The 56,389-nt window shown below is 70.3% G+C and carries 55 protein-coding genes (2 of these 55 only partly in view); 13 read left to right on the top strand and 42 right to left on the bottom strand.

Going from position 1 to position 56,389, the window contains the following annotated elements; translation table 11 throughout:
* Positions 1-1,363: the 5' portion of a signal recognition particle protein gene (gene ffh / locus ABD235_RS39310; protein WP_344183707.1), read on the bottom strand. The gene continues 206 nt to the left of window position 1, outside the view; only the first 1,363 of its 1,569 coding nucleotides appear in the window; the start codon lies at positions 1,361-1,363; its stop codon lies beyond the left edge, outside the window.
* 148 nt (positions 1,364-1,511) lie between these two features.
* On the opposite strand from ffh, the gene ABD235_RS39305 reads away from it, so the two are divergent.
* The 3 genes from ABD235_RS39305 to ABD235_RS39295 all read left to right on the top strand — a co-directional run bounded on the left by ABD235_RS39305 (position 1,512) and on the right by ABD235_RS39295 (position 3,499).
* Positions 1,512-1,946, top strand: a complete 435-nt coding sequence (locus ABD235_RS39305) for a hypothetical protein (protein ID WP_344183706.1) — start codon at positions 1,512-1,514, stop codon at positions 1,944-1,946.
* 406 nt (positions 1,947-2,352) lie between these two features.
* Complete coding sequence (locus ABD235_RS39300) at positions 2,353-2,784, top strand: hypothetical protein (protein WP_344183704.1); 432 nt, start codon at positions 2,353-2,355, stop codon at positions 2,782-2,784.
* 280 nt (positions 2,785-3,064) lie between these two features.
* Positions 3,065-3,499: a hypothetical protein gene (locus ABD235_RS39295; RefSeq protein WP_344183702.1), complete on the top strand. Its 435-nt coding sequence runs from the start codon at positions 3,065-3,067 to the stop codon at positions 3,497-3,499.
* Positions 3,500-3,741: 242 nt separating this feature from the next.
* On the opposite strand, the gene ABD235_RS39290 is transcribed toward ABD235_RS39295, so the two are convergent.
* Positions 3,742-4,272 (bottom strand): hypothetical protein, encoded by a 531-nt coding sequence (locus tag ABD235_RS39290; protein ID WP_344183700.1) that lies wholly within the window; start codon positions 4,270-4,272, stop codon positions 3,742-3,744.
* A 502-nt stretch (positions 4,273-4,774) separates the two neighbouring features.
* On the opposite strand from ABD235_RS39290, the gene ABD235_RS39285 reads away from it, so the two are divergent.
* Positions 4,775-5,581, top strand: a complete 807-nt coding sequence (locus ABD235_RS39285) for an arginase family protein (RefSeq protein ID WP_344183698.1) — start codon at positions 4,775-4,777, stop codon at positions 5,579-5,581.
* Between the two features lie 574 nt (positions 5,582-6,155).
* Here the strand turns inward: ABD235_RS39285 and ABD235_RS39280 are convergent.
* The 4 genes from ABD235_RS39280 to ABD235_RS39265 are packed head-to-tail and all read right to left on the bottom strand — an operon-like array spanning position 6,156 to position 11,230.
* Entirely contained in the window at positions 6,156-7,268 is a 1,113-nt protein-coding gene (locus ABD235_RS39280; RefSeq protein ID WP_344183696.1) for a DUF2332 domain-containing protein, read from the bottom strand.
* A gap of 9 nt (positions 7,269-7,277) precedes the next feature.
* Positions 7,278-9,533, bottom strand: coding sequence for a [protein-PII] uridylyltransferase (locus ABD235_RS39275; RefSeq protein ID WP_344183694.1), 2,256 nt, complete (start codon positions 9,531-9,533; stop codon positions 7,278-7,280).
* Positions 9,534-9,872: a P-II family nitrogen regulator gene (locus ABD235_RS39270; protein WP_344183692.1), complete on the bottom strand. Its 339-nt coding sequence runs from the start codon at positions 9,870-9,872 to the stop codon at positions 9,534-9,536.
* Positions 9,869-11,230, bottom strand: coding sequence for an ammonium transporter (locus ABD235_RS39265; protein ID WP_344183868.1), 1,362 nt, complete (start codon positions 11,228-11,230; stop codon positions 9,869-9,871). Before ABD235_RS39265 ends, ABD235_RS39270 begins: the two co-directional genes overlap by 4 nt.
* A 251-nt stretch (positions 11,231-11,481) precedes the next feature.
* Here ABD235_RS39265 and ABD235_RS39260 point away from each other — a divergent pair, with 251 nt between their 5' ends.
* Positions 11,482-12,078: a TetR/AcrR family transcriptional regulator gene (locus ABD235_RS39260; RefSeq protein ID WP_344183690.1), complete on the top strand. Its 597-nt coding sequence runs from the start codon at positions 11,482-11,484 to the stop codon at positions 12,076-12,078.
* 46 nt (positions 12,079-12,124) lie between these two features.
* On the opposite strand, the gene ABD235_RS39255 is transcribed toward ABD235_RS39260, so the two are convergent.
* From ABD235_RS39255 to ABD235_RS39245, 3 genes are read right to left on the bottom strand one after another with little or no spacing between them, the layout of a single operon-like run.
* The gene (locus ABD235_RS39255) at positions 12,125-13,363 is read right to left on the bottom strand and encodes a hypothetical protein (RefSeq protein ID WP_344183688.1); all 1,239 of its coding nucleotides are present in this window, start codon (positions 13,361-13,363) and stop codon (positions 12,125-12,127) included.
* Positions 13,360-13,812 (bottom strand): sigma factor-like helix-turn-helix DNA-binding protein, encoded by a 453-nt coding sequence (locus ABD235_RS39250; RefSeq protein ID WP_344183686.1) that lies wholly within the window; start codon positions 13,810-13,812, stop codon positions 13,360-13,362. The genes ABD235_RS39255 and ABD235_RS39250 overlap by 4 nt, the downstream gene beginning before the upstream one ends.
* Before the next feature lie 26 nt (positions 13,813-13,838).
* Positions 13,839-14,783 (bottom strand): NAD(P)/FAD-dependent oxidoreductase, encoded by a 945-nt coding sequence (locus tag ABD235_RS39245; protein ID WP_344183684.1) that lies wholly within the window; start codon positions 14,781-14,783, stop codon positions 13,839-13,841.
* A gap of 79 nt (positions 14,784-14,862) precedes the next feature.
* Here ABD235_RS39245 and ABD235_RS39240 point away from each other — a divergent pair, with 79 nt between their 5' ends.
* Both ABD235_RS39240 and ABD235_RS39235 read left to right on the top strand, forming a co-directional pair.
* Positions 14,863-15,441 (top strand): helix-turn-helix domain-containing protein, encoded by a 579-nt coding sequence (locus ABD235_RS39240; RefSeq protein WP_344183682.1) that lies wholly within the window; start codon positions 14,863-14,865, stop codon positions 15,439-15,441.
* A gap of 39 nt (positions 15,442-15,480) precedes the next feature.
* Positions 15,481-16,452, top strand: coding sequence for an asparaginase (locus ABD235_RS39235; RefSeq protein ID WP_344183679.1), 972 nt, complete (start codon positions 15,481-15,483; stop codon positions 16,450-16,452).
* Here ABD235_RS39235 and ABD235_RS39230 read toward each other — a convergent pair.
* From ABD235_RS39230 to ABD235_RS39200, 7 genes are all read right to left on the bottom strand, one after another.
* Positions 16,424-17,626 (bottom strand): RNA polymerase sigma factor, encoded by a 1,203-nt coding sequence (locus ABD235_RS39230; protein ID WP_344183677.1) that lies wholly within the window; start codon positions 17,624-17,626, stop codon positions 16,424-16,426. The two genes, ABD235_RS39235 and ABD235_RS39230, sit on opposite strands and share 29 nt — an antisense overlap.
* 18 nt (positions 17,627-17,644) lie before the next feature.
* Complete coding sequence (locus ABD235_RS39225; RefSeq protein ID WP_344183676.1) at positions 17,645-18,949, bottom strand: NAD(P)/FAD-dependent oxidoreductase; 1,305 nt, start codon at positions 18,947-18,949, stop codon at positions 17,645-17,647.
* An 82-nt stretch (positions 18,950-19,031) separates the two neighbouring features.
* The gene (gene ftsY, locus ABD235_RS39220) at positions 19,032-20,180 is read right to left on the bottom strand and encodes a signal recognition particle-docking protein FtsY (RefSeq protein WP_344183866.1); all 1,149 of its coding nucleotides are present in this window, start codon (positions 20,178-20,180) and stop codon (positions 19,032-19,034) included.
* Positions 20,181-20,282: 102 nt separating this feature from the next.
* Positions 20,283-21,929: a thiol reductant ABC exporter subunit CydC gene (cydC, locus tag ABD235_RS39215; RefSeq protein WP_344183675.1), complete on the bottom strand. Its 1,647-nt coding sequence runs from the start codon at positions 21,927-21,929 to the stop codon at positions 20,283-20,285.
* Positions 21,926-23,548: a thiol reductant ABC exporter subunit CydD gene (gene cydD / locus ABD235_RS39210; protein ID WP_344183674.1), complete on the bottom strand. Its 1,623-nt coding sequence runs from the start codon at positions 23,546-23,548 to the stop codon at positions 21,926-21,928. Before cydD ends, cydC begins: the two co-directional genes overlap by 4 nt.
* Positions 23,548-24,534, bottom strand: a complete 987-nt coding sequence (gene cydB / locus ABD235_RS39205) for a cytochrome d ubiquinol oxidase subunit II (protein WP_344183672.1) — start codon at positions 24,532-24,534, stop codon at positions 23,548-23,550. Before cydB ends, cydD begins: the two co-directional genes overlap by 1 nt.
* Before the next feature lie 10 nt (positions 24,535-24,544).
* Positions 24,545-25,969 carry a cytochrome ubiquinol oxidase subunit I gene (locus ABD235_RS39200; protein ID WP_344183670.1) on the bottom strand — a complete coding sequence of 475 codons (1,425 nt, stop codon included), beginning with the start codon at positions 25,967-25,969 and terminating at the stop codon, positions 24,545-24,547.
* A gap of 114 nt (positions 25,970-26,083) precedes the next feature.
* Here ABD235_RS39200 and ABD235_RS39195 point away from each other — a divergent pair, with 114 nt between their 5' ends.
* Together ABD235_RS39195 and ABD235_RS39190 are read left to right on the top strand one after the other, a co-directional pair.
* Complete coding sequence (locus ABD235_RS39195; RefSeq protein WP_344183668.1) at positions 26,084-26,470, top strand: BlaI/MecI/CopY family transcriptional regulator; 387 nt, start codon at positions 26,084-26,086, stop codon at positions 26,468-26,470.
* On the top strand, positions 26,467-27,372 hold the full coding sequence (locus ABD235_RS39190; protein WP_344183667.1) for a M56 family metallopeptidase: 906 nt from the start codon (positions 26,467-26,469) through the stop codon (positions 27,370-27,372). Before ABD235_RS39195 ends, ABD235_RS39190 begins: the two co-directional genes overlap by 4 nt.
* A gap of 175 nt (positions 27,373-27,547) precedes the next feature.
* Here ABD235_RS39190 and ABD235_RS39185 read toward each other — a convergent pair whose 3' ends face one another.
* From ABD235_RS39185 to ABD235_RS39170, 4 genes are all read right to left on the bottom strand, one after another.
* On the bottom strand, positions 27,548-28,639 hold the full coding sequence (locus ABD235_RS39185) for a threonine aldolase family protein (protein ID WP_344183665.1): 1,092 nt from the start codon (positions 28,637-28,639) through the stop codon (positions 27,548-27,550).
* A gap of 33 nt (positions 28,640-28,672) precedes the next feature.
* Positions 28,673-29,401, bottom strand: coding sequence for an anti-sigma factor family protein (locus tag ABD235_RS39180; protein ID WP_344183663.1), 729 nt, complete (start codon positions 29,399-29,401; stop codon positions 28,673-28,675).
* Positions 29,398-29,802, bottom strand: coding sequence for a sigma-70 family RNA polymerase sigma factor (locus ABD235_RS39175; protein WP_425553224.1), 405 nt, complete (start codon positions 29,800-29,802; stop codon positions 29,398-29,400). The genes ABD235_RS39180 and ABD235_RS39175 overlap by 4 nt, the downstream gene beginning before the upstream one ends.
* A gap of 229 nt (positions 29,803-30,031) precedes the next feature.
* A complete protein-coding gene (locus ABD235_RS39170; protein WP_344183662.1) occupies positions 30,032-30,562 on the bottom strand; it encodes a hypothetical protein in 531 nt (176 codons plus the stop codon).
* A gap of 96 nt (positions 30,563-30,658) precedes the next feature.
* Between ABD235_RS39170 and ABD235_RS39165 the strand changes: the two genes are divergently transcribed.
* Positions 30,659-30,982 (top strand): nuclear transport factor 2 family protein, encoded by a 324-nt coding sequence (locus ABD235_RS39165; protein ID WP_344183660.1) that lies wholly within the window; start codon positions 30,659-30,661, stop codon positions 30,980-30,982.
* Here ABD235_RS39165 and ABD235_RS39160 read toward each other — a convergent pair.
* The 15 genes from ABD235_RS39160 to ABD235_RS39090 all read right to left on the bottom strand — a co-directional run bounded on the left by ABD235_RS39160 (position 30,972) and on the right by ABD235_RS39090 (position 46,878).
* A complete protein-coding gene (locus ABD235_RS39160) occupies positions 30,972-31,946 on the bottom strand; it encodes a zinc-dependent alcohol dehydrogenase family protein (RefSeq protein ID WP_344183658.1) in 975 nt (324 codons plus the stop codon). The two genes, ABD235_RS39165 and ABD235_RS39160, sit on opposite strands and share 11 nt — an antisense overlap.
* 12 nt (positions 31,947-31,958) lie before the next feature.
* Positions 31,959-32,987 (bottom strand): alcohol dehydrogenase catalytic domain-containing protein, encoded by a 1,029-nt coding sequence (locus ABD235_RS39155; protein WP_344183656.1) that lies wholly within the window; start codon positions 32,985-32,987, stop codon positions 31,959-31,961.
* A gap of 49 nt (positions 32,988-33,036) precedes the next feature.
* Entirely contained in the window at positions 33,037-33,612 is a 576-nt protein-coding gene (locus ABD235_RS39150) for a TetR/AcrR family transcriptional regulator (RefSeq protein ID WP_344183654.1), read from the bottom strand.
* A gap of 43 nt (positions 33,613-33,655) precedes the next feature.
* Complete coding sequence (locus ABD235_RS39145) at positions 33,656-33,907, bottom strand: hypothetical protein (RefSeq protein ID WP_344183652.1); 252 nt, start codon at positions 33,905-33,907, stop codon at positions 33,656-33,658.
* Between the two features lie 162 nt (positions 33,908-34,069).
* Positions 34,070-37,618: a chromosome segregation protein SMC gene (gene smc, locus ABD235_RS39140; RefSeq protein ID WP_344183651.1), complete on the bottom strand. Its 3,549-nt coding sequence runs from the start codon at positions 37,616-37,618 to the stop codon at positions 34,070-34,072.
* Positions 37,619-37,908: 290 nt separating this feature from the next.
* The gene (locus tag ABD235_RS39135; protein ID WP_184796022.1) at positions 37,909-38,109 is read right to left on the bottom strand and encodes a hypothetical protein; all 201 of its coding nucleotides are present in this window, start codon (positions 38,107-38,109) and stop codon (positions 37,909-37,911) included.
* Between the two features lie 140 nt (positions 38,110-38,249).
* Positions 38,250-39,104: a bifunctional DNA-formamidopyrimidine glycosylase/DNA-(apurinic or apyrimidinic site) lyase gene (gene mutM, locus ABD235_RS39130; RefSeq protein ID WP_344183649.1), complete on the bottom strand. Its 855-nt coding sequence runs from the start codon at positions 39,102-39,104 to the stop codon at positions 38,250-38,252.
* A 1-nt stretch (position 39,105) separates the two neighbouring features.
* Complete coding sequence (gene rnc / locus ABD235_RS39125) at positions 39,106-39,837, bottom strand: ribonuclease III (protein ID WP_184796024.1); 732 nt, start codon at positions 39,835-39,837, stop codon at positions 39,106-39,108.
* A gap of 14 nt (positions 39,838-39,851) precedes the next feature.
* Positions 39,852-40,043: a 50S ribosomal protein L32 gene (gene rpmF / locus ABD235_RS39120; protein ID WP_077012766.1), complete on the bottom strand. Its 192-nt coding sequence runs from the start codon at positions 40,041-40,043 to the stop codon at positions 39,852-39,854.
* Between the two features lie 106 nt (positions 40,044-40,149).
* Positions 40,150-40,671: a YceD family protein gene (locus tag ABD235_RS39115; RefSeq protein WP_344183646.1), complete on the bottom strand. Its 522-nt coding sequence runs from the start codon at positions 40,669-40,671 to the stop codon at positions 40,150-40,152.
* 126 nt (positions 40,672-40,797) lie between these two features.
* Positions 40,798-41,268, bottom strand: coding sequence for a pantetheine-phosphate adenylyltransferase (coaD, locus tag ABD235_RS39110; protein WP_344183644.1), 471 nt, complete (start codon positions 41,266-41,268; stop codon positions 40,798-40,800).
* The gene (gene rsmD / locus ABD235_RS39105; protein ID WP_344183642.1) at positions 41,261-41,824 is read right to left on the bottom strand and encodes a 16S rRNA (guanine(966)-N(2))-methyltransferase RsmD; all 564 of its coding nucleotides are present in this window, start codon (positions 41,822-41,824) and stop codon (positions 41,261-41,263) included. Before rsmD ends, coaD begins: the two co-directional genes overlap by 8 nt.
* Positions 41,821-44,067 (bottom strand): ATP-dependent DNA helicase RecG, encoded by a 2,247-nt coding sequence (gene recG, locus ABD235_RS39100; RefSeq protein WP_344183640.1) that lies wholly within the window; start codon positions 44,065-44,067, stop codon positions 41,821-41,823. The genes rsmD and recG overlap by 4 nt, the downstream gene beginning before the upstream one ends.
* Positions 44,064-45,689, bottom strand: a complete 1,626-nt coding sequence (locus tag ABD235_RS39095) for a DAK2 domain-containing protein (RefSeq protein WP_344183639.1) — start codon at positions 45,687-45,689, stop codon at positions 44,064-44,066. The genes recG and ABD235_RS39095 overlap by 4 nt, the downstream gene beginning before the upstream one ends.
* A 10-nt stretch (positions 45,690-45,699) precedes the next feature.
* A complete protein-coding gene (locus tag ABD235_RS39090; protein ID WP_344183636.1) occupies positions 45,700-46,878 on the bottom strand; it encodes an MFS transporter in 1,179 nt (392 codons plus the stop codon).
* A gap of 44 nt (positions 46,879-46,922) precedes the next feature.
* Between ABD235_RS39090 and ABD235_RS39085 the strand changes: the two genes are divergently transcribed.
* Together ABD235_RS39085 and ABD235_RS39080 are read left to right on the top strand one after the other, a co-directional pair.
* Positions 46,923-47,927 (top strand): SAM-dependent methyltransferase, encoded by a 1,005-nt coding sequence (locus ABD235_RS39085; protein ID WP_344183634.1) that lies wholly within the window; start codon positions 46,923-46,925, stop codon positions 47,925-47,927.
* A 125-nt stretch (positions 47,928-48,052) separates the two neighbouring features.
* Complete coding sequence (locus ABD235_RS39080) at positions 48,053-48,538, top strand: P-loop nucleotide/nucleoside kinase family protein (protein WP_344183632.1); 486 nt, start codon at positions 48,053-48,055, stop codon at positions 48,536-48,538.
* A gap of 70 nt (positions 48,539-48,608) precedes the next feature.
* On the opposite strand, the gene rpmB is transcribed toward ABD235_RS39080, so the two are convergent.
* The 5 genes from rpmB to ABD235_RS39055 all read right to left on the bottom strand — a co-directional run bounded on the left by rpmB (position 48,609) and on the right by ABD235_RS39055 (position 54,214).
* The gene (gene rpmB / locus ABD235_RS39075; RefSeq protein WP_077012774.1) at positions 48,609-48,830 is read right to left on the bottom strand and encodes a 50S ribosomal protein L28; all 222 of its coding nucleotides are present in this window, start codon (positions 48,828-48,830) and stop codon (positions 48,609-48,611) included.
* 237 nt (positions 48,831-49,067) lie between these two features.
* Entirely contained in the window at positions 49,068-51,053 is a 1,986-nt protein-coding gene (locus tag ABD235_RS39070) for an aldo/keto reductase (protein ID WP_344183629.1), read from the bottom strand.
* Positions 51,054-51,077: 24 nt separating this feature from the next.
* On the bottom strand, positions 51,078-51,905 hold the full coding sequence (locus tag ABD235_RS39065) for a carbohydrate ABC transporter permease (protein WP_344183628.1): 828 nt from the start codon (positions 51,903-51,905) through the stop codon (positions 51,078-51,080).
* Positions 51,895-52,929, bottom strand: a complete 1,035-nt coding sequence (locus tag ABD235_RS39060; protein ID WP_344183626.1) for a carbohydrate ABC transporter permease — start codon at positions 52,927-52,929, stop codon at positions 51,895-51,897. Before ABD235_RS39060 ends, ABD235_RS39065 begins: the two co-directional genes overlap by 11 nt.
* 1 nt (position 52,930) lies before the next feature.
* Complete coding sequence (locus ABD235_RS39055; protein WP_344183624.1) at positions 52,931-54,214, bottom strand: ABC transporter substrate-binding protein; 1,284 nt, start codon at positions 54,212-54,214, stop codon at positions 52,931-52,933.
* Positions 54,215-54,387: 173 nt separating this feature from the next.
* Between ABD235_RS39055 and ABD235_RS39050 the strand changes: the two genes are divergently transcribed.
* Entirely contained in the window at positions 54,388-55,026 is a 639-nt protein-coding gene (locus tag ABD235_RS39050; RefSeq protein ID WP_344183622.1) for an HAD family hydrolase, read from the top strand.
* Here ABD235_RS39050 and ABD235_RS39045 read toward each other — a convergent pair.
* Both ABD235_RS39045 and ABD235_RS39040 read right to left on the bottom strand, forming a co-directional pair.
* A complete protein-coding gene (locus ABD235_RS39045; RefSeq protein ID WP_344183619.1) occupies positions 54,961-56,067 on the bottom strand; it encodes an MFS transporter in 1,107 nt (368 codons plus the stop codon). The two genes, ABD235_RS39050 and ABD235_RS39045, sit on opposite strands and share 66 nt — an antisense overlap.
* Positions 56,067-56,389 carry the 3' portion of an HAD-IA family hydrolase gene (locus ABD235_RS39040; protein ID WP_344183616.1) on the bottom strand. Its footprint extends 295 nt past the window's final position, so 323 of the gene's 618 nt are visible here — the last part of the coding sequence; the start codon falls outside the window, past its right edge; the stop codon is at positions 56,067-56,069. Before ABD235_RS39040 ends, ABD235_RS39045 begins: the two co-directional genes overlap by 1 nt.

Genomic DNA, 56,389 nt, shown 5'->3' with positions numbered 1-56,389 from the left:
CGCCGCCCATGCCTGGCATGCCCGGCATCCCGGGCATTCCCGGCATGCCCTTGCCGCTGGCCATCGCCGACATCATCTTGCGGGCCTCGAAGAACCGCTCGACCAGGCCGCTGACGGTGGCCACCTCGGTGCCCGAACCCTTCGCGATCCGGGCCCGGCGGGAGCCGTTGATGATGTGCGGGTCGTTGCGCTCGGCCGGCGTCATCGAGTGGATGACCGCCTCGATCCGGTCGATCTCGCGCTCGTCGAAGTTCTCCAGCTGGTCCTTGAACTGGGCCGCGCCCGGCAGCATCCCGAAGATCTTGGTCAGCGGGCCCATCTTTCGCACCGACTGCATCTGGGCGAGGAAGTCGTCCAGGGTGAACTCCTTGCCACCCTTCTTCTGCAGCTTGGCCGCGGTCTTGGCGGCCTGGTCGGCGTCGAAGGTCCGCTCGGCCTGCTCGATCAGGCTCATCACGTCGCCCATGCCGAGGATGCGCGACGCCATCCGGTCGGGGTGGAAGACGTCGAAGTCCTCGAGCTTCTCACCGTTCGAGGCGAACATCACCTGACGGCCGGTGACCTGCGCGATCGACAGCGCGGCACCACCGCGGGCGTCGCCGTCCAGCTTGGACAGCACGACGCCGTCGAAGCCGACGCCGTCCAGGAAGGCCTGCGCCGTGACGACCGCGTCCTGACCGATCATCGCGTCGACGACGAACAGGATCTCGTCCGGCGTGACCGCGTCACGGATGTCGGCGGCCTGCTGCATCAGCTCGGCGTCGACACCCAGCCGGCCGGCCGTGTCGACGATCACGACGCTGTACTGCTTGGTCCGCGCCTCGTCCATCGCCTGCTTGGCGACCTGCACCGGGTCCCCGACGCCGTTACCCGGCTCCGGCGCGAACACCGGTACGCCGGCGCGGTCGCCGACCACCTGCAGCTGGGTGACCGCGTTCGGGCGCTGGAGGTCGGCCGCGACCAGCATCGGGGTCTGGTGCTTGACCTCCTTGAGCCACTTGGCGAGCTTGCCCGCCAGCGTGGTCTTACCGGCACCCTGCAGACCCGCCAGCATGATCACCGTCGGCGGCCGCTTGGCCATCCGCAGCTCGCGCGTCTCGCCACCGAGGATCTTGACCAGTTCCTCGTTGACGATCTTGATCACCTGCTGCGCCGGGTTCAGCCCACCGCGCACCTCGGCCCCGCCGGCCCGCTCCTTGACCGCGGCGATGAACTCCTTCACCACCGGCAGGGCGACATCGGCCTCCAGCAACGCGATCCGGATCTCCCGGGCGGTCGCGTCGATGTCGGCGTCGGTCAGCTTGCCCTTGCCCCGCAAGTTCTTGAACGCACCAGAAAGCCGATCGGAAAGCGTGTCGAACACAGCAAAGTCCGTTTCTTCAGTCCAACCCAGACAACTCGACGAGTCTACCGGCCACCCCCACCCACCCGAACCTGTGGATAACCGCCGGGCCGTTTCGGCCCGTCCCGCTAACTTCTCGTACGACGACACCCACCCGAAGGAGACCCCCGTGCCCCTCGACCCCGCGCAGTTCAACTCGGCGTACTCCGGCGCCCGCCACCGCGTCGAGGAGCAGCACGCCGACATCCCCACCGAACAGGCCCGCCTCCGAGAACTCATCCCCGCCGACGCCGAAACGGAAGACGCCGAATGGGCCAACACCCTGATCGGTCTACTCGCCGAGCCCCGCCCACCCGAACGGGAGTGGAGCAGGCTGTACCACCAGGCCGGAGCCGCTGCCGCTGCGGCGTACCCCCGTGACGGTAGCGCCGAGGAGAAGATCGCAGCGATTGAGCAGGCGCGCCGGGAGATCTTCGCGATCGCGGCCAGGGCAACCGAAGAGGAGGCTCCACACATCCAGGGGATGACCCGTTCCCTCGAACACATCGAGAACGCGCTCCGCAACCCGAACTGGCCGGCGGACCCACCGGTCGGCACCAACTGACCCATGCCTGCGAGAGTCACGCTGGTGCCGCGCGATTCTCCGGCCTACCTGGAGTTCGCGCGGCTGTACCGAGTGGCAAGGACGCTCCATCCATCAGCGACCGACCGCTGGAACGGCGACCTTTTGGCTGGGCGAACCGGCAACTGGAGCAGCGTCGACCGCCGAACCGGTGTGATCACTGTGTCCACCAAGCACGTACTGCGACATCTGAAGGGCTCAGACCCCAGCTACCACTACCAACCCGGCTTTCGATCGCAGTACCCGGCCGACGTACCGAACGCAGCAGCGATCCAGCCGAGCGACGGCAGGACTGTACGGCTGGCGAAGGCGGCTGTGGATAACTCCGACGACGGTCCGGCCGATCCCGCTACCTTCTTCTACGACGACACCCACCGAAGGAGCACCAGTGCCGCTCGACATCGCGAAGTTCAACGGGGCCTACACCGAGGCGCGCTTCCAAGTAGAGGAGCACCAGGCGGATATCGCGGCCGAGCAGGCCAAGCTCCGTGAGTTGATTCCGGGCGACGCATCTGCGGAAGATCGTGACTGGGCTGAGTACCTGGTCGATTCGCTGGCCGAGCCGCCGGAGCCGCCGCGGGAATGGAGCGCGCTTTACCACCAGGCCGGTGCGGTGGCCAACGCGGCGTACGAGGGCGAAGGAAGCCCTGAGGAGAAGATCTCGGCGATCGAGCAGGCCCGTCGGGAGATCTTCGCGATCGCCGCGCGGGCGGCCGACGACGAGGCCGGGCACATCCGGGCGATGACTCGTTCCCTGGAGCACTTGGAAGACGGCCTGCGCAACCCGTTCTGGGAAGAGCCCGCCGAGCAGACCAACTGACCGAGAGTCGACCGCCCGACGCTGATTCCACGGGTCTCGGCCACCTATCGAGAGTTCGAACGGCACCATCAGCTCGTCAGAAGTCTCCGACCGACGACCAAATTCATCAGCGATCCAACTGTCACCGCCCAACAGACAACGGCCTGCGCCGAAGCTGCAGCGCCCGGCCGAGTGACCGGGAGACCAACCGGGCTGGCAGATGCGAGCTGTGGATAACTTCCACGCCCTTCGACGCTCAGCCGATAGCGTTTCCACTACCCCAACGATCCAAGGAGACTCAGTGCCTTTCGACATCGCGAAGTTCAACTCGGCGTACGTCGGCGCCCGTTTTCGGATCGAGGACGGTGAGGTGGACGTGGCGGCTGAGCAGGCTCGCCTGCGGGAACTGCTTCCCGAGGACAGCGCCACCGAGGATCTGCAGTGGGCGGAGGATCTGATCGATGCGCTCGCCGATCCACCGGCACCGCCGCGGGAGTGGAGTGCGCTCTACCACGAGGCAGGCGCAGTCGCGAACGCCGCGTACCAAGCCGCCGGTACGGCCAAGGAGAAGATCGCGGCGATCGAGCAAGCCAGGCGGGAGATCTTCGCGATCGCAGATCGGGCGGCCGACGACGAGGCTCCGCACATCCGCGCGATGACCCGTTCGCTCGAACACATCGAGGACGCGTTGCGCAATCCGAACTGGCCGGCGGATCCGCCCGCGCCGACCGCCTGACCCGTGGGCCCGGTCGCGAGGCTCGTTCCCCGGGGCTCAGCGTTCTACCGGGAGTTCGAGCGCCTGTACCACCTGGCGAGGACCTTGCGACCGACTGCGATCGACCGATGGAACGGCGACCTGTACTCCACGGGCACCGAGAGATGGGGCTCGTTCAATCCCGGGACCGGCGCTCTCAAGCTTTCAGGCGACCACGTCCTCCGCCATCTCAAAGGTTCAGGGCAGCCGACCACACCGGCGGATCAGGCCCAGGGCTCGCCACCGTTCTCCACGAAGCCACCCACGCGGGGATGCAGACCGACGCGCCCGGCCATCCGAACGCCGTACGAACGACGCACTCCCTCGGTGCGATGGAGGGCGTCGCCGAGGTACGAGCCCTGGCTGACTTCGCGGTGTTCGCGCGCCGGGCCGGATACCAGGATCTTGACCTTCCGACACCGCAGTACCCGGCTGTCCACGCAGCGATGAAGGGTTTGCTGCAGCAGTGCTCCGGTCCACGTTTGGCATTGGAGGACCTCCTCGATGAATGCACTCGCGGCCCCGGAGCGACACATTTCGACCAACTGGCGAACGGTGTCCTGCTCAATCGGTTGCACGACGTCGTACCAGATCGCGACGTGGACCGGCAGGCTGTCCGGGCGGCGCTGATCTCGACGATGGTCCATGATGGCTGGCCGCTGCTGGCGGACATGGAAACCCCGAGCACCGGCCACGACGTGGCCAACGCGATTCGAAGGGACCTGGACGCCACGGTCGACCAGATTCAGCAGCACTACCGGGCGACGCCGGGGCGGGTATTTCCGGCGGAGGGGGCGAACGCCGCGGTCACGCGTGTTGCTGAGGGCAACAAGTTGGAGGGATTGCCGCCGCCTGTTGCGGGCGATCGGGTGGAACGGGCGGCGCCTGGTGGGGAGACGCCGCTGCCATCGGCGGGGGGCTCGAATCGCGAGTCGGGAGGACGCGGGGAGATTGGCGGAACTGCTGGGCGCAAGTCTGCCAGTGGGGTGGAGATGCGGTTCTTGGATGGGCAGGCGTCGGCGGCGGGGGCTGTGGGGTGGCGGCCTCGGTTGGGGCAGGGCGAGCGGGGGGCCGGGCGCGGTGGGGCGGCTGGGTCGCGGGAGGTTGACGGGCCGGAGCGTTGACAGGGTGGGGGCGACGGTCGAGGATTAACCGCTATTAGGAAATCTAGTGGTTAGGGGTGTTGGGGTGGGTAAGCGGCGGGTTGTGGTGGATGGGCCTTCTAACTTGGGGTTGCGGCCGCCCAAAGAGGGGACTGTGCCGGGGTGTTACAAGCTGGCGGGGGCGTTGCGGGATCTGGGGTTTGTCGGGCGGATCGGGGCTGGGGACGCGGGGTGTGTGACGCCGCCTCGGTACGACCGGGGGAACTGGAAGCCGGGGGACGGGGTGTTCAACGCGGCGGCCATGGCGGAGTACAGCTTGCGGGTGGCTGAGCGGGTGGGGCGGTTGGTTGACGAGGGCAACTTTGTGGTGTTGCTGGGTGGGGAGTGCAGCAACTTGCTCGGGCCGGCGGTGGCGTTGCGGCGGCGGGGGCGGTTCGGGGTGGTGTATCTGGATGGGCACTCGGACTTCCGGACGGTGGAGAACTCGCCGTACGTCGGGGCGGCGGGTGGCGAGGCGTTGGCGTTGGTGACCGGGCGGGGGCAGGCGGATCTGACGGACCTCGACGGGTTGTCGCCGTACGTTCGGGACGAGGATGCGGCGCTGCTGGGGATTCGGGAGGACGACTCGGACATCGACGAGCTGCGGTCGGTGGGGATCGCTACCTGGCGGGCGGCGGAGATCGATGCCGGTACGCCGGGGAAGGTGCTGGAGCGGATGGAGGGGCTCGACGGATTCTGGGTGCACCTGGACGTGGACATCCTCGACGCCGCGGTGATGCCGGCGGTGGACAGTCCGGATCCGGGTGGGCTTCGGCATGACGAGCTGAGGGAGTTGTTGCGGCCGCTGCTTGCGTCGGAGAAGTGTGTGGGGATCGACGTCGGGATCTTTGATCCGGATCTGGATCCGGAGGGGAAGTACGCGGTCGAGCTGACGGACACGCTTGTGGCCGCGCTGACGTAGAGGTCGCCGCGTTGACCTGAAGAGAAGGACTCGCCCGGGCCGCTCTGCGCGGGGCAGGCCCAGCGGGCACGGGCGAGCCCCGGGGGGTGCGGGCGACCACGGCCGGGCACGGGTGGGGCGAGCGGGGCGGGGCGACCGGGGTAGGCAGGCGGGCCGGCATGCGAGCGGGCGAGCGCGGCGGGGCGGGCACGGGTGGCGCGACAGGCGGCGGCGCGGACAGACGGACGAGTGGGCAGACCAGCAGGCGGCCAGGCCCGGCGGGCACACGGGCGGGCCTCGGGGGCGCGGGCGAGCACGGCCGGGGCGGGCGAGCAGGCGAGCGGGGCGGGTACGGGGCGGCGGGCACGGGCGCGCGGGCACGAGCGCGGCGAGCGAGCGGGCGACCGGGGCGGGGACGAGCGGGGCAGGGCGAGCGGCCGAGTGGGGCGGGCACGAGCAGGGCAGGGCGAGCGGCCGAGCGAGCGGGGCGGGCGCGGCGAGTACGGGCGGGCGAGCGGGGCGAGCGGGGTTCGCACATGCTTGCCGCGTTGGCCGGGGGCGGCTGGTCGGTCAGGCGGAGGCGTGAGGTGGAGTCCTATTCCCAGACTGCGGGGAGCCCGTGCGGGGCTGCGTGGCCGAGGACGCGTCGTACGCCGCCGGGCCAGGTTTGGAGGACGATCAGGAACTCGTACGGCGCGTCTGGTGTGCGTCGCATTGGTTCCAGGCACAACCGGGCGAGTGGGGCCGAGGGAGTTGCCCGCTCCCCCAGACCGGCGATCGCCGCGTCGGCGACGATCTGGTCGTCTCGGGTTAGGTACTGCCACATCACGGAGTGCCAGATGACCGTGACGTGGCCCTCGGAGAGTTCAAGGTTGCGGAGCGACGAGATGGCGTCTTGCCGGTGGACGTCGGCCGGCACCGTTCGGGCGATCTCCAGGGCGCCGCGCAAGCGCTCTAGTCGGGCGGTCATGTCGGGCCACACGTACGACGTGAGGGTCAGTGCGCCGTCGGGTGTCAGCGGGTTGACCGGGTTGATGTCGCTGCCGATCCGCTCGGCGATGCGGAGGTCGGGCGCGGGGACCATCGGGCGGCCGGACCATGCGTTGGTGAAGACGACCGGGCTGTCGGGGGCGCCGAAGACGAAGGGTTCAGCTGGAGCCGGCTCGTCTGCCGGACTGCTCATGGTGGCGCCGACTTGGGAGGTGACCGAATCCACCGGCGAGACCTCGTACCGAAAGCAGTCCGCGCGCAGGTTCAATCCACCGCTTGCCCCGATCTCGAAGAGCCGGACCGGCAGCGGCACCGCCTCGTGGAGCCGCAACAGCCCGCCGTACAGCGCGGTCGACCGGCCGACCTCGTTCGTCTGCGGCGGCTGGTCCAGCAGGTTTTGCAGTTCGGCGCCGCGTGACTGCAGTACCTGCTCGAAGGCCTCCCAGCCGAGCACCGAGTCCCACTCACCACCCACGCTTGGGTAGAACACGGCGAGCTCCGGCACCTCCCCCGCGAGTACCAGCCGGTGCACCGAGCCCAGGAGCCGGAGCGCGAGCGCGGACGGGCCCGGGTCCTGCTCGTGTCCGGCCAGTACCCGGGTGGTGATTCCGCCGAGCTCGTAGTCGTCCACGAGCCGGCGGAGCAGGTCGGCGTACAGCGGCGAGCCGAGCTCTTCGCACGCGGTTGCCTGCAGCTGAAAGGCTTCTACGAGATCCACACCGAAACCCTAAGAGGTCAGGCGATCCAACACCGTCTTGGCGGTCACCCGCGCGTCCTCGTCCTCCAGCGGCGAGCCGTGCGAATCGGTCAGGTAGAACACGTCGACGCACTCCGCGCCGAGGGTCCCGACGTGCGCCGACCGGATGTCCGCGCCGGTTGCGGCGATCGCCGCGGTGACGTCGTACAGCAGACCGGGCCGGTCGTGCGCCCGGACCTGCAGGACGGTCGCCGTCTCGGACGCACCCGGCAATAGGTCGACACGGGCAGGTGGACCCTTGCGAGCGGGGTCCCGTGCGGCCAGCCGCCGTACGAGGTCGCTGTTGTCGCGCAGCGCCACCGCGAGCCGGTCCCGCAGTCGCACCGGATCAGGCGGCGAACCAGCGACCGTCCACGACGAGATACCGAGCCCCTCGACCGACGTGATCACCGCAGACCGTACGGCGAGCCGCTCCACAGCCAGTACGGCGGCCACGGTCGACAGCGTCCCCACCTGGTCAGGCACGGCCACGTTGACCCGCAGATCCCCGTGGTGCTCCGACACCGTCACGCCCAGCCGGCCCACGCCGACCACCTGGTGCAGCTCCGGCGTCGGCAGCGGCGGCGTCTCGTTCCACAGCGAGGAGCCTCCGCCGGACAGCTCACCACGCACCCGCCTGGCCAGCTCCCCCACCAGCCGCAGCCGCCACGGCGACGAGGCCGCCGGCCCAGCAGCGCGAGCATCGGCGTACGTGAGCGCCTCCAGCAGGTCCAGCGTCTCCGTGTCGCCGACGATCCCCGCAACGAGGTCCACGGTCATCGGGTCGTCCAGGTCCCGCCGAGTCGCGACCTGCGCGAGCATCAGGTGCTGTCGGACCAGCAGCGTGATCGTGTCGGCGTCAGCCTCGCTGAAGCCCAGCCGACGGCCGATCACCGCGGCAATGGCAGCGCCGGTCACGCTGTGGTCTCCCTCGACCGCCTTGCCCAGGTCGTGGATCAGTGCGGCGACCAGCAGCAGGTCCGGACGCCGTACGTCGCGCACCATCGACGACGCCTCGACACAGGTCTCCAGCAAGTGCCGGTCGACCGTGTAGCGGTGGATCGCCGATTGCGGCGGCCGGAAGCGCACGCTGTCCCACTCCGGCAGCAGCCGCGAGATGTAGCCGGTCTGGTCCAGCGTCTCCCACACCTCGAGCAGTCCCGACCCAGCACCGAGCAGCGCACAGAACAGCCGCCGCGCCTCCCCCGGCCAGGGCTCCGACAGCTCCGCAGCAGTCGCCGTCAGCCGTGCAGCGACGGAAGGCGACAGCACCAACTCCCTGTCCGCAGCGACGGCAGCAGCCCGCAGACCGAGCGCCGGGTCGCGCTCCGGCCGGGCGTCCGGCATCAGCACGACCTCGCCCTCGTGCTGCCCGACCCCCTCGTCCAGCGCGAGCAGCAACGGCCCACCGGTACGACGACGCCGTGAGCGAGGCGGTCTGGCCACCAGGCTCTCGATCCGCCGCCAGGACACGTCGCACACGTGCGCCAGCGTCCGCCCGGTCGAGTAGACGTGCCGCAGCAACGCGTCGCGGTCCGCAAGCCCAAGCCCAGTAGCAACATCGCGCGTCACGTCCGCGACCAACCGGTCGGTGGCCCGCCCAGCAACGGCATGCAGCTCGTCCCGAACGTCCAGCAGGTCCAGCCGGGCCCGCTCGACCACCGGGTGCGGTACGTCGACCAGCCAGGACGCCACCAGCGCACGCAGCACCACGGCGTCCCGCAGCCCGCCGTACGCCTCCTTCAAGTCCGGCTCGGCCAGGTGCGCGAGTTCCCCGACCGTCGAGGCCCGGTCCCGGCACGCCTGAGCCAAAGCAGGCAGGCGATTGCGCGCTGTCCGACGCCAGTCAGCCATCAGCACCGACCGCAGTTGCAGCGTGAGATGCGAGTCCCCCGCCACGTGCCGCGCGTCCAGCAGTCCCAGCGCAACCCGTACGTCGTCAGCAGCTGCCTGCCGCGCCTCCTCCAAGGTGCGCACGCTGTGGTCCAGCCTGGTCCGCGAGTCCCACAGCGGGTACCAGATCTGCGCGGCCAGCTCGTCCACCCGTGGGTACCCCTCGACGTGCACGAGCATCACGTCGAGATCGCTGTACGGCGACAGCTCCTCCCGGCCGTAGCCGCCGACGGCGACCAGCGCGACGCCCTCGGTGGGCACACCGAGGGCGTCGCAGGCTTTCGAGAGGAGCAGGTACAGCAGCGCGTCGGCCTCCTCGGCCCGTGCACGCCGCTGTGCTGCTCGGTCCACCATCTAGAGAGCGTCTCCGTCGACCTCGCCGGTGCGGACGCGGACGATCGTCTCGACCGGGGTCACCCAGACCTTGCCGTCGCCGATCTTGCCGGTCTGCGCGGCCTTGACGATCACGTCCAGCACGTCGGCGGCGTCACCGTCCTCGACGACCACCTCGAGCCGGACCTTCGGGACCAGGTCCACCTCGTACTCGGCGCCGCGGTAGACCTCGGTGTGGCCCTTCTGCCGGCCGTAGCCGCTCGCCTCGGTGACCGTCATGCCGGTCACCCCGAACGTCTCCAGCGCGGTCCGGACGTCCTCCAGCTTGTGCGGCTTGACCACCGCGGTGATCAGCTTCATGCGTTCGCACCTTCCTTCTCAGCAGAGTCCTTCTTCGGCGCCGGGTCGTCGGTGACCGTGGCCGGGGTCCGGACCACCGTGGCCGGGCCCCGCAGGCCGGAGCCCGCCGCCAGGAAGTCGTACGCCGTCTCCGCGTGCTCGATCTGGTCGACGCCGGTGACCTCGTCGTCCTCCTTGATCCGGAAGCCGATCGTCAGGTCGATCAGCTTGGCCAGGATGAAGGCGACCACGAAGGAGTAGACGCCGACGATCAGGTTCGCCAGGGCCTGCCGGCCGAGCTGACCCGCACCGCCACCGTAGAACAGGCCGTCCACCGCGGACGGCGCCGCGGCCGAGCCGAGGAAGCCGATCGCCAGCGAGCCGACCAGACCGCCGACCAGGTGCACCCCGACCACGTCGAGCGAGTCGTCGAAGCCCAGCTTGTACTTGAGCGACACCGCGAAGGCGCAGATGCCACCGGCAACGACACCGAGGATCAGCGCGCCGACCGGGGTCACCGCGCCGCAGGACGGGGTGATCGCGACCAGACCGGCGACCGCGCCGGAGGCCATGCCCAGCGTGGTGGCCTTGCCGTGCCGGATCCGCTCCACGACCAGCCAGCCGATCACGGCGGCGGCCGTGGCGACCTGGGTGTTCACGAAGGTGACGGCGGCCGTCGTACCGGCGGTCAGGGCGGAGCCGGCGTTGAAGCCGAACCAGCCGAACCACAGCAGGCCGGCGCCGAGCACGACCAGCGGCAGGCTGTGCGGCCGCATCGGGTCCTTGCGCCAGCCGACGCGCCGGCCCAGCACGATCGCCAGGGCGAGCGCTGCCGCACCGGCGTTCACGTGCACCGCCGTACCGCCGGCGAAGTCGATCGCCTTGATGCCGGTGCCGATGAAGCCGCCACCGCCCTCGCCGTCGAGGAACCAGACCGAGTGCGCGACCGGGAAGTAGACCAGCGAGGTCCACAGCGCCACGAACACGATCCAGCCCCGGAACGACGCCCGGTCGGCGATCGCACCCGAGATCAGCGCGGGGGTGATGATCGCGAACATCAGCTGGAAGGCGACGTAGGCGAGCGTCGGGATGGTGCCGCTGACCGCGTCGGGCGCGATCAGTCCCTTCAGCCCGGCGACCGAGAAGTTGCCGATCACCCCGCCGTTGTCACCACCGAACGTGAGCGAGTAGCCGACCACCACCCACAGCACGGTGACGACCGCGATGGTGATGGCACTCATCATCATCATGTTCAGCACGCTCTTGACGCGCACCATGCCGCCGTAGAAGAAAGCCAGGCCCGGTGTCATCAAGAACACCAGGGCGGCACTGACCAAGACCCAGGCGGTATCGCCGGCGTTGATCTCCATCAACGTCATCCCTTCCATCGATCTGGGGGTGGCCCGCGTCCTCATCGAGGAGTTCTCCACAACGCCGGGAAGCCCACGCGCGGCCACACCGCAAACGGTGTCGGCGCGCCGTTTCAGCCGATCGGTCCGGATGTTTCAGGCATGTGACAAAGCGGTCGGTCAGGTGACATCCAGGTGACATCGGGTCGGGTGTGGCACTCTGGCCTCACCACACGGCCGCAGCCGCGCCACTGCGACCGTCCGAGCTGGGGACACGAGCGATGGGAACCAACAGCGGGGAAAAGCCACGCCGGGGCCGGCCACGGGACCCGGACGCCGAACCGAGGATTCGGCGGTACGCCGTCCAGCTGCTGCTGCAACGCGGCTTCGACGGCATGACGGTGGACGACGTCGCCGAAGCGGCCGGCGTCGGCAAAGCGACCATCTACCGGCGCTGGGCCAGCAAGGAACAGCTGGCCAACGACGCGCTGGCCGACCTGTTCGACGTCGAGATCCCGGACGCGGACACCGGCTCGATCGAGGGCGACCTGCGCCAGGTCTACCGCGACGCGCTGACGTTCGTGAACAGTGCCGAAGGAGTGGCACTGGTCCGCCTCGCTGTCACCGAGATGAACCGCGACGAGCAGTTCGCGGTGTTCTACCGCAACTTCCTCGGCCGCCGGGTGGACCAGACCGAGGCGGCGCTCAAACGAGCCCGCGCCCGGGGCGAACGGATCCGGGACGACGCCGATCCGGTGCTGATGGTGCAGTGGCTCGCCGGGGTGCTGATCATCCGGGCGATGACCGGTGAGCCGATGCCCCGGGTCGGCGACACCGACCACCTGGTGCAGATGACGCTGCGCTGCATCCTCGAGTAGCCCGTACGACGGCCCGCCGTTCCGCCTTGCAGGGCAGGGCGGCGGGTCAGCCGCGCAGTCCGGGGCCGATGGCAACGGCAGGCACCTTCAGCTCGGCCACCCGCCGGACCTGACCGGTCTCCAGGTTCCACGCCAGCAGCCAGTCGGCCGCCCGGAACAGCACGGTCTCGCTGTCGTACCAGCCGAGTACGGCGCAGCAGCCGCGCTCCCGGACGGCAGCAGGCGTCGGCGGCCCGGTCGGCGGCGGTGTGGCCGGCGGGGTCTCCCCCATCACCAGCAGCCGGCTCGGCCGGCTGTCCACCGCGGAGATGGCGGCAACCACTTGTGGGCGTGAGGCAACTGTCTGTACCTGCGGCAGGACGTCCGCCACGAACACCCGAGCCGCCACGTTGCCGTTGGTGAAGGTCTGCCCGGACCAGCTCTGCACCGGCAGCTGCACCGGGGTGTCCGCCATCCAGCCCCGCCGCGTGTACCGCATCAGCGCGACCTGGGTGGCCACTCCGTCCAGCCGGTACGGCGCGGTGCCGGCGTCCGGGTCCACGCTCGGCTGAACCGCGACGATCTCCTGCCCGGTGACGGAGACCCGGTAGGTGCTGCGCGGCCCGCTCACCAGCAGCCGTTCGCTGTCCCCGAGCCAGGACACGCTCCGCAGGTCCCGGTCCGGCACGGGGATCCGCTGGACGGTCGCACGGGTCGAGTCGAGCACCACCACAGCACCTGGTTGAGGGAAGGCGACAAGCCGGCCACTGGGAGCGACCGCACCGGTACTGAGAGGTGCGCCAGTGACGATCGGGACCAGATCGACGTCCGCCTCGGACCAGCGCGCAGTACTGGCCAGCAGCAGCGGACGGAACTTGTCGCCGTTGCGTGAGAGCACCACCGCGGCGATGTCGTCGACCGGCTTCTCGGCGAGCGGCTCCGGGTCGTCCGGGTAGTCCAGCTCGCCACCCATCGGCGTGACCATCCGGTTCAGCCACGCCTCGCTGCCGGCCTGCGGCGCGATCCAGAAGTCCATGCCGGCGATCTGCCCTGCCGGTGGCACGAACCCCGGCGGATGAGTCGGTACGTCGTCCGGCGGCTTCAGCCCGAACGACGGCCCCTTGACCGCCACCAGCGCTCCGGCCACCGCCAGCACCAGTACGACGAGGACGGCGACGATGACCTGGGTACGACGCCGCCTGCGCCGGATCGACAGCCCGCCGGCCCAGGCCGCGTCGGCCAGGTCCGGCTCGGGCAGGCCGTCGGCCGCCTGCTGCAGCAGGGGCGCGACGTCCTCGCGCCTCATCGCCGCTCCGCCGGGTTGCGCCAGTCGCCAAGGCCCAGCCCGGTTCGGAAACGGCTGAGCGCGGTCTGGCCGTGCCCGTGCACGGCCGTGTGCGACAGGTTGAGCAGATCGGCGATCTCGAACTCGGTCAGCTCCTCGTAGTGCAGCAGGACGAACACCGTCCGCTGGACCGGCGTCAGCTCGGCCAGGGCAAGCAGTGTGGTGTCGTCGCTGGGCGGCGTGACCTTCACCGGCCGCCAGCGCGACAGAGCCGGTTGGTAGAGCAGGCGCTGGACGAACACGTCCGGGTCGTCCGGCCTCCCCCACACCATCGCCAGGCGGCTGAAGGCGTGCAGCAGCAGCTCTTCAGCCCGCGCCCGGTCGCCGTAGACGAGGGTCGCGGTTCGGAGCCACCTGCCCTGTCGCGCATCGACGTACGAGGCGAAATCGGGGTCGATCGAGTCGCGCATCCACCCTCCCGCCCCTATTCAACTCCTCAACTACTGCGTGCGGCCACAGCCAATCGGGTGTCTTCTCCGACCAGATCGCCGTTGATCGCGGCGCCGGCGGAGAAACCGGCGGCCGCCGAGGTGATCACCTGGCCCATCGGGTCGGTCACGTTGCCCGCGACCCACACCCCCGGGACGCTGGTCGTCCCACCCGGTCCGGCCTCGACAGCGGTCCCGATGACGATCCCGCGGACTTCCCGATCGACCGCCTTGAGCCCCAGCTCGTCCAGGAAGTCGGCCCGCGCCCGCAGCGTGGTCTGCACGGCCAGGGCCTGCCGCGGAATCACCCTGCCGCCCTCCAGCCGTACGCCGGTCAGCTGGTCGTCGGTGACCTCCACCTGCTCCACAACGCCTTGCACCACAGAGATCCCGCGCGCGGCCAGCTCCTCCCACTCCTGCTCGGTCGGCTCCGGCCCGGTGTGCAGGAACAGCGTCACGTCGTCGCTCAGCTGGCGGAACATCAGCGTCTGGTGGACAGCCATCGGTCCGGTCGCCAGTACGCCGATGGCTTGGTCCCGCACCTCCCAGCCGTGGCAGAACGGGCAGTGCAGCACGTCCCGCCCGAACCGCTCGGCCAACCCCGGTACGTCGGGCAGCTGGTCGGTCAGTCCGGTGGTGACCAGCAGGCGCCGCGACTCGAAGGTCTGGCCGTCGGCTGTCTCGACGACGAAACCGCCCTCAACCAAAGCCCGGGCGGACGTCACCGTGCCGGTGAGCACCTCCCCGCCGTACCCGGTCACCTCCTGCCGGCCGAGCGCGGTCAGCTCCAGCGGCGGGACGCCGTCGCGGGTCAGGTAGTTGTGCACCCCGTCGGCGGGCGCGTTGCGCGGGTCGCCCTGGTCGATCACCAGCACCGACCGGCGGGACCGAACCAGCGGCAGCGCCCCGCTCAGTCCGGCCACTCCGCCGCCGATCACGATCACGTCGTACATGTCAGTCTCCTTCGGTAGGTCTACCCACAGCATCCGGAGAGTTCTCGAAAATGACAAAGATCTTTGCCAAGATGGCAACATGAGCGAATTCGACGACGTGCTCGAGGCGGTTGGACCCAGGCTGCGCAGGCTGCGGCAGGAGCGCGGGACGACGCTGACCGACCTCGCGACCTCCACCGGGATCTCGATCAGCACCCTGTCCCGGCTGGAGTCGGGCCAGCGCCGCCCGACGCTGGAGCTGCTGCTACCGCTGGCGCGGGCGCACCAGGTGCAGCTGGACGAGCTGGTGGACGCTCCGCCGACCGGTGACCCGCGGATCCACCCCAAGCCGATCAAGCGGCACCACGGCGCGATCGTGATCCCGCTGAGCCGGCGGCCCGGTGGGCTCCAGGCGTTCAAGCAGATCGCGCCCCCGGGCTGGCCGGGTGGTGAGGTCAACCAGCAGACCCACGAGGGCTACGACTGGGTCTACGTGCTGTCCGGTCAGCTGCGCCTGGTGCTGGACGACAAGGACTTCGTCCTCAAGGAAGGTGAGGTCGCCGAGTTCGACACCCGCGTCCCGCACTGGTTCGGCAACCCGGGGCCGGAGCCGGTCGAGATGCTCGGCCTGTTCGGGCCGCAGGGAGAGCGACTGCACGTACGCGCCAAGTCACAGTAGGCTTCGGCCGCTTGGTCGGACGAACGAGAGGATCTCCCTGTGAGCGTCGCGCTCTTCACCCTCGGCGGCACCATCTCCGTGGCCGGCGGTTCGGACCGGTTGAGCGGGGCCGAGCTGACCGCGGCGGTGCCGGGGCTGGCGGACCTGGGGTCGGTGCTGGAGGTGCAGGACGTCGAGGCCGTTCCGAGCGGGAACCTCACGCTGGCAACAATCCTGGACGTCGTCGACGCCGCGTCGAAGGCGGTCGGCGCCGGCGCGTCGGGTGTCGTGGTCACCCAGGGCACGGACACGCTGGAGGAGACCGCGTTCGTGGTCGACCAGGTGTGGCCGCACCCGCACCCGTTCGTGCTGACCGGCGCCATGCGCAACCCCACCCTGGCCGGACCCGACGGCCCGGCCAACCTGCTCGCCGCGGCACGCGTCGCCTGTTCCCCGGCTGCTCGCGACCTCGGTGCGCTCGTCGTGTTCAACGACCAGATCCACGCGGCCCGCTGGGTCCGCAAGACGCACAGCACCAGTACGGCGACCTTCGCGTCTCCCAACGCCGGCCCGATCGGTCACGTGGTCGAGGACCAGGTGCGCGTCCTCACGAAGCCCGCTCGCCAGGACGGCGTACCGGGACGGCCCGGAGCCGCCGACCTGGACGCCGCCCGGGTGGCGCTCTACACCGTCACGCTGGACGACGACGGCCTGCTGCTGGAGGGACTGGCCGACACCCACCAGGGCCTGGTCGTCGCCGGCTTCGGCGTCGGCCACGTCCCGTCCGCGCTCGCACCGGTGCTCGGCGCGCTGGCGGAGCGGATGCCCGTCGTACTGACGTCGCGGACGGGTGGTGGCTCGGTATTGCGCAGCACGTACAAGGCGATCGGCTCCGAGTCCGACCTGCTCGGCCGGGGGCTCATCGACGGCGGCTTCCTCGACCCGTACAAGGCGCGGGTGCTGCTGAGGTTGCTGCTGGCAACAGGTGAGGGCCCCGACGAGATCACTGCGGCTTTCGCGCAGCACCACTGACCGCGGCGGCCTTCAGCGTCAGGTAGTCCCGCTCCGGCAAGCTCGTCGTACGGCGGGCCGCTGCGCGGAAGTGCTCCGCGGCGGCCTCCATGTCACCTCGCATCTCCTGCAGGTGCCCCCGTACGGCGTCCAGCCGGTAGTGCCCGGCCAGCGGCTCGTCGAGCGGCTCCAGCATGGCCAGCCCGGCCTCCGGCCCGTCGACCATGGCCGCAGCGATCGCCCGGTTGAGCGTGACCATCGGGTTGCCGGACAGCTGCTCCAGCAGCCCGTACAGCGCGAGCACCTGCAGCCAGTCGGTGTCCTCGGGCTTGTCCACCTCGTCGTGCAGGGCAGCGATCGCTGCCTGCAGCTGGTACTCCCCCAGCGGTGGCCGGCCGAACGCGTCGACCGCCAGCGCCAGTCCCTCGGTGATGAGCGCCCTGTCCCACAGGGAGCGGTCCTGCTCGGCCAGTGGGATCAGCTCCCCCGACGAGCCGGTCCGGGCGTCCCGCCGTGCGTCGGTCAGCAGCATCAGCGCGAGCAGTCCGGTCACCTGGCCGTTCTCCGGCAGCAGTGCGTGCACCATTCGGGTCAGCCGGATCGCCTCCACCGCCAGGTCGCTGCGGTGCAGCTCAGGACCGCTGCTGGAGGTGTAGCCCTCGTTGAAGATCAGGTAGAGCACGTGCAGCACGTTGCGCAGCCGCTCGTCGCCCGGCTCGAGCTCGAAGGTCGCACCCTTGATCTTCTGCTTGGCCCGGCTGATCCGCTGCGCCATCGTCGACTCGGGCACCAGGTAGGCCTGCGCGATCTCGGTGGTGGTCAGACCGCCGACCGCGCGCAGGGTGAGAGCGATCGCCGAGGCCGGTGTGAGGTCTGGGTGGCAGCACATGAACAGCAGCCGCAGCGTGTCGTCGGTCTCCTCGACGTCGTCCGCCGGTACGTCGCGCTGCGCGGCGAGCTCCTCCCGGCGCCGCCGGGCCTGCTCCTGCCGGATCTCGTCGATCACCTTCCGGTGCGCGGTCTGGATCAGCCAGGCCCGCGGGTTGTCCGGTACGCCGTCCCGCGGCCAGGTGCGCGCAGCGGCCAGCAGCGCCTCCTGCACCGCGTCCTCGGCCGCGGCGAAGTCCCCGGTCCGCCGGACCACGGCACCGACCACCCTGGGCGTCAGCTCCCGCAACAGGCTCTCCAGCTCCATGCCGGAGAAACCTACCGTCTAGGGATGGCGGCGGACCCGTTCCGGGCTGGCGGTCTCCAGCGGCACGTCGACAGCCGGGATGAGCCCGAGGTGCGTGCTCTGCCGCGACAGCGTCGCGTCGAACAGCCACTCGGTCGCCGTACGGATCCTGTTGCCCGGCATCGAGAGCAAGTGGTAGCCGCGGGTCACCGCCTTCGCCGGCAGACCGGCGAGCGGGACCTGCAGCGGGTTGGCCGCCGCGTCGATGCCGCCGAGGTCCACCACGAAGCCCAGATCCTTGTGCACGTAAGGCTTGCGTTCGCCGGTGCCGAACGACGCGGCGACGTTGTGCGCGGCCCGGCGTCCCTGCCGCTCGGCGTGCTGCGCGGTCATCGGCGTGACCTCGCCGGGGCGGGTCAGATCCGGTACGGCGGCAGCGTCGCCGCAGGCGAACACGTCCGGGTGGCCCGGCACGTTCAGGTACTCGTCGACGACCAGGCGGCCCTTCTCGGTCTTCAGACCGAGCCCCTCGACCACCGGGTCCGGCCGGACACCCACGCACCAGATCAGCGAGTTGGTCGGCACCTCGGTCTGGTCGGTGAGCCGGACGCAGTCGTGCTTGGCCTCCTCGACCGACAGGCCCATCCGGACCTCCACACCGCGTTTGCGAAGCACCTTGTCCGCCGTACGGGACAGGCGCTCGTCCAGCTCGGGCAGCACCCGGTCGGCGATGTCCAGCAGCATCCAGCGCATCTGCTGGTCGCGCAGCCGCGGCCTGCGCTTCTTGAGCAGCTCGGTGAACAGCACGCCGTGCGCCGCGACCTCGGTCCCGGTGTAGCCGGCTCCGACCACGACGAACGTGCAGAGCGCGTCGCGTGCGGCCTGGTCGTCGGTGGCGTCGGCCAGCTCGATTTGCTGGATCAGGTGGTCACGCAGGAACACGGCCTCCGGGATGCCGCGGAAGCCGTGCGCGTGCTCGGCCACGCCGGGGATCGGCAGCAGCTTGTTCACGCTGCCGGCGGCGATCACCAGCCGGTCGTACTGCAGCGAACCGGCCTGGCCCGCGGGGTCCTCGTACGAGAGGCTGCGCGCGTCCAGGTCGAGCCCGTCGACTTCGCCGAGCACCAGCTGGACGTCCGGCAGCGCGTCAGCCAGCGACACCGTCAGTCGGCGCGGTTCCAGGATGCCGGTGGCCACCTCGGGCAGCAGCGGCACGTAGAGGAAGTAGTCGGTCGGGTTCACCAGCACGATGTCGGCGCGGCCCCGGCTGACCCGGCACAGCGTCTTGGCAGCGTGGAACCCGGCGAAGCCCGCGCCCACGATGACGATCCTCGGTCGGCTCATGCCTCTTATTACCAGATCGGGCCCGGGCCCAAACCCGTCGAGAGCCGGCCGAGCCGCAACCGTGCGCCAGTCGAGCGGTGGGTCAGTCCAGCAGGGCGTCGACGAACTGCTCGGGGTCGAACGGCGCCAGGTCGTCGGCGCCCTCGCCGAGCCCGACCAGCTTCACCGGTACGCCGAGCTCCCGCTGCACCGCGATCACGATGCCGCCCTTGGCCGTCCCGTCCAGCTTGGTCAGCACCAGGCCGGTCACGTTGATCACCTCGGCGAACACCCGGGCCTGGGTCAGCCCGTTCTGGCCGGTGGTGGCGTCGATGACGAGCAGCACCTCGTCCACCTCGGCGGCCTTCTCGATCACCCGCTTGACCTTGCCCAGCTCGTCCATCAGCCCGGTCTTGGTGTGCAGACGACCGGCGGTGTCGACCAGGACCACGTCGGCCTGCTCCTCGATGCCCTGCTTGACCGCGTCGAACGCGATGCTCGCCGGGTCGCCGCCCTCGGGCCCCCGAACGGTCCGTACGCCGACCCGCTCGCCCCAGGTCTGCAGCTGGTCGGCCGCAGCCGCCCGGAACGTGTCGGCCGCGCCCAGGACGACGTGCTTGTCCTCGGCCACCAGCACCCGGGCCAGCTTGCCGACCGTGGTGGTCTTGCCGGTGCCGTTCACGCCGACGACCAGGACGACGGCGGGCTGGCTGCCCTCGTGCTCGACCTTCAGCGACCGGTCCATCGACGGGTCGACCAGCGCGATCAGCTCCTCGCGCAGGATCGCGCGCGCCTCCTCGCCACCGACGCCCTCGACCCGGACGCGGGTGCGCAGCCGCTCGACCAGCTCCTGGGTCGGGGCGACACCGACGTCCGCCGTGATCAGCGTGGTCTCGATGTCCTCCCACGTCTCGTCGTCCAGCTTGTCGCGGGACAGCAGCGCGAGCAGGCCCTTGCCGAGCGAGCCCTGCGACCGGGCCAGCCGGGCACGCAGCCGGACCAGGCGGCCCTGCGCCGACTCCGGCTTCTCCAGCTCGGGCAGCTGCGTGTCCTCGAGCGTGCGGGTCGGGGTGTCCCGCGGCTCCTCGGCGTCCTCACCGACGGTCGGCTCCGCGGTGTCGAGCGGCGCGGGCGGGGTCGCGGCGGGCAGCTCACGGGTCCGGCGCCGGGCGACCACCAGCCCGGTGGTTCCGGCGGCGACCAGGACGACGACAGCGGCGATGATGGCGATCAGCGCCGCGTCGGCGAGCATCGGGACAAGCTGAGAAGTCAACACGGTTCCCCATCTTGGCAGACACTCATGCCAGATCCACGATCGGTCGCGTTGGGTGAGGAGCAGTGTCCCGTGAGCGACCTAGCTTGAGCGATAGCGGTGTCGAGGTGCGTGCCTGGGCGCCGATAGCGCCAAGGTAGGTCGCTCACGGGACACAAGTTCCGGGCGGTGCGTCAGCAGTACGACGGTCCGGTGGCCCGCTGCGCGGAACAGGTCGCTCAGCAGACTCTGCGCGGTCTCCTCGTCCAGGTGCTCGGTCGGCTCGTCCAGCACGAGTACGTCGTGGTCGGCCAGCAGCAGCCGGGCGAACGCCAGCCGCTGCCGCTCACCGCCGGACAGCCGCGCGCCGTGCTCCCCCACCATCGTGTCGAGCCCCTTCGGCAGCCCGTGCACGAACTCGCCGAGCCGGGCCCGGTACAGCGCGTTCCACAGCTGCAGGTCGCTCGAGCCGGGCTTCGCGAGCAGCAGGTTCTCCCGGATGCTCGTGTCGAACACGTAGCTCTCCTGGGTCAGCAGCCCGACCCTCGACCGCACCTGGTCGCCGTCGAGCCGCCGTACGTCGGAACCGTCCAGCAGCACCTCACCAGCGCGCGGCTCCAGGAAGCGGAGCAGCACCAGCGCCAACGTGCTCTTGCCCGACCCGCTCGGACCGGTGATCACCACCCGGCTCCCAGCGGGCAGATCGAGGTCCAAGTCGCGCAGTACGTCGTCCGACCCGTAGCCGACGCGCAGACCCCGCACCTGCAGTCCCGAACCAGCCGGCATGGGCAGCGGCTCGGACGGCTCGGCCACCGGCACCGGCGTACCCAGCAGGTCCTCCACCCGCTGCAGGGCGGCGCGCACCCGGATCGCGAGCTGAGCAGCGACCGGGATCCCACCCAGGACGTCGGCCAGCGCCAGCGGCGTCAGCACCAGCACCGCGTAGACCGGCCCCGACTCTCCAGTCCCGAGCGCCAGGCCGGCGATGCTCGCCGCCCCGACGCACACCACCAGCAACGCCCCGCCGAGACCAGTACTCCAAGCCGACCGCCGCTGGGCCAGGGCCAACCGCCGGTCCGCCGCCTCGAACGACGCCAGCACGTCGTCCACTGCGTTGAAAGCCAGTACGTCGGCCGCCGTCTGCAGGTCCTCGGTCGCAGCAGCCGCGACTTCTCCCCGAGCCCCGGCCATCATCCGCTCGGCCCTGGAGGCACTGGCGGCCGTCAGCCAAGGCACCACCGTGCAAGCAACCAGCACAGCGACAGCCACCGCAGCTCCGGCCACCGGCAGCAGCAGCACCAACAGCCCGACGGTCGCCGTAGCCGTCACCACAGCAACCAGCACCGGCAGCAGCACCCGCAGCCACAGGTCGAGCACCGCGTCGATGTCCAGCACCAGCCGAGCCAGCAGGTCGCCACTGCGCGACGACGCCAGCCCGACGGGTGCCAGCGGCTCCAGCCGCTCGGTGATCCGAGCGCGGGTGTCGCCCAGCACCCGGTACGCCGCGTCGTGGCCTGCCAGGCGCTCGACGTACCGGAAGACGCCGCGACCGACTCCGAAGGCCCGCACGGCCACGATCGCCACCAGCAGCGTGAGCACCGGCGGCTCGGCCGACGCCTTCGTGATCAGCCACGCGGAGGTGGCCAGCAGGCCGACCGCAGTCCCCGACGCGAGCACTCCGGCCAGTACGGCGAGCAGCAGCCGCGGCCGCACCCGCCGCGCGGGCATCGCGAGTCCCAGAACGCTCATGCCGTCACCAGCTCTCTCGACACCGACACCACTCGATCAGCCGCGTCCATCAACGCCGGCCGGTGGGCGACCAGCAGAATCGTTCGCCCGGTCGCCCGCAGCCCGGCAACGACCGCAGCCTCGGCCGCCGGATCCAGCCCGGCCGTCGGCTCGTCCAGCAGCAGCACCGGCGCATCGGTGACCAGCGCCCGAGCCAGGGCGACCCGCCGACGCTGACCACCCGACAGCAGCTGGCCCTGCTCCCCCACCTGCGTGTCGAGCTCCAACGAGGCAGCTCCGGCCGTGTCCAGCGCCTGACGTACCTCAGCGTCAGTCGCATCAGGCCGCCCGAGCCGCACGTTGTCCGCGATGCTTCCCACCCGCAGACCTGGCCGCTGCGGCACCCACCCGAACTGCTGCCGCCACACCCCCATGTCGAACTCGTCCATAGCGCTCCCACCAGCGACGACCACGCCGGCGGAAGGCACCACGAACCCGAGGATCGCGGCCAGCACGGTCGACTTCCCAGCCCCGCTGGGCCCGGTCAGCGCCACCACCTCACCCGGCCACAGGTCCAGGTCGAAGCCCTGCAACGCTGCCTGCTCCCGATCCGGGTACCGCACAGTCACGTCGTGCAGGTGCAGCCCGGTCGACCGCAGATCCGGCACATCGGTCCGGTCACCGGTGAGAGGCAGCGGCGTCTCCAGCACCCGGAACACCTCTTCGCCGGCCGCCACCCCGTCCGCGCTCGCGTGGAACTGCGCACCGACCTGCCGCAACGGCAGGTAGGCCTCCGGCGCCAGGATCAGCACCAGCAACGCGGTCTCGAGCCCGAGCTTGCCGTCCACCAGCCGCAGGCCGACACCCACCGCGACCAGCGCGACCGAGATGCTCGCCAGCAGTTCCAGCACGAACGACGACAGGAACGCCAGCCGAAGGCTCGCCATCGACGCGACCCGGTGCTCCTCGGTCACCCGTCGTACAGACTCGGCCTGGCCCTTGGCCCGGCCGAACAGCTTCAGCGTGGCCAGCCCGGACACCACGTCCGAGAAGTGATGAGCCAGTACGTCGAGCGCCCGCTGCCGCCGCCGGCTGTAGGCCTGCGTGGCCCAGCCCACCAGCGCCATGAACAACGGGATGAGCGGCAGCGTCACCACCACGGTGGCCGCGGCGATCAGGTCACCGGTCGCCATCCAGCCGACGACTCCGGCCGGCACGGTCGCCGCCAGCACGAGCTGCGGCAGGTACCGGGCGAAGTACGGGTCGAGGTCGTCCAGTCCCTTGGTCAGCAGCGTGGTCAGCTGGCTGCTGCGCTCCCCACTGAGCCACGAAGGCCCCAGCTTCAGCGAGTGCTCCAGCACTCGCCGCCGCAGCGTCGACTTCACCGCAGCCGCGGCCCGCTGGGCCACGACCTCCTGCAACCACATCAGCACCGCCCGGCCCGCGACAACCGCCGCCAGCCACCAGGCCACCTCTGCAACGCCAGAGCCGTGCAGCACAACGCCGGAGATCCCGCGGGCAAGCAGTACGGCCTGCAGGATCACCAGCAAGCCAGTGGCGACGCCGATGGCCACCGACCCGGCCATGAACAGCCGGGCCGCCTTGGCCTGGCGCAGCAACCGCGGATCGACCGGCTTCATCAGACGCCGACGATCACGCGCTTGCGGAACACCCAGTACGTCCAGCCCTGGTAGAGCATCACCAGTGGCGTGACGATCGCCGCGATCACCGTCAGGATCTTCAACGTGTACGGCGTGGAGGCGGCCGCCGCCGTGGTCAGCGTCGATCCCGGGTCCAGCGTCGACGGCATCACCGCGGGGAACACGGCGACGAAGAGAGACGTCACCGTGAGCGCGATCGCCAGTGCGGTCCCCGCGAAGGCCCAGCCCTCTCGGCGCAACCTGTTGGCCACCAGCCCACCGACGAGCGCCAGCGCGGCCAGCACGGCGAGCAGCACCGACCACCGGTCGCCCCGGAGCTGCTGGACCCAGGCCAGGAACCCGACGGCCAGCACAGCGGCCACCAGCCCTGTCCATCCCGCCATCCGGTTGGCCCGCTCACGCAGGTCGTCCGTCGTACGCAAGGCCAGGAAGATCGCGCCGTGGGCGACGAACACCGCCGTGAAGGTCACACCTCCCAGCAAAGCGAAGGGACTCAGCAGGTCGCCCAGTCCACCGACGAACTCGTACGACGCGTCCAGCGGAATGCCGCGGACCAGGTTGGCGAAAGCGATGCCCCACAGCAGCGCCGGCGCCAGCGACCCGATCGCGATCAGCGTGTCCATCCGGGACCGCCACGGCAGGTCGTCGCGCTTGCCGCGGTACTCCAGCGCCACCCCGCGCAGGATCAGCGCCACCAGGATCCCGAACAGCGGCAGGTAGAACGCGCTGAACAGCGTCGCGTACCACTCCGGGAAGGCCGCGAACGTCATCCCGCCGGCCGTGATCAGCCAGACCTCGTTGCCGTCCCAGACCGGTCCGATCGTCGTCACGACCGCTCGCCGCTCGGCCTCGTTGCGGCCGAGCACCCGCAGCAGGATGCCGACGCCGAAGTCGAACCCCTCCAGCACGAAGTAGCCGATCCACAGGAACGCGATCACCATGAACCAGACCGTTGTCAGTTCCATCGTCATCCCCTCAGTACGCGAAGGACAGTGGCTTGGCCTCGGCCGAGCCGTCGTCGTCGGAGTCGGGCCGGTCCTGGTCCGCCGGCGGTGAGGTCCCGGCCAGCCCGGCGCGGATCGACTTGAGCATCAGCTTCACCTCGACCACCGCCAGTACGCCGTACAGGACCGTGAATCCGAGCAGGCTGGTCAGGATCTCCGCGCTGGTCGTCCCCGGCGACACCCCGGCCGAGGTCGGCATCAGCCCGAACACCAGCCACGGCTGCCGCCCGGTCTCGGTGAACACCCAGCCGAACACGTTCGCGAACAGCGGCAGCAACGGGAGCGGCAGCGCCATCCAGACCAGCAGCCGGTGCGGCTCACGGCCCTTCCGGGTCATCCACAGCAGCAGGACCGCGAGCGCCACCGCCGTCATCCCGACCCCGATCATCAGCCGGAAGGTCCAGTACGTCAGCGGGACGTTCGGGTTGTACGAGCCGGGGCCGTAGAGCCGCTCGTAGGCCTGCTGCAGGTTGTTGATGCCCTGCACCTCGCCGTCGAAGTGGCCGGTGGCCAGGAAGGACAGCAGGTACGGCACCTTGACCGAGAAGATCTCCTTCGACCCGTCCAGCGTGCCGACCGTGAACACCGAGAACGACGCCGGCTTCTCCGACTCGTACAGCGCCTCGGCCGCCGCCATCTTCATCGGCTGCACCTCGGTCATCACCTTGCCCTGCTGGTCACCGCTCAGCGCCACCCCGGCGCCGGCCGCGATCACGATCACCGCGCCGAGTCGCATGGCGGTCCGGAACGCGCCCGTGTCGACGCCGGGCCGGCGCACCAGGTGCCAGATCGCGACCGCGGCGACGAACGCGCCCCCGACCATGAACGCGGCGAAGATCGTGTGCGGGAAGGTGACCAGCACGACCTTGTTGGTCAGCACCGCCCAGATGTCGGTCAGCTCGGCCCGGCCCCGCTCGGCGTTGTAGCGAAAGCCCACCGGGTTCTGCATCCACGAGTTGGCCGCCAGGATGAAGTACGCCGACAGTTGCGTGCCGAGCACCACCATCCAGATGCAGGCCAGGTGCACCTTCTTCGGCAGCCGGTCCCAGCCGAAGATCCACAACCCGATGAAGGTCGACTCGAGGAAGAACGCCAGTAGCCCCTCCAGCGCCAGCGGCGCCCCGAACACGTCCCCGACGAAGCGCGAGTAGTCGCTCCAGTTCATCCCGAACTGGAACTCCTGGACCAGGCCGGTGACGACGCCCATCGCGATGTTGATCAGGAAGAGCTTCCCGTAGAACTTGGTCAGCCGCAGGTACTTGTCCTGGCCCGTCCGGTACCACGCGGTCTGCAGCCCGGCCGTGATCGCGACCAGCGAGATCGTCACCGGCACGAAGAAGAAGTGGTAGACGGTGGTGATCGCGAACTGCCAGCGCGCCAGGTCCAGCGTGTCCATCGGGCCCCTCCCGAACGATCTACGACGTTACGTAGTAAATGCTAGCGCAGATCTACGACGCTTCGTAGTAGATGCCGCCGATGATCTACTACAAGCTGTAGTTATACTGGTCACGTGACCACCGACCCGAAGGCTCCGCGACCGCTCGGCGAGCTCGAGCGGGTGGTGATGGAGCAGCTCTGGGCGGCCGACACCGCGCTCACCGTGCGGGAGGTGCACGAGCGGCTCTCGCTCACCCGCGACCTGGCCTACACCACCGTCATGACCGTACTGGACCGGCTGGCCAAGAAGAAGCTCACCGAGCGCGAGCGCGACGGCAAGGCCTGGCGGTACAAGGCCTCGGCGCCGCGCGCCGACCTGGCTGTCGACCTGATGCGCGACGCGCTCGACCAGGCCGGCGACCGCCGGGAGGCGCTGGTCCGGTTCGTCGGTCAGGTCTCCGACGAGGAGGCCGCGCTGCTGCGCGAGGCCCTGAGCAGGCTCGAGGCGCGAGAGGGGTGATCACCCCGATCCTGCTCGCGGCACTGGCTCTGGTGCTGACCGGGCCGGCTCCGGCCCTGCTGGCTCGATCCAGCTGGCCCTACCGCATCCCGCGCGCGGCGATAGCTCTCTGGCAGTCCCTGGCGATCGCAGCCGTCCTGGCCGCGCTCGGCGCCGGCATCTCCCTGTCGTACTCGACAGCAGGTCAGCCCGGTGAGCCACGCTTCGACCCGTCGTCCCCCAGAGACCTCGCCGCGGCAGCAGTGCTCGCACTGACCGCGCTGGTCGCCATCAGACTCCTGTACGCCGTCGGCCGCGTCGCCATCGGCACCAGGGCCCGCCGCAAGCGCCACCGCGACCTGGTCGACGTACTGGCAACTCCGGACGGCCTGATCCCCGGGCTGCGGGTGCTGGCCGAAAAGACTCCGCTCGCCTACTGCCTGCCGGCCATGCGCGGCTCCCGCGTCGTCGTGTCTGTGGGCGCGCTCGAGCGGCTCGACGACGGCGAGCTGCGCGCCGTACTGGCGCACGAGCAAGCGCACCTGCGCGCCAGGCACGATCTGGTCCTGGAGGCGTTCACGGCACTGCACATGGCGTTCCCGCGCTGGGTCCGCAGCGATGTCGCCCTGGAGCAGGCACGCACGCTCGTCGAGCTGCTCGCCGACGACGACGCCCGTCGCCGCAACGGACCGCTCCCGCTGGCCCGTGCGCTGGTCGCGCTCGCCGGCTCCCCGGCACCCGCCGCGGGCATGGCGATGGCCAAGTCCGCGACGGTGCTGAGAGTCCAGCGTCTGGCCGACCCCGAACCGCGTTTCCCCCTGCTGTCGGCGGCGACCTACGCGACGGCGGTCGCACTGCTCGTGCTGCCCACCGTCACCGTCGCCGCTCCCGTGCTGAAGGCGCTGGCCGAAGCCGTCCGCTGACGCCTTTTGTTGCTTGTAGCAATTACTTACCCGAAGTGCTTACCCTCACCTCGCGCCACCGCAAGCAGCACGAGCCCCGACAGAACCAGCAGAACGATCATGGTGAAAACGAACGTCAGCACAGACTTACAACTCTCCCCGCCTTGATGCGAACAACCTCACAGGTGATACGCACTCAGTCTCCCAGAAGTTCCCCGAAAGCCTTGACCACTTCGTCGACAGGCCACGCCAACGTGTCCGGAGTCACCACCAGCTCGACCCACGACCAGCCCGGTACGTCGGCCGCGCGCCACAGGTAGGTCAGCGACTCGCGCGTCGCCTCCATCCGGCGGACGGCGGCCCGCTCCATCTTGTCGGCCGGCCGCGGCGCGTAGACGCGGAACGAGTTCGTGTGCGGCGGCTCCGGGAAGACCCGGAACCCGTTGGCCTGCAGCCCGACCGCCAGCTCGACCGCGCGGTCGTGCAGGTCGCCCATCAGTGGCAGCACCGAGCGCAGACCCTCGCGCGCCGATACGGCGTACGGGAAGAGCGTGTAGGGGTTGGCACCGAGCCGGCGCTGCCAACGGCGTACCTCCGCGATCACGTCGACCGGGCCGGCGACCGCGGCGCCGCTCAGCCCGCCAAGGCCCTTGTAGAACGACACGTAGACCGTCGTGGCCAGCTCAGCGACCTCGGCCAGGCTGTGTCCCAGGTACGGCGTGCTCTCCCACAGCCGGGCACCGTCCAGATGCAGCGGTACGCCGCGCGCCGCACAGGCCTCGGCGAAGAGCACCAGCTCGTCCCACGTGGGCAGCACGAACCCGGCGTCGCGCAGCGGCAGCTCCAGCGTCACCGCCGCCAGCGAGCCCGGGATGGCCGCCAACTCGTCCGGCCGCGGCTGCCGCGGCTCGGCGGTCAGCCGCTCGATCCGGAGCCGGTGCACTTCCTCCAACGCGTTCAGCTCGTGCACCAGGAGGTGGGACAGCCCGTGGACCGCCACCCGCTGCGTACCGGCCCGGTCGGCGAAGACGCGCAGCACGCTCTGCTGCGCGGCGATCCCGGTCGGCATGAACACCGCCGCCGGCTTGCCCAGCAGCTCGGCGACCTCCGACTCCAGCAGGGCGACCTCACCGCCGCTGCCGTAGCCGTCACGCTCTTCGTCGGTAGCGACGTCGGCCAACTTGCGCAGGGCGTCCGCCACTGACGGGCGGCGCCCGGTCAGCCAGCGAGTGGACTCGGCGGCAGCAGCCTTACGACGTGCCTTCAGGTCTTCGGAGGAGTCAGCCACCGTTCCATCCTCTCCCTTCCGGCAAGCGGGTTTTCACACCTGGGTCGTGACGACGTGCTCCCCCTGAACGGTCCGGATCTCCACCGATCGCACCTGCTCCGGCGGCACCAGCACTCCACCGCCGAACCGGCTGCCCTCGCGGGCGGCCTTCTCCGACACGATCCAGCTCCCGGCCGTCCACGTCCGGCCGGCCTTGTCGGTGACGAGCATCTCGCACTCGGCGCCGGCCTTCAGGCCGGTCAGGTCGACCACGATCCAGCTCCAGCCGGTCCGCGGCTCGACCGTCGTCGCCATCGTCGTACCGGTCACCGCATCGGTCGCCGTGACCTGCTTCGACCCGGCGGGCGTCTCCTCGGCCACCACCTGGTCGACCGACTGCCGCCCGATCGCGATGCCGCCGCCCAGCGCTCCGGCAACGACCACGACCGTGGCGGCCGCCAGCAACCAGCGGCGGCGAGGCTTGACCTTGGCCACCGACGCCGGAGCCGGAGCCGAGGCCTGGGCCGGGGACGACTCGACGCGTGCCGCCCGCAGCGTCCGCTGCAGCAGCAGGTCGCCGTCTGCCGGCGGTCCGTCCAGGAACGCCTCCGGCGGCACCTCGCCGAGGAACTCCTTCATCTCCTCGAACTCAGCCACCTCGGCCGAGCACTCCGCACAGCCGGCCAGGTGCTGCTCGACCTCACGGGCCTCGTCGGGCTCCAGCGCGCCCAGCGCGTACGCACCGAGCTGGGAGCGGTCGTGCCCGCTGTCACTCGTACTCATCGGGCCACCTCCGCTCCGGCTCCGCCCAGCGCACTCCGCAGCGCTCGGAGGGCGTAATACGATCTCGACTTCACGGTACCGGGCGGGACGCCCAGCTCCTTCGCGGCCTCGGTCACCGTCCGGCCCCGGTAGTACAGCTCCACCAGGACCTCGCGGTGCTCCGGTGTGACGTGCTCCAGCGCCTCCAGCACGACCATGCTGTTGACCACCGCGTCGGAGTGGTCCCGCTCGACCGGCGGCCGGTCCTCCACCTCGGCGACCTCAGCAGGCCGTACGGCGCGGGCCCGGGCCCGGTCGGTGACGATGTTGCGGGCCACCGTCAGCAACCAGCCGCGGACCGAGCCCTTGCCGGCGATCAGGTCGTCCGAGTGCTTCCAGGCGCGCAGCAGGGTCTCCTGCACGACGTCCTCGGCAGCGGCCCGGTCGCCGGTCGGCCCGGGTGGCGTACGCGAGCAGGCTGCGGCCGTGCTCGGCGTACAGGGAGCGGATCAGCTCCTCGGCACTGCGGTCCGGCTCGCCCACCGCAGTCCTCCCGGCCTCGACGCTCGCGGTCGTTCGTACCCTAGGCGATCCGCCCTGCCGAGCCGTCGCAGGGCCCTGGAGCACGTACCCGACCGACATCGTGGTGCCTCAGTAGCCGGCGTTGCCGGAGTCGCCTGCGGCGGGAGTGGTGATCTTCTGACCGTTCGCACCGACCACCCACCACGTACCGAGCACGCCCTGGCCCTTGGCGTCGCCGGGCTTGGTGTCGGGCGCGTACTGGTACAGCGGCAGGCCTGCCAGCGTGAGCTGCTTGCTGCCGTCGGTCCGGGTCACCGTGCCGACCAGCGACGCGTTGATGCCGTCCAGCTGGGGTGCGGTGGTCCCGGCCTTCACCGGCGGCCACAACGCGGCGCACTCACCGTCGCAGGTGGACATCGACGGGCTGGCCTTGTCGTTGTCGAACACGTACAGGGTCCGCCCGTTGCCATCGACAACGACTTTGCCGAAGTTCGCGACGTCGGCCGTCGCCAGCTTCGGCGCGGCGGCCTGGTCCGGGGTGGTGGTGCTCTGGCTCTGCGGCGCGGCGGCGGGGGTCGTCGTGCCGTTGCCGGTGCCACAGGCGGTCAGGACCGCCAGACCGAGTACGGCGGTGGCGGCGGCAAAGGCGAAACGCTTCATGGGACTGCTCCTCGGGAGATGTGTTTCTCGAACACCCTCCACACGGCCACGTCCCCGCACCGGTTCAACGCCGGCGGCGGGGGTTATCGTCACGTAATGAGCAACGACATCCCCGCCGCCGTCCAACGCGCCCTGGACGCCATCGACCAGCTCGACGCCGACGCCTTCGTCGCGGCCTTCGCCCCCGACGGCTACGTCGACGACTGGGGCCGCAAGTTCCAGGGCCCGGACCGGATCCGCTCCTGGAGCGGCGCCGAGTTCATCGGCAAGAACGTCACCTTCACCGGTACGACGGTCGCCACGCCCGGCAACCCGGTCACCCTGCTCACCCAGGTCGGTGGCGACGGCTTCAACGGCCCGTCCCACTTCACCTTCGAGGTCCAGGGCGACCAGGTCGCCTCGATGACCATCACGGCCTGAACAGGATCTTCCCGTCGCGGCCGGCTTCGCGAGCGTGGTCCCAGGCCTTGCGGTAGTCGGCCAGCGAGTACGTCGCCCCGACCTCCAGACTCAGTACGCCGGACGCGACCATCGCCGCCAGCTCCGTGTACGTCTTGTCCAGCTCGGCCTTGGACGCGGTGCTCAGCCAGTTCACGATCCACAGGCCGCGCAGGGTCAGCTGCCGGTAGATGGAGTCCCCAAGACCGACGACCGGCGGCTGGCCGGTCACGCTGGAGTAGCTGACCACCGTGCCGCCGAACTCGACGGCCTGGGCGAGCGCCCCGATCGTCGCGTCACCGGTGCCGTCCAGCGCCAGCTTCAGCTCGGCGCCGTCCAGCCGCTGCTTGATCCGGCCGGCCAGGTCCTCGCCGTCCACGACCACCACGTCGGCACCGAGCGCGCGGAGCTTGGCGGCCGCCTCCTCCCGGCGTACGGCGCTGACGGTCTTCAGGCCGAGGTGCTTGGCCAGACCGATCACGTACTGGCCGACGGACGAGTTGCCCAGGTTCTGCCCGATCCAGTCCCCCGGCTTCAGGTCGACGAACTCGGTCAGCAGCAGGTGCGCCGTTAGTGGGTTGATCCCCACCATCGCCAACTGCAGCGCGTCTCCCTCGTCCGGGATGACGACCAGGTTCTCGGCCTTGACCACGACCTCGTCGGCCCAGGTGCCCTGCTGGTAGTTCGGCACGATCAGCACGCGCCGGCCCTGCAGCTCCGGGTCGCCGGACTCCACGACCCGCCCGACCCCTTCGGAGCCGAGCGCGAACGGGACCTGCGCCTGGTAGCCGTACGTCCCCGCGGCGAGCATGAAGTCCACCGGGTTGATCGCGGCGGCCTCGATCCGGACCAGCGCCTCACCCACGCCGACAGTCAGGTCGGGTGCCTCGACCAGCTCGGTGTTCGCCTCGATGTCGCCGATCGCGTTCAGAATCAACTGGCTCATGTCCGTGACCCCTCAGTGGTTGGTGGTGATGACCATGCGGAACCGGGCGTCGCCGGACAGCATCCGCTGGTACGCCGTGCCCGCGTGCTCCAGCGGGACCGTCTCGACCATCGGCCGGACGTCGTGCGCGAGGGCGAACGCGAGGTTCTCCTCGTTCTGGCTCGGGGTGCCGGTCAGCGACCCCTGGATGGTCTGGTCGCTGAAGATCACCGACATGCCGACCTCGACCGGGTCGCTGGTGACACCGACGACGATCAGCCGGCCGTGCAGCGCGAGCCCGCCGAGCAGCGCGGTGATCGCGGCGCCGCTGGTGCCGGTCGCGATGACGACCTGCGCGCCGCCGAGCTCCTGCAGCGCCTTGGCCGGGTCGACCGCGGTGCTGTCGATGTACTCGTCGGCGCCGAGCTTGAGGGCCAGGTCCCGCTTCGCCTCACCGCGGGCGATCGCGACCACGCGCAGCCCGAGCTTGGCGGCGTACTGGATGGCCAGGTGGCCGAGGCCACCGATGCCCTGGACGGCGACCAGCGCGTCGGGCCGGGCGGCGCTCTTGCGGAGTCCGTTGAACACGGTGATTCCGGCGCACAGCAGCGGCGCCGCCTCGGCGGCCGAGATGCCCTCCGGTACGGCGACCAGGCCGCTGGCGCGGGTGGTCATGTACTCGGCGTACCCGCCGTCGATGCTGACGCCGGCGATCGGCTGGTCGGTGCAGAACACGAAGTCGCCGCGGCGGCAGTTCGCGCAGACCAGGCACGGGCCGGCGTGAAAGCCGACGCCGACCCGGTCGCCGACCTGCCAGCCGGTGACGCCGTCGCCGAGCGCGTCGACCCGGCCGACGATCTCGTGGCCCGGCACGACCGGCGTACCGGGCGGCAGCGCGCCGAGCAGGTTGTGCACGCCGGCCTCGTCGCTGTGGCAGATCCCGCAGGCCTCGACCGCGATCCGCACCCGGCCGGGGTCGGGCGCGGTGAACGGTTTGTCGACCAGCGTGAACACGCCGTCGAGCGCCTCGACGGCACGATAGGTTCCAAGACGGTCGGTCATCTTGCACTCCTCAGAAGAAAGCCCCCCGGAGTCCGAGGGGCTGTGAAAGCTACGGCTTGAGCAGGCTGTCGAAGGTCAGGGCGAAGAAGACCTCGAACGCCGCCTGCGACTTGTCGGCGCGGGCCTGAATCAGAGTGCCTTCCCACGCGCTGAGCAGGTAGCGCGCGGTCCGGTCGGGCCCGAGGTCGGTCCGGATCTCGCCGGCCTGCTGCCCCTCGGCGATCGCCGCGCCGAGCAGGCCGCTCCAGTACCCGAGGCCCTCGTTCACAGCGACCCGGATCGGGTCGCTGTGATCGACGATCTCGGTCCCGAAGTTCCCCAGCAGGCACCCCCGAGTGATGCCGAACTGGACCACCTCGTCGCGCAGGAACTCGAAGTGCTTGCGGATCCGCTCGACCGGCGGCACCGCCGGGTCGGCCAGGTCCTTCAGCCGCCGCTGCTCGCCGTACCGCTCGAGCGCCACGATCGCCAGCGCTTCCTTGCTCGCGAAGTGGTTGTAGAACGACCCCTTCGGCACGCCCGCACGGTCGGTGATGTCCTTCACCGCCGCCGCGTTGAACCCCTTCTCGTGGAACTGGGCCAACGCCGCGTCGACGATCTCTTCCCGCATGCTCCTCCGCGCCATGCTTCCAATATGACCGGTCGTCTCGGAGAAGTCAACTCCTCGGCTATTCGGCGACGCCCTCGGCCAGTACTCCGCCCCGCAGCTCCGCACGCCGCAAGAACTGGCCGGTCTGCACCTCGCGCACCCAGCGCTCCCGCCGGGCCCGCCGAGAGCGCGCGGCACGCTGCCGCTTCATCCTCGACCGCGGGTCGAGCTCCTCGGACAGGGTGGCCGGCCCGGCCGCGTGCAGCAGCACGTAGTCCAGCCGCCACTTGAACCGGTACCCGAGACTCAAGCCTTCGTTCTTCGCGTGCATCGCAAGCCTCCTGACTTGGCGCCGGCACTTCTGGCATGCCGACTGGCGTGGTGACAGGAACGCCGGCCGTCGCGAGAAAATGCCCGAGGCGAAATCGCTTCGTCAGGGCGCGCCGGAGCAGTCGGTACGCCCTCCGAACACCGGAACCGTTGCGGAGAAGGGCTACGCCGGTTCGGCTTCGCGGATGCGTTGGGAGATGACCGCGGAGACGCCGTCGCCGCGCATGGTGACGCCGTACAGGGCGTCGGCGACCTCCATCGTGCGCTTCTGGTGGGTGATGACCAGGAGCTGGCTGTTCTCGCGGAGCTCCTCGTAGATCTCCAGGAGCCGGCCGAGGTTGGTGTCGTCCAGCGCGGCCTCGACCTCGTCGAGGATGTAGAACGGCGACGGGCGGGCCTTGAACAGCGCGACCAGGAACGCGACCGCGACCAGCGAGCGCTCGCCGCCGGACAGCAGCGACAGCCGCTTGACCTTCTTGCCGGGCGGGCGGGCCTCGACGTCGATGCCGGTGGCCAGCATGTCGCTGGGGTCGGTCAGCACGAGCCGGCCCTCACCACCGGGGAACAACCGGCTGAAGACGTGCTCGAAGGCGACCTCGACGTCACGGTAGGCCTCGGTGAAGACCTGCTCGACGCGGTCGTCGACCTCCTTGACGATGTCCATCAGGTCGCGGCGGGACTTCTTCAGGTCGTCCAGCTGCTCGGCCAGGAACCGGTGCCGCTCCTCCATCGCCTCGAACTCCTCGAGGGCGAGCGGGTTGATCCGGCCGAGCTGGCCGAGCGCCCGCTCGGCCGACTTGAGCCGCTTCTCCACCTTGGCCCGGTTGAACGGCTCGCCCGGCTGCTCGACGTCGGGGTCGTCGCCCTCCTTCGGCAGCGGCGGGACCAGCTGGTCCGGCCCGTACTCCGCGATCAGCGGCTCGACCTCGGTGCCCAGCTCGCTGAGCGCCTTCTCGTACAGCTGCTCCAGCTTCATCTTCTGCTGGGCCCGCGCGAGCTGGTCGCGGTGCACGGTGTTGGTCAGCTGCTCCAGGTCGGAGCTCAGGTTCCGTGTGGAGGACCGGGCCTGGGCCAGGCCCTTCTCGCGGTCCGCGCGCTGCGCCTGGATGGCCGAGCGCTCGGTGGCCGCCAGCTGCAGCGAGTGCTCCAGGCGAGCCAGTACGTGGCCGGCCGCCAGGTGCACGGCCTGCGCCGCCTCGGACTGACGGGCCCGCCGCGACGCCCGCGCGATCGCCCGGGCCCGGGCCTCGCGCTCCTGCCGGGCCGCGCGCTCCAGCGAGTCGGCCCGGCCGGACAGCGCCCGGGCCCGCTCCTCGGTGGTCCGCAGCGCCAGCCGCGTCTCCATCTCGGCCGCCCGGCCGGCCTTGGCCGCCTCGGCGAGCCGGTCGCGCTCGGTCGGGTCCGGCTCGTCGCCGCCGTCCTCGTCGAACATCTCCGCGTCGTTCAGGCGCTGCTCGAGGTCGGCGAGGCCGGACAGGTTCCGGTCGCGCTCCTCCTCGGCGGCCGCGATCGCCTCGGCCATCCGCTGCGCCTCACCGCGCGACGCCTTGGCCAGCGACCCGAACTGGGCCAGCTGCTCGGCCACCGCCGCCATCGCCGCGTCCGACTCGTGCAGCCGGGCCAGCGTGATCTCGACGTGCTCCTTCTGCTGCGCCCGCTCCTGCTCCAGCGCCGCCAGCTCGAACCGCAGCCGCTCGCTGCGCGCCGTCGCCTCGGCCAGCTTCTCCGTGGCCTCGTCGACCGCCGACTGGACCTCGATCAGGCTCGGCGCGGCGTCCGATCCGCCGTACGCGAAGTGCGCACCCAGTACGTCGCCCTGCCGGGTCGTCGCGGTCACGTCCGGCAGGTGCTGCACCAGCGATTGTGCCGCGGCCACGTCGTCCACCACCGCGACCTTGCGCAGCAGGCGGCGCAGCGCCGGGCGCAGCTGCTCGGGGCAGTCCACGACCTCCACGGCGTACGTCGCGCCGTACGGCAGCTGCGGCCAGGACGCGTAGTCCTCGGCCGGCGCGTCGCCCAGCAGCATCCCGGCGCGGCCGAGGTCGTGCTCCTTCAGGTGCCCGACCGCCTCGACGGCCGCGGCCACGTGCGTCACGGCAACCGCGTCGGCGGCCTCACCGAGGGCCGCGGCGATGGCGGTCTCGTAGCCCCCACGGACGCTCAGCAGCGCGGCCACGGACCCCATCAGCCCGGTCACCTGCTCGGAGGCGGCCAGCAGGGCGCCGGCGCCGTCCTTGCGGTTCAGGCCCATCTCCAGCGCGTCCTTGCGGGCGGTCAGCCCGGCCCGCTCGCGCTCGGCGTCGCGCTCCTCGGCGCGCACCTTGGTGAGCCGCTCGTCCATCTCGTCCAGGACGCTCTGCGCGGCCTCGAACTGGTCGTCGAGGCCCTTCTCACCGGCGTCGAGACCGGCCACCTGGGTCTCCAGGGCAGTGAAGTCGTGCTGCGCCTTCGCGGCACGCTGCTCGGCCTCGCGCTGGTTGGCGGCGAGCCGGCCGATCTCGGACTCGGCGGCGGCCGCGCGGCTCTTCAGCGCGTTCACCTGGCCGGTCAGCCGGGCCAGGCCCTCGCGGCGGTCGGCGGACGCCCGGATCAGCGCGGCGATCCGGCGCTCCTCCTCGGCGTGCTCGGCCTCGAGCTGCTGGCGGCGTTCGATCGCTTCGGCGAGCAGCTCGGAGTGGGCCTCGACCTCGGCCTCGATCTGCGCCTCGGTCTCGCGGACCCGGGCCGCCTCCAGCTCCAGCTCCTCGGGGTCGCGCCCGGCACGCGGCTCGTCGGCCTCGTCGTTCAGCGACCGGATCCGGTCGGCGGCGATCCGGGCGGTGCCCTTGATCCGCTCACCGAAGCCGGACAGCGAGTACCAGGTGTCCTGGGCGGCCTGCAGGGCCGGCGCGTCCTCGCGCAGCGCCTCTTCGAGGTCGGCCTCGGTCTCCCGGGCCTCGCGCAGCGCCTCCTCGATCTCGGCCCGGCGCTGGGTCATCGCGGCCTCGTCCTTGAGCTCGGCCTCGAGCGCGGACTGGGCCTGGACGATGTCGTCGGCGAGCAGCCGGGACCGGCCGTCGCGGACCTCGGCCTGGATGGTGACGGCGCGGCGGGCGACCTCGGCCTGGCGGCCGAGCGGCTTGAGCTGACGGCGGATCTCGGTGATCAGGTCGCCGAGGCGGTGCACGTTGCCCTCGGTCGACTCCAGCTTCCGCAGCGCCTTCTCCTTGCGCTTGCGGTGCTTCAGGACGCCGGCCGCCTCCTCGACGAAGCCGCGCCGGCCCTCGGGCGTGGCGCGCAGGATCGAGTCGAGCTGGCCCTGGCCGACGATGACGTGCATCTCGCGGCCGATGCCGGAGTCGCTGAGCAGTTCCTGGACGTCGAGCAGCCGGCAGTTCTGGCCGTTGATCTGGTAGTCGGAGCCGCCGTTGCGGAACATCGTCCGGGAGATCGTCACCTCGGCGTACTCGATCGGCAGCGCGCCGTCGGTGTTGTCGATGGTGAGCACCACCTCGGCGCGGCCCAGCGGGCTGCGGCCGGAGGTGCCGGCGAAGATGACGTCCTCCATCTTGCCGCCGCGCAGCGACTTCGCACCCTGCTCGCCCATCACCCAGGCCAGGGCGTCCACGACGTTGGACTTGCCGGAGCCGTTCGGGCCGACGATGCAGGTGATCCCTGGTTCGAAGTTCATCGTCGTCGCCGAGGCGAACGACTTGAAACCCCGGAGCGTCATGCTCTTCAGGTACAAAGCCTTGCTCCCAACCCGTGAAAGGACAGACGGTATCCGATGGAACCGTCGTAACTGCCGGTGCTGCTGCGGCTACCCGGGGGAAGGTGTTCCGGACCCGAGTCTACGTCGGACGGTCGCGCGGGCCCGGGAGGCCACGTCGATCCGAGACAGAAACGCAAAAAGTACGGCGGAGGCCCGGTACGGGCCGCCGCCGTGGGTGGTGCGGACGGTGCGAAAGCTCCCCGGGACCGACGGTCCCGGGTCAGCTGGTACTGACTGGTCTGTCGCGCTGGTCAGACGTGGGCAGGCGTGTTGAGTGCCTCGTCCACGGTGAGCAGCCGGCCGTCGTGAACGGCTGCGACCAGGTGGTCGTTCTCTGCCTGCAGCCGCATCACGTGCGCCTCCAGGTCCGCGACGCGCCGGTTGAGCAGGCGAACCTGCTCGAGCAGACGCGGGTCAGTGCCTCCAAGATGCCCTAGAAGAGCCTTGGCCATTGTGCTGTCCTCCGGAAGGGTTTTTCTGGCTGGTAGCGCCCCCGGTCCGAGGAGCGCTTCTCAAAAGATGTGCCGTCTTTCAGGGTGACACCCGGTACGCCAAGGGTCAACCTGGGGTACGTCAAATCATCGTTTACCGCTCACCACCGGGCGTGTCGTGGCGCCGGCTGACACTTCGGGCAGCGGAACGAGGAACGGTTCATGAACGGCTCGCGCCGGATCGGGCGGCCGTCGCGCGGGCACGGCGAGCCCTCCTGGCCGTAGACCGCCAGGCCCCGCTCGAAGTAGCCGGATTCCCCGTTCACGTTGACGTACAGGGCGTCGAAGCTGGTCCCGCCGACGTCCAGCGCCTCGGCCATCACCGCCCGGGCGTGACCGAGAATCTCCTTGGCCTGTTGGGGTTTCAGCGTCTCGGTGGCCTTGGCGTAGTGCAGCTTGGCCCGCCACAACGCCTCGTCGGCGTAGATGTTGCCGATTCCGCTGACCACCGTCTGGTCGAGCAGCGCCCGCTTCAGTCCGGTCTTGCGGCGGCGCAGACCGGCGGCGGCCGCGTCCAGGTCGAACAGCGGGTCGAACGGGTCGCGGGCGATGTGCGCGATCTCGGCGGGCAGTTCGGCGCCGCCCTCGGCGTACGACAGACCACCGAACATCCGCTGGTCCAGAAAACGGACCTCTCCCCCGCTGTCGGCGAACCGGAAACGGATCCGCAGGTGCTTCTCGTCCGGCGCGCCGACCGGCTGGACCCGGAACTGGCCGCTCATCCCGAGGTGCGCCAGGACGGCGTCGCCCGACTCCAGCGGGAGCCACAGGTACTTGCCGCGCCGGGCCGGCGTACGGAACGTCTGGCCCTTGAGGGTGGCGACGAAATCGTCCGGCCCGGCGAGGTGCCGCCGGACCGGACGAGGATGCAGTACTTCGACGGCGTCGATCGTCCGCCCGGTGGTGAAGTCCGCGAGTCCGCGGCGAACGACCTCTACTTCAGGAAGCTCAGGCACCTCAGGGCTGCTGGGACGGGTCGATGCTGTCCGGATGCGCCGCCCGCAAGGCTTTCCAGGCCGTTTCGGCCGCCTGCTGCTCGGCTTCCTTCTTGCTCCGGCCGATGCCGTGCCCATAGGTGTCGGCACCGATCCGGACCCGCGCCTCGAACGTCTTGGCGTGGTCGGGACCGGACTCGGCGATCACGTACTCCGGGACGCCGACGCCGAGCTGGGCGACCAGCTCCTGCAGCGACGTCTTCCAGTCCAGGCCGGCTCCGAGCCGCGCCGACGACTCCATCAGCTCGTCGAACAGCGTGTGCACGACCCCGCCGGCCACCTCGAACCCACGGTCCAGGTAGACCGCGCCGATCAGCGCCTCGACGCAGTCGGCCAGGATCGACGACTTGTCGCGTCCACCGGTGGCCTCCTCGCCGCGCCCGAGCCGCAGGTACTTGCCGAGCTTGAGGTCGCGAGCGACCCCGGCGAGCGCGCGCATGTTGACCACCGCGGCGCGCAACTTGGCCAGCCGGCCCTCGGAGAGGTCCGGATGGTTGCGGAACAGCGACTCCGTGACGATGACGCCGAGCACGGAGTCCCCGAGGAACTCCAGGCGCTCGTTGGTCGGCAGCCCACCGTTCTCGTACGCGAACGAACGGTGGGTGAAGGCGTGCTCCAGTAGTTCGTCAGCCAGCGATACGCCGAGCCGCTGGTTCAGCTCGGCGTAGAGCCCCGTCTCGTTGACCGAATTCACTGGGTAGGTGCCGTTTAGCTCTCGACGACCTGGCGACGCTCGCCCTTCGCGCCGTACTGGCCGCAGGTCGGGCAAACGGTGTGCTGCAGGTGCTTCGCGCGGCAGGCGGGGTTCACGCAGGTCACCAGCGACGGGGCAGTGGTCTTCCACTGGGCCCGGCGGCTGCGGGTGTTGCTGCGCGACATCTTCCGCTTCGGAACGGCCACGGTTATGACTCCTCGGTTCGGCCGGAGGCTCGAGAACCCGGCCGGCTTGGTGTGCGGTTGCTCTGTAGTTGTACTGCACCCGTACCGCGGTACGGGAAGTCTGAGGTTACTGCTCCGGCGATCGGTCGTCCCGCGGGGCCAGCCCGCTGAGCGCCGACCAGCGGGGATCGACCGCGTCCTCGTGCTTGTGTCCCGGCTCGTCGTCCAGCCGCACCCCGCACTCGGGGCACAGGCCGGCACAGTCGTCGGAACACAAGGGCGTGAACGGCAGTGCGAGCACCACCTGGTCCCTCAGCGCCGGCTCGAGGTCGATCAGATCGCCCTCCATCCGGCTGGCCTCGTCGGGCTCGGCGTCGCTCTCGGGGTAGACGTACAGCTCCTGGACGTCGGCGAGGAACTCGTCCTCGATGTCGACCAGGCACCGCGCGCACTCCCCGACCAGCCGGCCCTGGGCCGATCCGGTCACGAGCACCCCTTCGACCACCGATTCCAGCCGCAGGTCGAACTGGATCGGATCACCTTCGGGTACGCCGATCACGTCGATCCCGAGATCGGCCGGTGCCGGTGCCGTGAAGGAGACTTCGCGCTGGGACCCGGCGCGGCGAGACAGCTCGTGGGTGTCGATCACGAGTGGGGACCGCGGGTCCAAGGCGCTCAGAGCATCCCTTTCAGGCGTGGGCAGGCAGAAACTCGGTCTCAGCGAGACCGATGGACAACATTACCAAGTCCGCGCCACCGATCCCAATCGGGGGCACTACAGCCGCGCGATCAACCGCGTGTGAACGCTGGGGGGCAGGAACGCGTCCACTGGGCCGCCCAGCTTGGCGATCTCCTTGACCAGGCTGGACGACACGTAGCCGTGCTCGGGCGCGGTCGGCATGAACAGCGTGTCGACACCGGTCAACTGCCGGTTCATCTGGGCCATCCGCAGCTCGTAGTCGTAGTCGCTGCCCGAGCGCAGGCCCTTGACGATCACCTGCGCGTCGACCGCCCGGCAGAAGTCGACCAGCAGCCCCTCGAACGGCACCACCGTCACGTTCGGGTACGGCGCGGCGATCTCGGTCAGCATCGCGACCCGCTCGTCGCCGTCGAACATCCGCTGCTTCGACGGGTTCACCCCGGCGCCGACGATCACCTCGGTGAACGCCGCCGAGGCCCTCGCGATCACGTCCAGGTGCCCGTTGGTGGGTGGGTCGAACGTGCCCGGGAAGACCGCTCTACTCATGGCGGTGACCGTACCAAAGCCGCGCCTCGCCGTACTTGCGGTCCCGCAGCGCGGCGAACCCGGCCGGCCACTCCCACGGCTCGCGCTTGCCCCGCTCGACCACGACGACGGCGTCCTCGGCCAGCCAGCCGTGCTCGGCCAGCGCGAGCAGCACGTCCTGCAGCGCCTCCGTCTCCAGCTTGTACGGCGGGTCGGCGAACACCAGGTCGAACGGCTCGCCCGAGTTGTCGCCCTGGGCAACCTTCTCCACCGGCCGGGTGAGCAGCGTCGCGCCCGGCAGCCCGACCGCGCGGACGTTCGCCGCGATCACCTCGGCCGCCTTGCGGTCCTGCTCGACCAGCACCACCCGCGCGGCGCCGCGCGACAACGCCTCCAGGCCGATCGCGCCCGACCCGGCGTACAGGTCGATCACCGCCAGGTCCTGCATCCCGCCGAACTCGGTCTCCACGGACGCGAACATCGCCTCCCGCACCCGGTCCCCGGTGGGCCGCGTCCCGGTCCCCGCAGGCACCGAGATCCGCCGGCCACCGGCCACCCCGGCGATGATCCGGGTCATGTTTTCTCCAAGTACTCGGCTGCTTCGGACTCCAACGTCTCCGCCACGAAGGCCTTCAACGCCGGGTACTCGGCGAGCGACGGGTCCACCGAGACGATCGAGTGCGCCACATGACGAGCGGCGTAGATGACCTCCTCGTCGCGCAGCACACTGAGCAGCTTCAGACTCGTCCGTCGACCCGACTGCGCGACGCCCAGCACGTCGCCTTCACGCCGGTTCTCCAGGTCGATCCGCGACAGCTCGAACCCGTCCGTCGTCGACGCGACCGCGTCCAGCCGCTCCCGCGACTTCGACCCGGGCCAGCCGTCGGTGACCAGCAGGCACAGCCCCGGCACCTTGCCCCGCCCGACCCGGCCGCGCAGCTGGTGCAGCTGGGAGATGCCGAACCGGTCGGCGTCCATCACCACCATCGTCGAGGCGTTCGGTACGTCGACGCCGACCTCGATCACGGTGGTCGCGATGAGCACGTCGGTCTCGCCCGCGGCGAACTTGGTCATCACCGCGTCCTTCTCGTCGGCCGGGAGCCGCCCGTGCAGCACCGCCTGCCGCAGGTCGGGCAGGACCTCGGCCAGTACGTCGGCCACCTGCAGCACCGAGATCGCCGGCCGCGGCTTGCCCTTGGCCCCGGACTCCTCGTCCTCGGCGCCGGAGGCGAACTCGCCCTCCTCGTCGGTCGCGTTCTTCACATCGTCGCCGATCCGCGGGCACACGACGTATGCCTGATGACCCTTCTGGACCTCCTCGCGGACCCGCTCCCAGGCCCGTTCGAGCCAGGCCGGCTTCTCCTTGGCCGGGACCACCGACGACTTGATCGGCGACCGCCCGGCCGGCAGTTCGGTCAGCGTCGACACCGACAGGTCGCCGAACACGGTCATCGCGACCGTCCGCGGGATCGGCGTCGCGGTCATCACCAGCACGTGCGGGGTGTTCTCCCCCGACTTCGTGCTCAGCGCCGCCCGCTGCTCGACGCCGAACCGGTGCTGCTCGTCGACCACCACGAGGCCGAGATCGGCGAACTGGACCTTGTCCTCCAGCAACGCGTGCGTGCCGACGACGATCCCCGCGGCGCCGCTGGCCGCGTCCAGCATCGCCGTACGCCGGGCAGCCGCGTTCAGCGAGCCGGTCAGCAGCCCGACGCGCGTCGCCCGCTCGGCGCCGCCGAGCATGCCCTGCTCGGCCAGCTCACCGAGCATCTTGGTCAGCGTCTTGTGGTGCTGGGTCGCGAGCACCTCGGTCGGTGCCAGCAGCACGGCCTGGCCACCGGCGTCGACCACCGACAGCATCGCCCGCAGCGCGACCACGGTCTTGCCCGAACCGACCTCACCCTGCAGCAGCCGGTGCATCGGGTGCAGCCGGGCGATGTCGGCGAAGATCTCGTCGCACACCTCGGCCTGGCCCGCGGTGAGCTTGAACGGCAGCCGCGCGTCGAAGTCGTCCAGCAGGCCACCGGTGGTCCGCTCGCGCGGGATCGCCTTCAGCGCGTCGGTGACGGCGCGACGCTGGGCCAGGATCGTCTGCATCACCAGCGCTTCCTCGAACCGGAACCGCTTCTGCGCCTCGGCGATGTCCTTCTCGGTCTCCGGCAGGTGGATCTTCTGCAGCGCGTCCCGCAGGCCGAGCAGCTTCTCGTTCTTCCGGATCAGCTCGGGGATCGGGTCCTCGAGCTCCTCGAGGTTGTCCAGGACGATCTTCAGGCTGCGCTCGATGGTGGCCGTGGGCAACTTCGCGGTGGCCGGGTAGAGCGGCCGGAACGGCTTGGCCCGGCGTTCGATCTCGGCCTCGTTGAGGTCCTCCTCGTCGATGATCTCGGTGCCGGGACCCTTCAGCTGCAGGATGTCGCGGAACTTCGTCACCTCGCCCCAGAACAGGGCCGCCGTGCCGGGCGTCAGCTTGTTGGCCAGCCAGGGCTGGTTGAAGAACGCCAGCTCCAGGTCGTTGCGGCCGTCGGTGACGACCACCTTGGTGATCGTCTTGTGCCGGCGGAACTTGTTCACCTCGTCCGGCCGGATCTCCTGCTTGGAGTCCAGCGAGCGCACGGTGACCTTCTTGACCTTGCCGTTGACGGTCGCCTGGTCGCCGACCTCGAGCTCGTCGAACGGCGTCAGCTCGCCCTTCTTCAGGTAGCGCCGCGGGTAGTGCCGCAGCAACTCCCCGACGGTCTCGATCCCGAGCACCTCGGAGAACGTCTTCGCCGTCCGGGCGCCGACGAAGTCGCGCAGCTTCCGGTCGATGTCTGTCTTCATTCCACCCCGATCAGCAACGGGTACCGCTCCTGTCCACCGTCGTACACCATCACGTCGACATCTTTGCGGTGCCGGCGCACGTGCCGCACCACCGCCTCGACCAGCGCGGGGTCCGCGTCGCGGCCTCTGACCACGGTCATCAGCTCACCACCGCCGCCGAGCAAGCGGTCGACGACCCCGGTCGCGGCCGCGATCAGATCCTCGGTGATCAGCGTGAAGTCGCCGTCGACCACGCCCAGCGCGTCGCCGATCCGGCAGGTGCCGGCCATCGTCCAGGCGTCCTTGACCGCGATCGTGACCGCGCCGTGGCGGGTCTGCCCCGCCGCGGCCGACAGGTGGACGACGTCGTCGTCGAAGCTGCGCGCGGGGTCGTGCACGGCGATCGCCGCCAGCCCCTGGACCTGCGCGCGGGTCGGAATCACCGCCACCCGTACGCCGTCCTGCCGGGCCGCGGTCGCCGCGGCCTCGGCGACCGCGATCGAGTCCTTGTCGTTCGGCAGCAGCACGATCTCGGGCGCCTTGGACTGCTCGATCGCCCGGAGCAGCTCCCCGGTCGAGCACCGCCGCCCAGGCTCACCCCGTACGACGATCGCTCCCGCCTCACCGAACAACGCGGCCAGCCCGTCCCCCGCCGCCACCGCGATCACGGCCCGTCCCGGCACCGGGGCGTGCGGCGGAAGATCCGCGAAGTGCGTCACCCGGATCCGGTGCGGCCGCCCCACGCCGATCCCCAGCTCGATCGCCGCGCCCACGTCGTCGGTGTGCACGTGCACGTTCCACAGCCCGTCCCCGCCGACCACCACCACGGAGTCCCCCAACCCCGTCAGCTCGCGCCGAAGGTCCCCGATGGAGTCGTCTCCCGCGTCGAGCAGGTACATCACCTCGTACGCCGGTCCGTCGGGCCCGAGCTCGTCGGCGGTCTCCTGCTCGGGCACGACGCGATGCGGTACGCCGGTGGTCTGGGCCGGCCCGCGGCCCGAGAGCACCTGCTCCATCGCACCGAGGATCACCACCAGCCCCGCGCCACCGGCGTCGACCACTCCCGCACGCCTGAGCACGTCCAGCTGCTCGGTCGTCTTCGTCAGCGCGACCCGCGCCGCCGCGACAGCGCCCAGGCAGACCTCAGCCAGGTTCTTCCCGTCGTTGGCCGCCGCGAGAGCCGCGTCGGCAGCAGCACGGGCGACGGTCAGCATGGTGCCTTCGACCGGCTGCGCCACCGCGCCGTACGCGGCGTCGGCAGCGAACACCAGCGCATCGGCGAAGGCCACCGGCTCACTCATCCGAGGATCAGCGAGTCGGCCTTCACTCCCCTGACGGATCGGAAGGTTCTCGGCCAGCCTCAGACCACACGCCCTGACCAACTGGGACGTGATCACCCCGGAGTTCCCCCGCGCCCCCAGCAGCGCGCCGCGTCCGAAGGCTTGGACCGCCTCCGCGAACGTCAACTCCCCCTGGGGCAGCGCGTCGCACGCGGCCTCCCAGGTCAGGTACAGGTTGGTGCCCGTGTCGCCGTCCGGGACCGGGTACACGTTGAGATCGTCGATCTCGGTCCGCGCCCGCCCCAGCTCGACGAGCGCCGTTCGAGCCCAGCTCCGCAGCACCCCGACCGTCAGCTCTTCCACGCCGGGAAGGTTAACGTCTGGCGCGAAGCGATGCGCCGACCAGACCGGCCACCGGCCCCACCGCCAGCAGTACGGCGAGCACGCCGTACCCGAAGCCGAGGCCGACCACCGTCGCGACGCCCGCGACCAGCAGCGGCCCACCGGCGTCACCCAACTCCCGGCCCAGCTCAGCCGTCCCCATCGTCTGGCCCAACCGCTCCGGCGGAGTCGACGCTGCGAGCGCCGCGAACCCGAGCGGGGTGATCAGCCCGGTGCCGGCGCCGATCAGCACCGCGGCCACCAGCACCCCAGCCAGCCCCGCCAGCGAGGCGCTCAGCAGGCCCGCGGCCGCCAGAAGTAGTCCCACCGTCAGTCCGGTCCGCGTACCGAGCCGACCGGCGTCCAGAGCGCGCCCTGCCCGCGGCTGCACGACCGCGGCCGTCGCAGCCAGCACTGAGACGGCAGCGCCCGTCGCGATCGGTCCCAGCCCAGCAGCTGCACCTGTGACGGGCAGGAAGCCGACTCCCACCGACAACGCCGCAGTAGCCGCGGCCAGCGCAGCAGTTGGCCGCAAGAACACCGGGTCAGTGATCCGCCTCGCCAGGTCCACCACGGTCTGGCGGGTCCGCGGCAGCGGCGGTACGACGGGAACCGCCAGTAGCGCCCACACCGCCACGACCAACGCCAGCACGGCCGTCACCGCGAACAGCAACCGCAGCCCACCAGCCCACACCAGCCCACCACCCAGCAACGGCCCCAGCGTGTAGCCGAGACTCTTCGCGAACCCGTAGCTCCCGAAGGCCCGCCCGTGCTTGGCCGCCGGGTTCAGCCGCGCCACCAGAGCCGACGCCGCCGGGGAGAACGCCGAGGCAGCCGCCCCCTGACCGAGCCGGGCGACCCACAACCACCCCGGACTGTCCACCACCGCGTACGCCGCCGAGGCCGCCGCGAAGCCGACGAGACCGGCGAGCAGCACCGGCCGGGCGCCGACCCGGTCCGCGACCCAGCCGAACAGCGGCTTCAGCAGCACCTCGGCGCCGTCGTACAGGGCGAGCAGGACGCCGAGCGTGAGCAGGGACCGGACGGCGTCCTCGGAGAAGCCGCCGAGGTTGGCCGCCACCGCGTGCGCGCCGAACGCCGTGGTGAACCCGGCCGCCCACAGCGGTCCCATCGAGCGGTTGCCCGCTGCAGCACTCTGGTCGGCCGTCACGGCTGCGAATGTAGCTGGCGGTCGGGCGGCGCTTACCATGTGCTGTGCCCGCCTTGCTCTTCTCGGTCTCCCCCGACAGCTACGACCTGGCCGTGCGGGAGATCCGCGAGGAGTTCGGGCGCGACGTCGCCGTCGAGCGGGTCAGCGGGGACCTCGGGCGGATCACCCAGAACGCGCCTGCGGTCGGCGAGCTGGCCCGAGCCTGTGACGAGGGCCGGATCATCTTCGTCCGGCACCTGACCGTCGAGATCGCGAGCTTCCCGCCGTACGACGCACCGCCCGCGCACGAGCTGGCCGAGCTGGTCCTGGCCGAGCTCCCCCGGCACCCGGCTGCCCTCGCCGTCCAGACCTGGACCGACGGCGCCGGTTCGGGCGGCACCTACTACCACCTGCTCGACGAGGCCCTCGGCGCCCGCGGGATCGAGGTCACCCGCTCCGGGCAGGACATCGTCGTCTCGTGCTTCGTCTCCGACCGCGCGGTCCTGATCGGCCTGAACCGCCTCGAGGACAGCCTCGCGGACTGGCCCGGCGGCCGGATGCGGCTGGCGCGGTCCGACGAACGCGTCTCGCGGTCGGAGTTCAAGCTCGAGGAAGCGATCCGGACCTTCCACCTCGACCTGAAGCCCGGCGGCAAGGGCCTCGACCTCGGCGCCAGCCCCGGCGGCTGGACGCGCATCCTGCGTCAGTACGACCAGGAGGTCTGGTCGGTGGACCCCGGCGCCCTCGACCCGCGTCTGAGCCGCGACCGGCGGATCCACCACGTCGCCACCACGGCCGGCGAGTTCTTCCGCCGCAACGACGTCCGCTTCGACGTGGTCGTCAACGACATGCGGATGGACCAGGTGCTGAGCGCCCGCGTCATGCTCGACGCCGTACCGCACCTGCGCCGCGGCGCGCTCGCGGTCGTCACCCTCAAGGGCGGCGGCCGCAACCCGCTCGACGCCGCGCGGCGCGGAATGGATGTCCTCAGCAAGGAGTACGACGTCCTGCACGCGCGCCAGCTGCACCACAACCGCCGCGAGATCACCGTCGTCGCGCGCGCCCGCTGACCGTCGGGGGCACCGGCACTCGGGACCGTGAACACCTTCCGGGGACCCTGAACACGTCATTGCGTGTCCGAGGTCCCGATTGGGTGTTCAAGGTGCCGCCGCGTGACCGGCGCTAGGGTGCCGCCATGTCCCCGGCGACCATGATCCTGCTCATCGGCCTGCCCGGCTCCGGCAAGACCACCCTGGCCAAGCAGCTGGAGACCGAACGGCGAGCGCTGCGGCTGACGCCCGACGAGTGGATGAGTTCGCTGTTCGGTATCAACGAGCACGAAGGCAAACGCTGGGTGCTGGAGTCCGAGCTGCTGTGGGGCGTCGCCGCGAGGACGCTGACGCTGGGGAACAGCGTGATCCTCGACTACGGCTGCTGGAGCCGCGAGGAGCGGGAGCTGTTCCGGAAGCGGTCCGAGGAGCTCGGCGCGCGGACCGAGCTGATCGTGCTCGACCTCCCGCTGGAGGTGATCTGGCAACGGCTCGACAGCCGCAACGCGCTCGCGCCGGCCGCCACCTTCCAGGTCAGCAAGCCGGAGCTGGAGTCGTGGGACCAGCTCTTCGAGCGGCCCGCCCCGGACGAGCTGGCGGGCTACGACCGCGCCGTCGTACAACAGCAGTAGGCGCCCGGGAGATCCCGGACGCCTACGAGGCCCTGCACGGAGACCGGCTCATCGGGGAGCCGGAAGAGTACTAGCCGACGACGCGCTGAACCTTGCCCGCCTTGATGCAGGAGGTGCAGACCTTCAGCTTGGTCGGGGTGCCCTTGATGACCGCCAGGAACGGCTGAATGTTGGGGTTGAACCGCCGCGGCGTACGCGCCTTGACCCGGCGGATCATCGCGCCCTTACCCAGCCGGGCAACACTGTTGCCGAACGTCGGCTGCTTGCCGCAAACATCGCACTTCTTAGACATGATTCTCCGTGGTCAAGGGTGTTCAGGGTCGTACGCCGACAAACCATGTTACACAGCGTCTGCAGGCCCGACCAATTCGGTCCTGGGCCGTGATCCAGGCCACAGGGGGTCAGTTCGCCGTCGAAGCTCGTACCACGAGCTCGGGCCTGCCGATCATCCTACGCGGTCGGCGAGGCCGACGCCCGAGCGCCGTCCGGGGAACCGGGCCGGCCCGCGGAGAGCAGGCCGGCCCGGTCGTCAGTTCGCGGTCAGGTAGGCGACCTCGTCGTCGGTCAGCGTCACCGAGAGGCCCGGCAGCGAGGTGCGGGTCTCGGAGATCTGGCGCGGGCCGATCAGCGGGAAGACCGGGTACGGCTGGTGCAGCAACCAGGCCAGCGCGATCGCGGTCGGCTCGACCCCCTTCGCCGACGCCAGCTCCCGGGCCCGGTCGAGGCGCTGGAAGTTCTCGTCGGAGTAGAAGCAGCGCACCAGCTCCTCGTCCGAGGTGTCCTCCGGCTTCGCCCGTCCGGTGAAGAACCCGCGGGCCTGGCTCGACCACGGGAACAGCGCGACCTGCCGCTCCCGCAGCCATGCCTGCGACTCGTCGTCGCTGACGTGCCGGCAGCCCTTCCACGGCACGTCGTACGCGCGGGCCAGGCTGAGGTGGTTGCTCAGCAGGGTCAGCGGTTGCTTGCCGTTGGCCGCGGCGTACGCGTTGGCCTCGTCGAAGCGCGCGGTGGTCCAGTTGGACCCACCGAACGCCTTGCAGCGACCGGCCCGGAACTGCTCGTCCATCGCGTCGACGAACTCCCCGACCGGGATCTCCTCGTTGTCGCGGTGCATCAGGTACAGATCGACGTGGTCGGTCTGCAACCGCTGCAGGCTCTCCTCCAGTTGCCGGCCGATCGACTCGGGGTCGCAGTGCGGGGTGTGCGCGCCCTTGCCGATGACGACGACGTCGTCGCGGTTGCCGCGGGTCTTCATCCACTGCCCGAGCAGCTTCTCGCCACGCCCACCGCCGTAGATGTACGCCGTGTCGAATGTCGTGCCACCGCGCTCGACGAAGTCGTCGAAGATCGTCGCGGCGTGGGTCAGCGTGTTCTGGTTGTCGACGCCCATCACCAGCCGGGACACCTGCTTGTCCAGGCCGGGCACGGTGCCGTACGTCATCGGGGCGTCGTCACGCCGGGCCAGCGGGCGCCCGGTGGCGGTCGGGACCGCCGCGTCGTCGCGCTCGCTCGCGTACTGCTGGCCGATCAGCTTGCGCCACTCGTCCTGGACCTCCAGGTTGCCGAGCGTGTCGGCCCAGGACATCTCCGGGGCCTGCCGCTGCTCGATCGCGGCGGCCACCGCGTCGGCCTCGGCGGCGTAGATGAAGGCCGGCTCCGCGGAGATGTCCCGCGGCTCCTGCCCGATCTTGTGCACGGTGACGTGGGTCGGCTTGCCGTCGCCGCCGAACCACGGGTCCTCGACGACCAGGAACCCGTCGCTGCCGAGGATCTTGACCAGCGGCTCGTCCTTCAGCCGTACGCCGGTCTGCACCTGGGCGGTCAGCCCGCTGTCGAAGAACAGCGTCGCCACCGCCCACTCGTCGACGCCGGTCTCCCCGACCGAGCCGGCCGCGGTGACCGCGGCCGGGTCGGCGAACGGCTGGCCGATCGCGGCTCCCGCGATCAGCCGGGCGTACGAGACCGGGTAGCCGCCGACGTCGAGGATGCCGCCGCCGGCCAGGTCGTCGGCGAAGATCCGGCTGTCGGCCCGGAACTGCGCCTGGAACGCGAACGACGCCTGGATCTGGTGCACGGTGCCGATCTCGCCGTCACGGACCAGCTGGGCGACCAGCTTGGTCTGCGGCAGGCACCGGTACATGTACGCCTCCATCAGGAGGACGTCGTTGCGGACCGCGGCCTCGATCATCGCCGCGGCCCAGGACCGGTTGATCGCGAGCGGCTTCTCGCACAGCACGTGCTTGCCGGCCTCGGCGGTCTTGATCGCCCACTCCGGGTGCAGCGGGTGCGGCGTGGCGATGTAGACCGCGTCGACGGTGTCGTCGGCCAGCAGGTCGTCGTACGACGCGTGCCGGTTCGGGATCGAGTACTTGTCACCGAACGCGTCGGCCGAGTCCTGGCTGCGGCTGCCGACCGCCGCCAGGACCCCCGTGGACGAGGACGGGAGCTGACTGGCGAAGCGGGAGGCGATGTTGCCGGTCCCCAGGATTCCCCAGCGAATCTTGTCGAGTTGCACGTATGCCCCTTGGGAAGTGGTCGATCAGAATTTCATGGCGCCGGCGGCGATGTCGGCGATGAAGTGGCGGCCGCCGATGATGAAGACCCCGATCAAGGGGATCACGCTCATCAGGGCGCCCGCCATCACCATGCTGTAGTCGGTGCCGTACACACCGTTCAGCTGCTGGAGGGCGACCTGGAGGGTGAGCCGGTTCGGGTCCGTCATCACGATCAGCGGCCAGAGGTAGTCGTTCCACACGTTGATGAAGGTGAAGATGCCGAGAAAGGCCAGACCGGGCCGCAGCACCGGCAGGCCGACGGTGAGGTACTGCCGGAAGAAGCCGGCGCCGTCGACCTTGGCGGCCGAGATCAGTTCGTCGGGGATCGCGCCCTTGGCGTACTGGCGCATCCAGAAGATCCCGAACGCGTTCGCCGCGCCCGGGATGATGAGGGCCTTCAACGACCCGATCCAGCCGAACTCCGCCAGCGTGACGAACTGCGGCACCAGCGCGAGCTGGGACGGGATCATGAAGGTGACCAGCAGGATCCCGAACAGCAGGTTCCGGCCGGGGAACTCGTACTTGGCGAACGCGAAGGCCGCCAGCGAGTCGAAGAACAGCACCAGCACGGTGACGCCGAGCGAGGCGATCAGCGTGAGCAGCATCGCGCCGAAGAAGTCGATGTTGCTCAGCACGTTGCGCATGTTCTCCAGCAGGTGCGAACCGACCAGCAGCTTCGGCGGGTAGGCGAAGATGTCCGGCGTGGTGTTCGAGGCCATCACCAGCATCCAGTAGAACGGGAACAGCGAGACCAGCACCCCGAGCATCAGCACGACGTGGCTGGTCACCTCACGAACTCGTTCAGTGCGCATCGGCGTACTCCTTCCCGGCCTTCTCGGCGGCGATCTTGCGCTGCGCCCGGCGGGCGACCCGCTTGGTGATCCGTTCGTCGTCGCTGCCGCCGATCAGCCGCCAGTTGATGATCGAGAACAGCACGATCAGGATGAACAGCGCCCAGCCGATCGCCGCGCCGTACCCGAACTGGTTGGAGCCGAAGGCGTTGTCGTACAGGTAAGAGACGATGGTCAGACCACCGTCGCCCGGGCCGCCGATCGAGCCGCTGGCGCCGAACAGCACCTGCGACTCGGTGAAGATCTGCAGCCCGCCGATCGTCGAGGTGACCGCGGTGAACAGGATCACCGGGCGCAGCAGCGGCACGGTGATCTGCCAGAACTGCTGCCGCGACGACGCGCCGTCGACCTTGGCGGCCTCGTAGATGTCGGACGAGATCGCCTGCAGGCCGGCCAGGAAGATGATCGCGTTGTAGCCGGTCCAGCGCCAGGCCACGATGGTGGCGATCGCGATCTTGATCCCCCACGGCTGGCTGAGCCACTCGATCTTGTCCAGCCCGATCGAGGTCAGGAACGCGTTCAGCAGCCCGAAGTTGTTGCTGAACACCGAGCCGAACACCATCGTCACCGCGACCACCGAGGTGATGTTGGGGATGAAGTACGCGATCCGGTAGAAGCTGCGGAACCGGGTCGCGTTGTGCAGCGAGTTCGCGATCAGCAGGGCCAGCAGCAGCATCGGGACCGTCGAGAGCACCCAGATGATCAGGGTGTTGGTGATCGACTTCCAGAACGTCGGGTCGGTGAGCAGGTAGCTGTACTGCTCCAGCCCGACCCACTTCATCTGGCCGATGCCGTCCCAGGAGTGGAACGACAGCCAGATCGAGAAGAACACCGGGAACGCGCCGAAGATCGCGAACAGGATGAAGAACGGCGCCACCGCGACGTACTGCGGGAAGGCCTGCTTGAACTTGTTGGGCCGCTGGCTCGGCCCCTCGTCGGCGATCCGTACGGCGGCCGGAGATCGGAGTGCGTCACTGACGGCCATCTCAGATCGCCCCCACCCGGGTCAGTTCGCGGTCGACCAGGTGCTGGGCGTCGTTCCAGGCCTGGTCGGAGGACTTGGCGCCGATCTCGACGTTGACCAGCTCGGCGGTGATCGGCTTGTTGATGATCGAGTCGTACGGGCTGAAGTAGGTGCCCGGGTACTTCTTGGCCGACTCGGCGAACACGTCGACGATCCGCTGACCGCCGAAGAACGGGTCCGCGCCGGTCATCTTGGGATCGGCGTAGCTGGCCGGCGTGGACGGGAACAGCACCGGGTCGAGGAACGACTGGGCCTGGTTCTGGGCCGACTCGAGCCAGGTGATGAACTTGAACGCGGCCTCGGGGTCCTTGCAGTACTTGGTGATCGCGAGGAACGAACCGCCGCGGTTGCCCGGTCCACCAGGCGCCGGGGTCACCCGCCAGTTGCCCTTGCTCTCCGGCGCCGCGTTCTTCGGGCCGAGCTGGGCCCACCAGACCGCGCCGACGAAGGCGGCCAGCCGGCCGTTGGTGATGACGGCGTTGGCGTCGGTGCTGCCGCTCTGTGCGTTGGCCGACAGCCCCTCCTTGACCACCCGCACCGACAGGTCCCAGGCCTGGCGGATGTGGTCGCCGTTCCCGATGTACTGGCCGTCGACGGTCATGTAGCGCTTCGGCAGCTGGGCCAGCGCGTAGGCGTAAATCGACGTGATGTTGTCGGTGATGGCCGCGCCCGGTACCGCCTGCTTCAGCTTCTTGCCGAGCTCGATGTAGCTGCTCCAGTCGGGGGCGGCGGCCGCGACGTCACCGGGCTCGGTCGGCAGGCCGGCCTTGGCGAAGATGTCGCGGCGGTAGAACAGCGCCGTCGGGCCGGTGTCCATCGGGAAGGCCATCATCCGGTTGTCCGGCGTGATGCCCAGCTTCCACTTCCACTCCAGGAAGTCGCCCTTGACCTGGTCCGCGCCCAGCTCGTGCAGGTCGAGGAACTGGTCGGCGTTCGGAAAGTAGGTGGCGACGTCGTCGTTCAGGCCGACGATGTCGGGGACCATCGACTTGCCGGCCAGTGAGGTCAGCAGCTTGGTCTTGTAGTCGCCGCCGATCCGGGTCAGCGCGACCTTCTTGCCGGGGGCACCGGGGATCCCCTTGGACGCCTGGGCGATCAGGTCGTCGTTCACCGACCCGGTCCAGGCCCACAGGCTCAGCTCGTCGGCGGCGCCGAGCGAACTTCGCGAGCCGCACCCGGTGAGGCCCGTCGCGGCGGCTGCGCCACCCGCGGTCAGGGCCAGGAACTTCCGTCTGGTCAGAGTCATGCGCCTCACCGGGCTCTCTGTGTTCGATCTCGCCAGAAGTTGTTGACAAGTGTTCAGACGGCCTCAAGGTAAGCGCATACCAACTGAACCGGTCAAGGGTTCAGGCTCCCCTCCGCCTGAATCGGCCAAACGGTCCGTCCGGGCGGCGGACACCCACCTGCTTGGATGGCGGTATGACCATCGAAGCTGTGCTGTTCGACGCCGACGGCGTGATCCAGGAGCCGACCGTCGACTGGCAGGCGACCCTCGCGACCTTCCTGCGCCCCGATCAGTCGGCCGACGAGTTCGTGCTCGACCTGATGACCTCGGAGGGTCCGTCGCTGGCCGGCAAGGGTGACTTCCGGGACGCGGTGGCCGACGTACTGGCCCGGTGGGAAGTGACGACGCCGCTCGCGGAGGTGCTGTCGCTGTGGGAGCAGTTCGCCGCCGTACCGGAGGCGATCGACGTCGTGCAGGAGCTGCGGGCGGCCGGCGTACCGTGCCATCTGGCGACCAACCAGCAGGCGTACCGGCGCGAGATCATGAACGACCGGCGCAACTACGGGCAGTGGTTCGACCGGTCGTTCTACTCGTGCGACCTCGGGGTGGCCAAGCCCGAACCGGCGTACTTCAAGACGATCCTGACCGCGATCGACCAGGCGCCGACGTCGGTGCTGTTCATCGACGACAACGCGCGCAACGTCGACGGCGCGCGGGAGGCCGGGCTGCACGCCGAGGTGTTCCACCTGTCCAGCGGCGTACCGGTGCTACGCGGGCTCCTTCACGGGTACGGGCTGCCGATCGCGACTGACGGCCCAGAGCAGGGCCAGTAGCGGCAGCGGGATCAGGAAGGCGGTGCGGAGGTCCAGCCAGCCGGCCAGCGCGGCCAGGAAGGTCGGGGCCAGCAGGATCGCCGTACCGGAGGCCAGTGCGCCGAGTGCTGCCAGCCGGGCCGGGTTGATGCCCGGGATGGCGACCAGCGCGGCGATGGTGAGCGGATAGAGCGGTGCCACGCCCAGGCCTGCCAGAGCTAGCCCGGTGGTCACGGCGGCCGGCTGGTTGAACAGGCAGACCAGCAGCGTGCCTGTAGTCGCCAGCAGCAGGGCCGGGATCAGTGGCGACCAGCCGCGCCAGTGCAACGGGCCGATGGCTCGCCCGACAGCCATGCCGATCGGAAAGGCGCTGCCGAGCAGCGCTGCGGTCGACATCGGTACGCCGGTCGCTGCCAGCCGCGCCACAGCCCAGACGACGAAGCAGAACTCCACGGCAACAGCCAGTACGACGCGCAGCCAACCCTTGAGCACGTGAGCCTTGGGAGCGCCCTCGGCCTCCTGCTGGCCCGGCGCCTCACCAGGGCCAGACAGCGCGGCCAGCACGAGCAGGGGTGGTACGGCGGCCAACAGTGCGATCCGGCCGGTCGTGCCGAGCGCATCGACGCCACCGATCGCCAGCGGGGCAAGGATGCCCGTGGCGCTGGAGACGGCGTTGACTCGCGTGAGGCGGGCGGCCGCCGTCGGCCCGTGCAGGAGCAGTGGCGCGACGAGGACGAGCAGCGCGCCACCAAGGCCGATCAGCAGACCGCCCGCAACCGCCAGAGCGAAGCCGCCGGCGAGTGCGAGAGCCGCGGCGCCCACTGCGCAGATCAGGGAGCCTGCTCGGAGGACCGTCCCGATGTGGAGGGTGCGAAGCAGGTACGGGCCGGTGACCGCGACGATCAGCAGGCCGACGGCGAACGCGGACGACAGGATCGCCAGCTGGTCGGTGGACTTGTCTAGGTCCCGGGCCAGCACGGCGATCGAGGCACCGAGTCCGGCCAGCAGGAAGCCCAGCGCGGCCAGGGCCAGGCCGATCCGCAGCTCGACGCGCCCGGCCATCAGGGCTGAGCCAGGAACGCCGCCAACTGGCCCAGGTCGGCGAGCTTCAGGTCCCCGTCGAGCCCCTTGAGCGCAGCCGTGTAGGCACCGGCCGCCTTCCCTGCTTGCAGACCGACCTCGGCGTCCTCGACGACCAGGCACTGCGCTGTCGGTACGCCGAGCAGTTCGGCGCCGCGCAGATATCCCTCGGGGTGGGGCTTGCCGTGCGCGATGTCCTCGATGGTGACCAGCACCTTCGGCTCGATCCCGGTCGCTCCGAGGCGGGCCGTGGCGAGCCGCTGGTCCGCACTGGTGACGACGGCCCAGGGCAGGCCACGCTGCT

This window comes from Kribbella lupini, from assembly GCF_039529595.1.
Taxonomy (GTDB): Bacteria; Actinomycetota; Actinomycetes; order Propionibacteriales; family Kribbellaceae; genus Kribbella; species Kribbella lupini.
Note: the sequence above shows the minus strand (reverse complement) of the source record. Positions and strands in the feature narration are given on the sequence as shown.

What these genes read in the sequence shown, in the direction of transcription:
- ABD235_RS39275 (WP_344183694.1), bottom strand. Translation starts at nt 9,533, where the DNA reads ATGGTGGACCGAGCAGCACAGCGGCGTGCACGGGCCGAGGAGGCCGAC.
- ABD235_RS39270 (WP_344183692.1), bottom strand. Translation starts at nt 9,872, where the DNA reads ATGAAGCTGATCACCGCGGTGGTCAAGCCGCACAAGCTGGAGGACGTC.
- ABD235_RS39265 (WP_344183868.1), bottom strand. Translation starts at nt 11,230, where the DNA reads ATGACGTTGATGGAGATCAACGCCGGCGATACCGCCTGGGTCTTGGTC.
- ABD235_RS39260 (WP_344183690.1), top strand. Translation starts at nt 11,482, where the DNA reads ATGGGAACCAACAGCGGGGAAAAGCCACGCCGGGGCCGGCCACGGGAC.
- ABD235_RS39255 (WP_344183688.1), bottom strand. Translation starts at nt 13,363, where the DNA reads ATGAGGCGCGAGGACGTCGCGCCCCTGCTGCAGCAGGCGGCCGACGGC.
- ABD235_RS39250 (WP_344183686.1), bottom strand. Translation starts at nt 13,812, where the DNA reads ATGCGCGACTCGATCGACCCCGATTTCGCCTCGTACGTCGATGCGCGA.
- ABD235_RS39245 (WP_344183684.1), bottom strand. Translation starts at nt 14,783, where the DNA reads ATGTACGACGTGATCGTGATCGGCGGCGGAGTGGCCGGACTGAGCGGG.
- ABD235_RS39240 (WP_344183682.1), top strand. Translation starts at nt 14,863, where the DNA reads ATGAGCGAATTCGACGACGTGCTCGAGGCGGTTGGACCCAGGCTGCGC.
- ABD235_RS39230 (WP_344183677.1), bottom strand. Translation starts at nt 17,626, where the DNA reads ATGGAGCTGGAGAGCCTGTTGCGGGAGCTGACGCCCAGGGTGGTCGGT.
- ABD235_RS39225 (WP_344183676.1), bottom strand. Translation starts at nt 18,949, where the DNA reads ATGAGCCGACCGAGGATCGTCATCGTGGGCGCGGGCTTCGCCGGGTTC.
- ftsY (WP_344183866.1), bottom strand. Translation starts at nt 20,180, where the DNA reads ATGCTCGCCGACGCGGCGCTGATCGCCATCATCGCCGCTGTCGTCGTC.
- cydC (WP_344183675.1), bottom strand. Translation starts at nt 21,929, where the DNA reads ATGAGCGTTCTGGGACTCGCGATGCCCGCGCGGCGGGTGCGGCCGCGG.
- cydD (WP_344183674.1), bottom strand. Translation starts at nt 23,548, where the DNA reads ATGAAGCCGGTCGATCCGCGGTTGCTGCGCCAGGCCAAGGCGGCCCGG.
- cydB (WP_344183672.1), bottom strand. Translation starts at nt 24,534, where the DNA reads ATGGAACTGACAACGGTCTGGTTCATGGTGATCGCGTTCCTGTGGATC.
- ABD235_RS39200 (WP_344183670.1), bottom strand. Translation starts at nt 25,969, where the DNA reads ATGGACACGCTGGACCTGGCGCGCTGGCAGTTCGCGATCACCACCGTC.
- ABD235_RS39180 (WP_344183663.1), bottom strand. Translation starts at nt 29,401, where the DNA reads ATGAGTACGAGTGACAGCGGGCACGACCGCTCCCAGCTCGGTGCGTAC.
- ABD235_RS39170 (WP_344183662.1), bottom strand. Translation starts at nt 30,562, where the DNA reads ATGAAGCGTTTCGCCTTTGCCGCCGCCACCGCCGTACTCGGTCTGGCG.
- ABD235_RS39165 (WP_344183660.1), top strand. Translation starts at nt 30,659, where the DNA reads ATGAGCAACGACATCCCCGCCGCCGTCCAACGCGCCCTGGACGCCATC.
- ABD235_RS39160 (WP_344183658.1), bottom strand. Translation starts at nt 31,946, where the DNA reads ATGAGCCAGTTGATTCTGAACGCGATCGGCGACATCGAGGCGAACACC.
- ABD235_RS39155 (WP_344183656.1), bottom strand. Translation starts at nt 32,987, where the DNA reads ATGACCGACCGTCTTGGAACCTATCGTGCCGTCGAGGCGCTCGACGGC.
- ABD235_RS39150 (WP_344183654.1), bottom strand. Translation starts at nt 33,612, where the DNA reads ATGGCGCGGAGGAGCATGCGGGAAGAGATCGTCGACGCGGCGTTGGCC.
- ABD235_RS39145 (WP_344183652.1), bottom strand. Translation starts at nt 33,907, where the DNA reads ATGCACGCGAAGAACGAAGGCTTGAGTCTCGGGTACCGGTTCAAGTGG.
- smc (WP_344183651.1), bottom strand. Translation starts at nt 37,618, where the DNA reads ATGACGCTCCGGGGTTTCAAGTCGTTCGCCTCGGCGACGACGATGAAC.
- ABD235_RS39135 (WP_184796022.1), bottom strand. Translation starts at nt 38,109, where the DNA reads ATGGCCAAGGCTCTTCTAGGGCATCTTGGAGGCACTGACCCGCGTCTG.
- coaD (WP_344183644.1), bottom strand. Translation starts at nt 41,268, where the DNA reads ATGAGTAGAGCGGTCTTCCCGGGCACGTTCGACCCACCCACCAACGGG.
- rsmD (WP_344183642.1), bottom strand. Translation starts at nt 41,824, where the DNA reads ATGACCCGGATCATCGCCGGGGTGGCCGGTGGCCGGCGGATCTCGGTG.
- recG (WP_344183640.1), bottom strand. Translation starts at nt 44,067, where the DNA reads ATGAAGACAGACATCGACCGGAAGCTGCGCGACTTCGTCGGCGCCCGG.
- ABD235_RS39080 (WP_344183632.1), top strand. Translation starts at nt 48,053, where the DNA reads ATGTCCCCGGCGACCATGATCCTGCTCATCGGCCTGCCCGGCTCCGGC.
- rpmB (WP_077012774.1), bottom strand. Translation starts at nt 48,830, where the DNA reads ATGTCTAAGAAGTGCGATGTTTGCGGCAAGCAGCCGACGTTCGGCAAC.
- ABD235_RS39065 (WP_344183628.1), bottom strand. Translation starts at nt 51,905, where the DNA reads ATGCGCACTGAACGAGTTCGTGAGGTGACCAGCCACGTCGTGCTGATG.
- ABD235_RS39060 (WP_344183626.1), bottom strand. Translation starts at nt 52,929, where the DNA reads ATGGCCGTCAGTGACGCACTCCGATCTCCGGCCGCCGTACGGATCGCC.
- ABD235_RS39055 (WP_344183624.1), bottom strand. Translation starts at nt 54,214, where the DNA reads ATGACTCTGACCAGACGGAAGTTCCTGGCCCTGACCGCGGGTGGCGCA.
- ABD235_RS39050 (WP_344183622.1), top strand. Translation starts at nt 54,388, where the DNA reads ATGACCATCGAAGCTGTGCTGTTCGACGCCGACGGCGTGATCCAGGAG.
- ABD235_RS39045 (WP_344183619.1), bottom strand. Translation starts at nt 56,067, where the DNA reads ATGGCCGGGCGCGTCGAGCTGCGGATCGGCCTGGCCCTGGCCGCGCTG.